This window comes from Paracoccus tibetensis (genome assembly GCF_900102505.1).
Taxonomy (GTDB): Bacteria; Pseudomonadota; Alphaproteobacteria; order Rhodobacterales; family Rhodobacteraceae; genus Paracoccus; species Paracoccus tibetensis.
In genome coordinates this window covers 1-57,069 of record NZ_FMVT01000013.1, presented here as the reverse complement: position 1 = coordinate 57,069, position 57,069 = coordinate 1, and the positions used below count along the sequence as shown (strand labels likewise).

At 65.8% G+C, this 57,069-nt stretch carries 52 protein-coding genes and 1 pseudogene (1 of these 53 only partly in view); 35 read left to right on the top strand and 18 right to left on the bottom strand.

What is annotated here, in order from left to right; genetic code table 11:
* From BLP73_RS16120 to BLP73_RS16075, 10 genes are all read left to right on the top strand, one after another.
* Positions 1–511, top strand: partial view of an FAD-dependent monooxygenase gene (locus tag BLP73_RS16120; RefSeq protein ID WP_281179934.1) — the 3' end only. It extends 635 nt beyond the left edge of the window; 511 of the gene's 1,146 nt are visible here — the last part of the coding sequence; the start codon falls outside the window, past its left edge; it ends in the stop codon at positions 509–511.
* Positions 512–622: 111 nt separating this feature from the next.
* A complete protein-coding gene (locus BLP73_RS16115; protein WP_090747080.1) occupies positions 623–808 on the top strand; it encodes a hypothetical protein in 186 nt (61 codons plus the stop codon).
* A complete protein-coding gene (locus BLP73_RS16110) occupies positions 805–2,283 on the top strand; it encodes a sodium:solute symporter family protein (RefSeq protein WP_090747077.1) in 1,479 nt (492 codons plus the stop codon). Before BLP73_RS16115 ends, BLP73_RS16110 begins: the two co-directional genes overlap by 4 nt.
* A 123-nt stretch (positions 2,284–2,406) precedes the next feature.
* Positions 2,407–2,883: a MarR family winged helix-turn-helix transcriptional regulator gene (locus tag BLP73_RS16105; RefSeq protein WP_090747074.1), complete on the top strand. Its 477-nt coding sequence runs from the start codon at positions 2,407–2,409 to the stop codon at positions 2,881–2,883.
* 131 nt (positions 2,884–3,014) lie between these two features.
* A complete protein-coding gene (locus tag BLP73_RS16100) occupies positions 3,015–4,085 on the top strand; it encodes an aromatic ring-hydroxylating dioxygenase subunit alpha (RefSeq protein WP_090747071.1) in 1,071 nt (356 codons plus the stop codon).
* A complete protein-coding gene (locus BLP73_RS16095; RefSeq protein ID WP_090747069.1) occupies positions 4,078–5,079 on the top strand; it encodes a flavin reductase family protein in 1,002 nt (333 codons plus the stop codon). The genes BLP73_RS16100 and BLP73_RS16095 overlap by 8 nt, the downstream gene beginning before the upstream one ends.
* Before the next feature lie 165 nt (positions 5,080–5,244).
* Positions 5,245–6,225, top strand: coding sequence for a Bug family tripartite tricarboxylate transporter substrate binding protein (locus tag BLP73_RS16090; RefSeq protein WP_175453392.1), 981 nt, complete (start codon positions 5,245–5,247; stop codon positions 6,223–6,225).
* Positions 6,222–6,707, top strand: coding sequence for a tripartite tricarboxylate transporter TctB family protein (locus tag BLP73_RS16085; RefSeq protein ID WP_090747065.1), 486 nt, complete (start codon positions 6,222–6,224; stop codon positions 6,705–6,707). The genes BLP73_RS16090 and BLP73_RS16085 overlap by 4 nt, the downstream gene beginning before the upstream one ends.
* A gap of 9 nt (positions 6,708–6,716) precedes the next feature.
* Positions 6,717–8,210: a tripartite tricarboxylate transporter permease gene (locus BLP73_RS16080; RefSeq protein ID WP_090747062.1), complete on the top strand. Its 1,494-nt coding sequence runs from the start codon at positions 6,717–6,719 to the stop codon at positions 8,208–8,210.
* Between the two features lie 415 nt (positions 8,211–8,625).
* On the top strand, positions 8,626–8,919 hold the full coding sequence (locus BLP73_RS16075) for a hypothetical protein (RefSeq protein ID WP_090747059.1): 294 nt from the start codon (positions 8,626–8,628) through the stop codon (positions 8,917–8,919).
* Between the two features lie 63 nt (positions 8,920–8,982).
* Here the strand turns inward: BLP73_RS16075 and BLP73_RS16070 are convergent, their stop codons facing one another.
* From BLP73_RS16070 to BLP73_RS16030, 8 genes are all read right to left on the bottom strand, one after another.
* Complete coding sequence (locus tag BLP73_RS16070; protein ID WP_090747056.1) at positions 8,983–9,993, bottom strand: IS30 family transposase; 1,011 nt, start codon at positions 9,991–9,993, stop codon at positions 8,983–8,985.
* 270 nt (positions 9,994–10,263) lie between these two features.
* Positions 10,264–11,631: a hypothetical protein gene (locus tag BLP73_RS16065; protein WP_090747053.1), complete on the bottom strand. Its 1,368-nt coding sequence runs from the start codon at positions 11,629–11,631 to the stop codon at positions 10,264–10,266.
* Positions 11,632–11,634: 3 nt separating this feature from the next.
* A complete protein-coding gene (locus tag BLP73_RS16060) occupies positions 11,635–12,642 on the bottom strand; it encodes an AAA family ATPase (protein WP_090747050.1) in 1,008 nt (335 codons plus the stop codon).
* 653 nt (positions 12,643–13,295) lie between these two features.
* On the bottom strand, positions 13,296–14,483 hold the full coding sequence (locus BLP73_RS16055) for an SNIPE associated domain-containing protein (protein WP_245686710.1): 1,188 nt from the start codon (positions 14,481–14,483) through the stop codon (positions 13,296–13,298).
* Positions 14,484–14,608: 125 nt separating this feature from the next.
* On the bottom strand, positions 14,609–15,841 hold the full coding sequence (locus tag BLP73_RS19125) for a hypothetical protein (RefSeq protein WP_175453390.1): 1,233 nt from the start codon (positions 15,839–15,841) through the stop codon (positions 14,609–14,611).
* A 626-nt stretch (positions 15,842–16,467) separates the two neighbouring features.
* A complete protein-coding gene (locus BLP73_RS16040) occupies positions 16,468–18,231 on the bottom strand; it encodes an acetyl/propionyl/methylcrotonyl-CoA carboxylase subunit alpha (protein ID WP_217630706.1) in 1,764 nt (587 codons plus the stop codon).
* Complete coding sequence (locus BLP73_RS16035; RefSeq protein WP_090747040.1) at positions 18,221–19,780, bottom strand: 5-oxoprolinase subunit B/C family protein; 1,560 nt, start codon at positions 19,778–19,780, stop codon at positions 18,221–18,223. The genes BLP73_RS16040 and BLP73_RS16035 overlap by 11 nt, the downstream gene beginning before the upstream one ends.
* Positions 19,777–20,520 carry a LamB/YcsF family protein gene (locus BLP73_RS16030; protein ID WP_245686709.1) on the bottom strand — a complete coding sequence of 248 codons (744 nt, stop codon included), beginning with the start codon at positions 20,518–20,520 and terminating at the stop codon, positions 19,777–19,779. The genes BLP73_RS16035 and BLP73_RS16030 overlap by 4 nt, the downstream gene beginning before the upstream one ends.
* 185 nt (positions 20,521–20,705) lie before the next feature.
* On the opposite strand from BLP73_RS16030, the gene BLP73_RS16025 reads away from it, so the two are divergent.
* A complete protein-coding gene (locus BLP73_RS16025; RefSeq protein ID WP_090747034.1) occupies positions 20,706–21,398 on the top strand; it encodes a GntR family transcriptional regulator in 693 nt (230 codons plus the stop codon).
* On the opposite strand, the gene BLP73_RS16020 is transcribed toward BLP73_RS16025, so the two are convergent.
* A complete protein-coding gene (locus tag BLP73_RS16020; RefSeq protein WP_090747031.1) occupies positions 21,387–22,316 on the bottom strand; it encodes a LysR family transcriptional regulator in 930 nt (309 codons plus the stop codon). The two genes, BLP73_RS16025 and BLP73_RS16020, sit on opposite strands and share 12 nt — an antisense overlap.
* Before the next feature lie 110 nt (positions 22,317–22,426).
* Between BLP73_RS16020 and BLP73_RS20010 the strand changes: the two are divergent.
* From BLP73_RS20010 to BLP73_RS15960, 13 genes and pseudogenes are all read left to right on the top strand, one after another.
* Positions 22,427–23,362 (top strand): annotated as a pseudogene (locus BLP73_RS20010) (ATP-binding cassette domain-containing protein); the annotation flags it as partial.
* 3 nt (positions 23,363–23,365) lie between these two features.
* Positions 23,366–24,385 (top strand): ABC transporter ATP-binding protein, encoded by a 1,020-nt coding sequence (locus BLP73_RS20005; protein WP_425415701.1) that lies wholly within the window; start codon positions 23,366–23,368, stop codon positions 24,383–24,385.
* Between the two features lie 22 nt (positions 24,386–24,407).
* Positions 24,408–25,931, top strand: coding sequence for an ABC transporter substrate-binding protein (locus tag BLP73_RS16010; protein ID WP_090747025.1), 1,524 nt, complete (start codon positions 24,408–24,410; stop codon positions 25,929–25,931).
* A 69-nt stretch (positions 25,932–26,000) separates the two neighbouring features.
* Positions 26,001–26,924, top strand: a complete 924-nt coding sequence (locus tag BLP73_RS16005) for an ABC transporter permease (protein WP_090747022.1) — start codon at positions 26,001–26,003, stop codon at positions 26,922–26,924.
* A gap of 4 nt (positions 26,925–26,928) precedes the next feature.
* Entirely contained in the window at positions 26,929–27,765 is an 837-nt protein-coding gene (locus tag BLP73_RS16000) for an ABC transporter permease (RefSeq protein WP_090747019.1), read from the top strand.
* A complete protein-coding gene (locus tag BLP73_RS15995) occupies positions 27,762–29,489 on the top strand; it encodes a M14 family metallopeptidase (RefSeq protein ID WP_090747016.1) in 1,728 nt (575 codons plus the stop codon). Before BLP73_RS16000 ends, BLP73_RS15995 begins: the two co-directional genes overlap by 4 nt.
* Before the next feature lie 53 nt (positions 29,490–29,542).
* Positions 29,543–30,436: a LysR family transcriptional regulator gene (locus BLP73_RS15990; protein ID WP_090747013.1), complete on the top strand. Its 894-nt coding sequence runs from the start codon at positions 29,543–29,545 to the stop codon at positions 30,434–30,436.
* A 93-nt stretch (positions 30,437–30,529) separates the two neighbouring features.
* A complete protein-coding gene (locus tag BLP73_RS15985; protein ID WP_090747009.1) occupies positions 30,530–31,363 on the top strand; it encodes a putative hydro-lyase in 834 nt (277 codons plus the stop codon).
* 28 nt (positions 31,364–31,391) lie between these two features.
* On the top strand, positions 31,392–32,423 hold the full coding sequence (locus tag BLP73_RS15980) for a TRAP transporter substrate-binding protein (protein ID WP_090747007.1): 1,032 nt from the start codon (positions 31,392–31,394) through the stop codon (positions 32,421–32,423).
* A gap of 4 nt (positions 32,424–32,427) precedes the next feature.
* Positions 32,428–32,973, top strand: coding sequence for a TRAP transporter small permease subunit (locus tag BLP73_RS15975; RefSeq protein WP_090747004.1), 546 nt, complete (start codon positions 32,428–32,430; stop codon positions 32,971–32,973).
* Positions 32,970–34,250 carry a TRAP transporter large permease gene (locus tag BLP73_RS15970; protein WP_090747002.1) on the top strand — a complete coding sequence of 427 codons (1,281 nt, stop codon included), beginning with the start codon at positions 32,970–32,972 and terminating at the stop codon, positions 34,248–34,250. The genes BLP73_RS15975 and BLP73_RS15970 overlap by 4 nt, the downstream gene beginning before the upstream one ends.
* Before the next feature lie 14 nt (positions 34,251–34,264).
* Positions 34,265–34,933, top strand: coding sequence for a DUF2848 domain-containing protein (locus BLP73_RS15965; protein WP_090746999.1), 669 nt, complete (start codon positions 34,265–34,267; stop codon positions 34,931–34,933).
* Positions 34,930–36,213 carry an amidase family protein gene (locus BLP73_RS15960; protein WP_090746996.1) on the top strand — a complete coding sequence of 428 codons (1,284 nt, stop codon included), beginning with the start codon at positions 34,930–34,932 and terminating at the stop codon, positions 36,211–36,213. The genes BLP73_RS15965 and BLP73_RS15960 overlap by 4 nt, the downstream gene beginning before the upstream one ends.
* 975 nt (positions 36,214–37,188) lie before the next feature.
* On the opposite strand, the gene BLP73_RS15955 is transcribed toward BLP73_RS15960, so the two are convergent.
* Genes BLP73_RS15955 through BLP73_RS15930 form a run of 6 tightly spaced genes read right to left on the bottom strand, consistent with a single transcriptional unit; the run spans position 37,189 to position 42,557 of the window.
* Positions 37,189–37,785 (bottom strand): dihydroxyacetone kinase subunit L, encoded by a 597-nt coding sequence (locus tag BLP73_RS15955; RefSeq protein WP_217630705.1) that lies wholly within the window; start codon positions 37,783–37,785, stop codon positions 37,189–37,191.
* Positions 37,782–38,777, bottom strand: coding sequence for a dihydroxyacetone kinase subunit DhaK (locus BLP73_RS15950; protein ID WP_090746989.1), 996 nt, complete (start codon positions 38,775–38,777; stop codon positions 37,782–37,784). The genes BLP73_RS15955 and BLP73_RS15950 overlap by 4 nt, the downstream gene beginning before the upstream one ends.
* A 9-nt stretch (positions 38,778–38,786) precedes the next feature.
* On the bottom strand, positions 38,787–39,590 hold the full coding sequence (locus BLP73_RS15945) for an HpcH/HpaI aldolase family protein (protein ID WP_090746986.1): 804 nt from the start codon (positions 39,588–39,590) through the stop codon (positions 38,787–38,789).
* Positions 39,587–41,113, bottom strand: coding sequence for a tripartite tricarboxylate transporter permease (locus BLP73_RS15940; RefSeq protein WP_090746983.1), 1,527 nt, complete (start codon positions 41,111–41,113; stop codon positions 39,587–39,589). The genes BLP73_RS15945 and BLP73_RS15940 overlap by 4 nt, the downstream gene beginning before the upstream one ends.
* A gap of 8 nt (positions 41,114–41,121) precedes the next feature.
* Complete coding sequence (locus BLP73_RS15935; RefSeq protein ID WP_090746979.1) at positions 41,122–41,580, bottom strand: tripartite tricarboxylate transporter TctB family protein; 459 nt, start codon at positions 41,578–41,580, stop codon at positions 41,122–41,124.
* A gap of 2 nt (positions 41,581–41,582) precedes the next feature.
* Complete coding sequence (locus tag BLP73_RS15930; RefSeq protein ID WP_090746976.1) at positions 41,583–42,557, bottom strand: tripartite tricarboxylate transporter substrate binding protein; 975 nt, start codon at positions 42,555–42,557, stop codon at positions 41,583–41,585.
* Positions 42,558–42,710: 153 nt separating this feature from the next.
* On the opposite strand from BLP73_RS15930, the gene BLP73_RS15925 reads away from it, so the two are divergent.
* From BLP73_RS15925 to BLP73_RS19120, 5 genes are all read left to right on the top strand, one after another.
* On the top strand, positions 42,711–43,751 hold the full coding sequence (locus BLP73_RS15925; protein WP_090746973.1) for a LacI family DNA-binding transcriptional regulator: 1,041 nt from the start codon (positions 42,711–42,713) through the stop codon (positions 43,749–43,751).
* 285 nt (positions 43,752–44,036) lie between these two features.
* Entirely contained in the window at positions 44,037–44,528 is a 492-nt protein-coding gene (locus tag BLP73_RS15920; RefSeq protein WP_139165991.1) for a hypothetical protein, read from the top strand.
* 280 nt (positions 44,529–44,808) lie between these two features.
* The gene (locus BLP73_RS15915) at positions 44,809–45,792 is read left to right on the top strand and encodes a hypothetical protein (RefSeq protein ID WP_139165990.1); all 984 of its coding nucleotides are present in this window, start codon (positions 44,809–44,811) and stop codon (positions 45,790–45,792) included.
* A gap of 74 nt (positions 45,793–45,866) precedes the next feature.
* Complete coding sequence (locus tag BLP73_RS15910; RefSeq protein WP_090746964.1) at positions 45,867–48,029, top strand: AAA family ATPase; 2,163 nt, start codon at positions 45,867–45,869, stop codon at positions 48,027–48,029.
* Positions 48,016–48,255, top strand: coding sequence for a hypothetical protein (locus BLP73_RS19120; RefSeq protein WP_139165989.1), 240 nt, complete (start codon positions 48,016–48,018; stop codon positions 48,253–48,255). The genes BLP73_RS15910 and BLP73_RS19120 overlap by 14 nt, the downstream gene beginning before the upstream one ends.
* Positions 48,256–48,397: 142 nt before the next feature.
* On the opposite strand, the gene BLP73_RS15900 is transcribed toward BLP73_RS19120, so the two are convergent.
* Positions 48,398–48,664, bottom strand: a complete 267-nt coding sequence (locus BLP73_RS15900; RefSeq protein ID WP_090746961.1) for a helix-turn-helix transcriptional regulator — start codon at positions 48,662–48,664, stop codon at positions 48,398–48,400.
* A 330-nt stretch (positions 48,665–48,994) separates the two neighbouring features.
* Here BLP73_RS15900 and BLP73_RS15895 point away from each other — a divergent pair, with 330 nt between their 5' ends.
* From BLP73_RS15895 to BLP73_RS19460, 4 genes are all read left to right on the top strand, one after another.
* On the top strand, positions 48,995–50,056 hold the full coding sequence (locus BLP73_RS15895; RefSeq protein ID WP_090746958.1) for a hypothetical protein: 1,062 nt from the start codon (positions 48,995–48,997) through the stop codon (positions 50,054–50,056).
* Between the two features lie 38 nt (positions 50,057–50,094).
* The gene (locus BLP73_RS15890; protein WP_090746956.1) at positions 50,095–50,610 is read left to right on the top strand and encodes a hypothetical protein; all 516 of its coding nucleotides are present in this window, start codon (positions 50,095–50,097) and stop codon (positions 50,608–50,610) included.
* Between the two features lie 81 nt (positions 50,611–50,691).
* A complete protein-coding gene (locus BLP73_RS15885) occupies positions 50,692–50,994 on the top strand; it encodes a hypothetical protein (protein WP_090746953.1) in 303 nt (100 codons plus the stop codon).
* A 1,206-nt stretch (positions 50,995–52,200) separates the two neighbouring features.
* A complete protein-coding gene (locus BLP73_RS19460) occupies positions 52,201–52,350 on the top strand; it encodes a hypothetical protein (RefSeq protein WP_175453388.1) in 150 nt (49 codons plus the stop codon).
* A 163-nt stretch (positions 52,351–52,513) separates the two neighbouring features.
* On the opposite strand, the gene BLP73_RS15875 is transcribed toward BLP73_RS19460, so the two are convergent.
* A complete protein-coding gene (locus BLP73_RS15875) occupies positions 52,514–52,915 on the bottom strand; it encodes a RidA family protein (RefSeq protein WP_090746949.1) in 402 nt (133 codons plus the stop codon).
* Positions 52,916–53,076: 161 nt separating this feature from the next.
* Between BLP73_RS15875 and BLP73_RS15870 the strand changes: the two genes are divergently transcribed.
* Positions 53,077–53,643 carry a TetR/AcrR family transcriptional regulator gene (locus BLP73_RS15870; protein ID WP_245686708.1) on the top strand — a complete coding sequence of 189 codons (567 nt, stop codon included), beginning with the start codon at positions 53,077–53,079 and terminating at the stop codon, positions 53,641–53,643.
* Positions 53,644–54,611: 968 nt separating this feature from the next.
* Positions 54,612–56,228 (top strand): DUF927 domain-containing protein, encoded by a 1,617-nt coding sequence (locus BLP73_RS15865; RefSeq protein ID WP_139165987.1) that lies wholly within the window; start codon positions 54,612–54,614, stop codon positions 56,226–56,228.
* Positions 56,229–56,744: 516 nt separating this feature from the next.
* Here the strand turns inward: BLP73_RS15865 and BLP73_RS15860 are convergent.
* Positions 56,745–57,069 (bottom strand): IS5 family transposase (locus BLP73_RS15860; RefSeq protein ID WP_139165985.1); only part of this gene is annotated, 325 nt, incomplete at its 5' end.

Sequence of the window (57,069 nt, the reverse complement as noted above, 5' to 3'; positions counted from 1 at the left end):
GCGCCACATCATGGCCTACGCTACAAAGGGCGACGGAAGCGAATATTACTATGTCACCGGCGTGCCCGTGGACAGCTGGGATCACAATGCCGGCTTCGTCGACAGCTCGCGCGAGGAGATGGAGGCGATCTTCGGCGCCGGCGCCCATCCCATGGTCCGCGGCCTGATCGACGCCACGACCGAGGTGACGAAATGGCCGTTCTGGAACCGCGACCCCATGAGCCTGTGGAGCCAAGGCCGGCTGTGCCTTCTGGGCGACGCCTGCCACCCGATGCGCCCCCATATGGCGCAGGGCGCCTGCATGGCGATCGAGGATGCGGCAGTTCTGACCCGCGCCCTGTCCCTGACCGGGACCGAGGATTACCGCACCGCCTTCCGGATCTATGAGGAGGCCCGGCGCGAGCGGGCGACCAAGGTCCAGACGATCTCGAATGCGAACACCTGGCTGAAGCAGCCGGAAGATCCGGCATGGGTGTATGCATATGATCCAATGACCGTTCCGCTGCACTAGGGCCGGGACGCGCGACCGATCTGCGCGTGCACGCGCAGGTCCAATCATGTGAACGAGGAGGTCGGGCCCGCCGGGCTGAAGACCGCCCATCACCAACGGGGAGTTGAACGAATGTCCCGCAGCCTGTCGCTGAAGCTGGTCAGCCTGGTTATCCTGGCCTGCTATCTTGTCCCTTACGCCCTCATCGGTCACATCGCCGCCTGGTATGGCAGCTTCCTCTTCTGGACCCTGGCCGGTGTGGCGATCATCATCCTGAACATCACCGCCACGGCCGGCTTCACGGAGAACGCGGAATGACCCTCTCGCTCGTCATCTGGGGCATAGCCATCTACGTGGTGCTGTCGCTTGTCGTTGCATGGCTCTCGCGCTCTGGCCCGACGACGTCCATGTCCGGCTACTTCCTCGGCGACCGGGGTATGGGCGGCGTCGTGTCGGCGCTGAGCTATTCCGCGACGACCTATTCGGCCTTTATGATGGTAGGCCTCGCCGGGCTGACCTATCGCGGCGGCGTCGGCGCGCTCGGCTTCGAGATCGTCTATTTTGCCGGGGTCACGCTGGTCGCGATCTTCGGGCCGCGCTTCTGGCGCGCAGGCAAGCGCCACGGCTTCGTCACCCCCTACGAGATGCTGGGCACGCGCTATGGCAGCAAATGGGTGGCGATCCTGGCCGGGTTGACCAGCCTCGTCTTCCTGATCCCCTATTCGGCGGTGCAGCTGTCCGGCGTGGGCTACCTGCTATCGGGTATGACGCAGGGCCAGATCAGCTTCGGCACGGGCATCCTGATCGCCACGGTGCTGGCGATCCTGTTCTCGTATATCGCGGGCATCCGCTCGGTGATGTGGACCGACAGCCTGCAGGCCGGCGTGATGATCGTCGCGTCCAGCGCCGTCTGCGTGCTGGTCGTGGCCGAGCTTGGCGGCTTCTTCACCATGTTCGAGCGCATCGCCGAGGCATCCCCCGCCATGCTTCAGGTGCCGGGACCCGGCCTGTTCAGCTTCGCGACCTTCCTCGGCATGACCCTGCCATGGTTCTTCTTCGCCATCTCCAACCCGCAGGTTAGCCAGCGCCTGTTCATGCCGGCATCGCTCGGCGCGCTGCGCCGGATGCTGATCATCTTCCTGTGCTTCGGGCTGGTCTACACGCTGGTCTCGGTCATCTGGGGCTTCTCGGCCTTCCTCGCCTTCCCGGATCTGGAGCGCCCTGATCTGGCGACTTCAATGCTGCTGTCGTCGGACTTCGTGCCGCCGGTGCTGGGCGTGATCGTGATGATCGGGATCATGGCGGCCGCCGTGTCGACCATCGATTCGATCCTGCTGACGCTGTCCTCGATCTTCTCGCGCGATGTCTACGCCAACCTGACCGGGGACCGCGATGACGCACGGCAGCTGAAGATCGGCAAGTTCGTGATCCCGGTCATCTCGCTGCTGGCGATGGGCTTTGCTGCGATGGAGTTCAGCATGATCGCGATCCTCTCGGTGGCGACCTCGGTCGGACTGGTGGTAATCGTTCCAGCGACCATTGGCACGTTCTTCTGGTCGCGGGCCACGGCGACGGGGGCGATCGCTTCGATCATCGGCGGGGTGGTCTTCGTGTTCGGGATGTATCTGACCGGCAACTCACTGATGGGACTGAATGCGGGCGTTCTCGGCTTCCCGGTCGCGGCGCTGATCTTCATCGGCGTCAGCCTGGTCAGCCGCCCTTCGCCGGACGAGGTGCTGGACGGCTTCATCGACCCCCGCCCGCAGCCCATGGGCGCCGCGAAGACGGCCTGACATTTCGCTTCCCGGACAAGGCGGGCCCGCATCGAAAGATGCGGGCCCTTCGCATCGCACGCTTTGCAAGGCCCGGCCGCGCCGTGCCATAGCAACGAAAGCTTCTGAACGGGGATTGCAGGCATGAGCGGAAAGAACCGGCGCGACGCGGGGGCGGACAGGCCCCCGTGGGACGAGGGGGCCTATGACGTCACACGGCATCCGGCCCAGCTGGCACGCCGCCTGCATCAGCGCGCGGCGCAGCTATTCAACGCCGCCTCGCCGGAGGCCAGCCTGACGGCGCCGCAATTCGCGATCCTCGCGACGCTGCTTCAGACGGGCCCTGCTTCGCAGGTCACCTTGGGCGAACAGGTGTCGATGGACCCCTCCACGACCAGCGCCATTATCCGCAAGCTGCTGCAAACCGGGCTGATCACCCGCAGCCAGTCCAGCGAGGATCGCCGGATGCATGTGATCGAGCTCAGCGCGGCAGGTCGGTCGCTTGTCACCGCGCATCTCGCGATCAGCCGGCAGGCCGGTCGCGATCTGCTGAAGCCCCTGTCCCCGGCCGAGCAGCGGCGCTTCATGGACCTGCTGGACCGGCTTCTGAACAGCGATTGAGCAGACCAGCTGATTTCCGGGCAACGGGACGCAGGGCTGGCACAATGGTCGCAGAAATCCCGGATGGCCATTTCAAATTAGTGCGTATACGCACTATCGTGAGGACAGCCAACCGCAATGGGAGCCGCCAGATGACCACTCTTGTCCGCAACGCCTGGTATGTCGCCGCCTGGTCTTCAGAGGTCGACGACACGCTCAGGCGCTTCGAGATCCTGGGCGAGCCGGTGCTGCTGTATCGCCGCATCGACGGCTCGGTCGCCGCGCTGCATGACCGCTGCCCGCACCGCCAGTTGCCCCTGTCCATGGGCAAGCGCATCGGCGACCGGGTCCAGTGCGGCTATCACGGGCTGACCTTCGACAGCGACGGCAGTTGCACGCGCATCCCCGGTCAGGACAAGATCCCGCCTTCGGCCTGCGTCGCCAGCTTTCCCATCGTCGAGCGCCACGACATTGTCTGGATCTGGATGGGCGACAAGGCCCGCGCCGATGAGGCCGACATCTTCTACATGCCCCAGATGTCCGATCCCGCATGGCATGCGCATCAGGGCGGGGCGCTGCACATCGCCTCGAACTATCTCAACGTCGCAGAAAACCTCGTCGATCCGGCGCATGTCAGCTTCGTGCATCCGACGACGCTTGGAAACTCGGCCTCCGAGAACGTGCCGGTCCATGTCGTGACCGAGGGCCGCGCGATCACCGCCTGGCGCTGGATCCGCGATGCCGAGCCGGTGGGCTTCTTCAAGGCTTTCGGCGGCTTCGAGGGCAATGTCGACCGCTGGCACTATTACCACCTGCATCTGCCGTCGCTCGCGGTGATCGACTTCGGCTCGGCCGCGGTCGAGGACCGCATCGCCGAGGATGAGCGCGACCGGGGCAACCGGGTCTTCGCGCTTCATTTCATGACGCCGGTGGACGAAAACCGGACCGTCGATCGCTGGATGCATCTGCGGAACACGGCGGTCGACGATGCCGAGGCCTCGGCCCGGATCGACGCGCTGCTGCAGAAAGCCTTCGCCGAGGATGTCGCGATCCTGGAAGCGGTCCATGCCGAAGAGCGGCGCCCCCAGCACCGCCGCCCCATCCGCATCGCCATCGACCGCGGGCCCATGGTCTATCGCAAGCGCATCGGCGAGCTACTCGAACGCGAGCGGACCGAGGACATCTCGGCCGAGCCGACCCCGGCCTTCGTCTACCATGACTGAGGCGGCGCCCGATTTCCGCCCCTTCCGCGTCACGGGTCGGGTGCCCGAGGCGGAGGGCGTCGTCTCGCTGTGGCTCTCGCCCGAGCGGCCGGGCGATTGGGTGCCGTTCCGCGCCGGCCAGCATCTGGGCCTGTCTCTGGACTGTCCGGGGCGGCCGGTGGCGACCTATACGATTTCATCCGGCCCCGCGGACACGGGACGTTACCGCCTCACCGTCAAGCGCGCGCCCGGCGGGCGGGGCGGCTCGGGGCATCTGCACGGGCTGGCGGTCGGGGCGCGGGTCATGGTCGCACCCCCGCACGGCCAGTTCCACCTGGATGACGGCGACGATCCCGTGCTGCTGCTGACCGCCGGCATCGGCATCACGCCCGCCATGGCCATGCTGCACGATCTGATCGCGTCGCCCGGCCGTCCCGTCGTGGCGATCCATGCCGCGCGCAGCGGCGACGACGCCCTGATCGCCGAATGGCGCAGCTTTGCCCGCGCGCCCGATGTCAGCCTTCACCTTGCCCGGACAGGGGCCGCCGCCGACCTGCTTCCGGGCGATCTTCTTGGCCGGCTGGACCGTCAGGCGCTTCGGGCAAGGCTGCCGCAGGATCGGTGGCTGGCCTATCTGTGCGGGCCGTCCGGCTTCATGGACGCGATGAGGGCGCATCTGCTGGCGCTCGGCCTGCCCGACGCCCGCATCCAGCAAGAGGTCTTTGCCGCCATGCTACGCCCGACCGCCGCTGCTGCCGGCCCCGGCGCGGTCAGCTTCGCCAGCCTTGCAGCGCCGGTGGCTTGGCCCGAGGCGGGAACGACCCTGCTGGAGCTGGCCGAGGATGCCGGCCTGTCGCCGATGTTCGGCTGCCGTGCCGGCCTTTGCGGGGACTGCCGCTGCCGGCTTCTGTCGGGCGAGGTCGAGTATCTGACCGACATGACCGAGGACCCGGGCGAGGGCCATGTGCTGCTGTGCTGCAGTCGCCCCAAGGGCGATGTCCGCCTTGATCTTTGACGAGCTGCCTGAAACCGCGGCCTTGGCCGGGGGGACTGCGCAAAGAAGAAGCGGCGCTTCAAAATATGTTTGCATACGAACGAGAATATGCCAGCATTCGTCCAAGGATCGGGCATAGAACCCGGCAAGGCTCATCACCAGAACAGCAACAGGGAAGATACTGCGATGTCCAGACACGCGACCACTCTCTTCGCGGCCACGGGAATGCTGGCGGCGCTCATCGCGCCAAGTGCCGCACTGGCCGAGTATCCCGAACGACCGATCCATATCGTGGTGGCCTGGCCCGCGGGCGGCGGGCATGACATCGCCGCGCGCCTTCTGGGCGCCAGCCTGTCCGAGCAGGTCGGCGTGCCCGTTGTGATCGACAATGTCACCGGTGCAGGCGGCTCGACCGGGGTTCGTCATCTGGAGCAGTCGGATGCGGACGGCTATACCATCGGTCTGATCGGGATGCACGCCATCTCTCAATCCTTCATGAACCCCAATGCCACCCGCCTGGATGCGCTGGAGCCGGTGGCCTATATCAGCGACGACCCGGGCGCGCTGCAGGTGACGGCCGCGACCGGGATCGAGACGCTGGACGGCTATATCGAGGCGGTGCGCGCCGATCCAGGCGCGCTGATCAATGGCAACGACCCGCAGGGCGGAAACAGCTTCGTCTTCGCCAACGCCTTGTCCCAAGCCATCGAACAGCCCATCGTGCAGATCCCGTATCAGGGGCATGCACCCAATGTGACCGCCCTCATCACGAACGAGATCGCGTCGGCCACCTTGCCGATCCCGCCCGTGCTCGAGCATTACCGCGGCGGCACCGTGCGCATTCTGGGCGTCATGTCGCCCGAGCGTCATCCCATGCTGCCGGACGTGCCGACCTTCCGCGAGCAGGGGGTGGATCTGGTCGCCAATGACTTCGTGATGATCGCCGCGCCCACGGGGCTGGACCCGCAGATCGCGCAGACGCTGTCGGCAGCCATCGTCTCTGCCGTGGAAAGCCCGACCTTTGCCGAGCCCGCCGAACGGAACGGCATGGTCCTGCGCCCTGGCGATGCGGAAATGGCCGCGTCCGAACTGCAGCGGCAGGTCGATTTGATCTACCCGCTGCTGGAAAGCGCCGGTCTGGTCTCGGCCGAGCTGGCGCGGCAATGACCGAAGAGGGCGTTCTGCCGCCGCGCCGTCGGCATCTGGCGGGAGGCCTTCTGCTGCTGGCAACCGCGCTTGTCGGCGGGGCGGCCCTGCAATCCAGCCGCGCCGCCTTCACCAATTTCGTGATGCCCGCCGATCCGGGGCCATTCGCGCTGCCGGCGCTGTGCCTGCTGGCCGTCGGCGCGACCGGGGTCGGCCTGCTGATCGCGGGCTTGCGCGCGCCCCGCGATCCGGCAACGGCCATAGGGGAAACGCGCAGCCTGATGCCGCTGCTGTTTCTTGCCAGCGTCGTGGCCATGCCCGTGCTGATGGCGCATCTGGGCACCGCGCCGGCCGTCGCGCTGTTCACCTTTGGCTGGATGATGGTCATTTCGGGCGGGCCGCCCGCTGGCCGGCTGCTGCGGTCCGCTCTGGCCGGGCTTGGCACGGGCCTTGCCGTCTACGTCATCTTCATCCGGCTGCTCACCCTGCCGCTTCCCAGCTGAGGCACTTTGATGACCGCCACCTTCCTCGACGTTCTTTCGGGCTTTGCCACCGATCCGGCGATGCTCGCGCTGCTGGCGCTTGGCGCGCTGCTAGGCCTCGTGCTGGGGGCGATCCCGGGCATCAGCTCGACCATGGCGCTGGCCGTGATGCTGCCGGTCACCTTCGCGATGGAGACCGGCGCCGCGATCCTGTTCCTGATCGCGATCTTCATGTCCAGCGTCTATGGCGGCTCGATTTCGGCGATCCTGCTGAAGCTGCCGGGCACGCCCGCCGCGATCTTCACCCAGGTCGAGGGTTACCCGATGGCGCGCGCCGGCCGGGCGGGGCAGGCGCTCAGCTACGCGCTGATCGCCTCGAGCATCGGGGGCCTGATCGGGCTGGCGCTGCTGGTGACGCTGACCCCGCTGCTGGCCAGGGTGGCCACGAACTTCCGCTCGCCCGAGTTTGCGGCGGTTGCCCTGTTTGGCCTCGTGATGCTGTCCTTTTCGTCCAATGGCTCGACCATCGTTGCCACCGTCATCGGCCTGATCGGCGTCCTGATCGGGATGATCGGCTTCGATCCGCTGACGGATGCGCAGCGCTTCACGATGGGCCAGCCGGCGCTGCAGGCCGGCATCTCGCTGGTGCCCGTCATCATCGGTCTTTTCGGTCTGGCCGAGGTGCTGCGGGCGCTGTCGCTGCCCGGCGACCGGGTGCTGATGCGGCCCAGCATCGGGCGCATCACCGTGCCGCTGCGCGATCTTGCCGGCCGCGTCAGCCCGATGCTGCGCGGCTCGGTCATCGGCACCTTCATCGGGGCGATCCCGGCTGCGGGCTCGGCCGTCGCGGTGTCGATCGCCTACGCGGTGGAAAAGCGCCTGTCGCCGAACCGCGCCGGCTTCGGCAGCGGCGAGCCGGACGGCCTCGTCGCGCCCGAGGCCGCCAACAGCGCCGGCGTCGGCGGCTCGCTGATCCCGCTGATGGCACTCGGTGTGCCGGGGGATACGATCACCGCGGTCCTGATGGGCGCGCTGCTGCTGCACGGGCTGCAACCTGGGCCCACGCTGTTCGCGGCCAATCCGACCTTTGTCGCGTGGATCTATGCCTCGGTCCTGCTGGCGCTTGTGGCGACGCTGGTGGTGGGGCTGGCCAGCCTGCGCTTCGCGGTCCTGATCACGCGCGTTCCGCCGCGGGTGATGCTGATCGTCGTGGCCGTCTTCTGCGTGATCGGCGCCTTCGCGATTCGCAATGACATGAACGATGTCTACGTGATGGCGGCGTTCGGACTGCTTGGCTGGGTGTTCCACAAGTTGAACCTGCCCGCCACGCCGCTGGCCTTCGGTCTGATCCTGGGGCCGATCCTCGAGGAGAACGTCCGCCGCAGCCTGATGATCAGCCAGGGCGACTGGTCGGTCTTCATCTCCCGACCGGTGGCCGGAGGCTTCCTGCTCATCTCGTTGCTTCTGGTGATCGGACCTCCAGCTATCCGGTACAGTCGTAAACTGACAGCAGTGTTAGAGTGAGCAAGGGCGACGATGATCAGAGCGTCCAGCTGCGGAAACCCGTCGCTGCGCCACAAGTCGCACAGAACGGCCTGAACGTCGATGAATCGACGTCGGGAAGCGAGCCACGCTCCGCTCGAAGCGCTCGATGGCGGCCAGAAGGGCGGCAGTCAGGACGTGCAGCTTCATCGGCAGGTTTCTAATGCAAGTGTTGCGCCACTATCCGACGCAATGCGCGCCAGGGCCATTCTCGAGGCAGGGGACGCGCGGAAACCCGCCCTGATGACGGCGCGCAACAGCAAGTTGCTGGCTAGATTTTGAAGGGCAGGGGCATTTCGTGTTACGGTCGGCCTACGAGGGGAAGTCCAGCATGCACGTTTCAACGGCACAGGTCAGCCGATGCTCGGCGGGCGTCGATAGATCGGACGCAGCGCCGATGACGGACAAGCTAGCCGTTCCCCGCCAGCCGACCCTGAAGAGTGAGACCCGACAGACGAACTGGCGCCGTTCCAACTTGCTCAAGTACAACGCCCACCTGGCCGTGCAACGGTCCCTCGTCTCGGGTGTCCTGCAAAAAGGCGCCTGTGAAGTGTGCGGCAGCGACAAGGTGGATGGTCACCACGACCGCTACGACGAGCCGCTGAACGTCAGGTGGCTGTGCCGCCGCCATCATGTCCGGCTGCATCAAGGGGGCGAGGACATGTTCCCGATGAGGCAGCGACCGAAGTAAGCTTACCGCCCCCGGACCGCCGCGAGTGAACTCACGCCGAAGCGCAAACTTCTGTTTTTTTCTTTATTTCAATCTATTGCTGATGGCCATGAGGTTGCTTTCGAAGACCTCCGCGGGCGTCCGGTAGCCCAGGCACTTGCGCGGCGTGGAGTTAAGGCTCTGGCAAATCGACGTCAGATATCGATTTGTCAGAGCCGTTGGTTCGGTCGAACGGGGCAGGTGCTTTCTCAGCCTGCCATTCGTGTTCTCAACAGTTCCTTTTTGCCACGGGGCCTGCGGATCACAGAACCAGCTGACGAGACCGATCCCATCCGTCAACCGTCGCCAGGCAGAGAATTCGGTTCCGCGGTCGAAGGTGATCGACTGGCGTGCCTCGGCGGGCAGGGGGGCGAGCCCTGCGATCAGCGCTTCCATGATTGGCTCGGAGCGGCGATCCTCATTGCGCATGGCAACGGTAAATCGGCTGACCCGCTCGACCAGGGAGGTGACATTCACCTTGCCGTTTTCCTTGCGGAACATCATCAGATCGCACTCCCAGTGGCCGAACTGCTGACGCTCTGCAACGGTCAAGGGCCGGTGGCACAAGCTTTGGCTGTCCTGGATGTGACTACGCTGATATCGCCGGTGCGTCCGCGGCCTGCGGCGCCTGCGATGCTCGGGCAGGTGACGATAGAAAGCTTCCTCAATCCCAAGCTTCGAATAGGCGAAGCGGTAGATCGTTTCATGGCTGACGCGTATCCCGTGCTGCTCAAGCCGCATCCGGCCGGCGATCTGTTCGGGAGACCAACCCGCCTTCAGCGCACCCTCGACTGCTGCTTTCAACTTCGGGTTGGCGACCAGCTTTCGGTGAATCGCACGGCGGCGCTCATACTTGTCCTGAGCATTCACCGCGTAGTAGCCGCTATACTGCGGGAGTTCGGCGTCCTGATACGTATTCCGCTTCAGCTCCCGATAGATTGTTGAGGGCGGACGCGAAAGGCGATCTGCAATTCCTGGCACCGGCATCTTGCCTTCAAGCCATTTGGCGATCTTTCGACGCTCATCGAAACTCAGGTGCTGGTAGTGGGTAGCCATTCGCCAATCTCGTTGCAAATACCTGTATTACTTTGGCATTTGCACTTCGTTTGTGAATCCACCGCGGGAGGTCCGAATGAGCTGTAATTTGATTTATGTAACACAGAGTGGCAGGTGGCCTGCCGCCATGATCTGTCCTTTATGCGGGACCTTCCGGTAATGGGCGCGCCTGCAAAGGTCCCAGACCACGCATGGGCTTGGAACAGTCGAAGGGCGGAAAGCGGTCGTTCGCTGCGGGTGCGAAATTCACAATTTGACAAGCGAGAGCGGTTACTCACCCGTCCTCGGCATGTTTATAGCAATTTGGGCCTGCGCCGCGATCCGGGTCCGTGCCGCGATCTCGACTTCGGCCTGCAAGTCTATCCCGGCTTCGGGCGCCGTCAGCGTAACGACAAGCGCGTAGCGCGCCTTGTCGAGATAGCGCCCTTGGCCCGGTCGGTCGCGCCACCAACCCATTACCGGATAGATCGCGAGCTGATCGCGGGAAGCGAGTTCGACTGCGGTGCCGGACCAGGTATCGCAGTGAATCGAGCCGGCGGCGATCGACTTCGGGCCGAACGCCCAATTCGGATCGTCTTCGGCTGCTTGAATCCGAGCTCCCATCTCCGCGTTGCGGCGGCGCTGGAACTCCGCGTTGGTCTCTCTGGGGCGCTTGAGGTCGAAGCGCAGCCCGAACGAGCGGTAGCGCGCCGGATCCAACATGGCGCCTTTCAGCGGGTATGGCTCCACGAAGTAGGAGAGCGTGACCTTCAATTCGACCAGACAGTTCTCCAAGGTCTCGAGGGTGCGGGTCGGCCATGGCAAGTCGTAGTAATGTGCGGATCCGAAGGTGACTGGTCCTACCCGCCTCATCGCATCACGACGACTGATCTCAGGTCGGTCGAAGGGCTGGATGTAGGCTTGTGAGACGAGCGCAAGGTCAGTCGATGCGGAGGCCAGGGCCCGGGACAGGTCGGGCATGCCGTAGCCAAACCTTCGACGGAGGGCACTTCGTTCAGTCTTTCCGATGGCGCTGCTCCAACGGTCTTCCGGTGCGACATGCATCTCGAGGGCGCGCGCTACGCCCGTCACGTCATCGACGAAGTCATCCCAGCACCAGAGACCCCACCATGTCGATCCGTTGGCATCGGTCGGAAGGGTCCCGGGGTCCTCACGCCATAGGTCTAAAAGCTCCGTCGGCGAGAAGCCGTCGATGGGTTCCATCTCCGAATAGAGAGGCGGGCGTTCGCGATCGTTGAGTTCGCCAGTTAGATAGCTCTCGACCCGTTCGCGCAGATAGGCCTGTGCATCCTCATCAGCCATGTGCAGGACCATGGTCCGGCGCCCGTTGGCTTCGCCTGCAGCGCTTTGGCGAACGCCCTTCTTTGGTTTCTCGAGGTCGAGCTCGCGGGCATTGGGATGGAGAATGACGGTGACGAACGCACCTCCACCTGGCTGGACGCCGTGCGGAAGGGTGTCTGGGGCCGGGCGGCGTGCCTCGGCGGCCGTGAGAGAGGCGACCAGGCCGGCGCTCAAGCGAGGACCGTGTTGGTCACGGTTACGCGTGAACGTCCGACCTCCGGGAGACTGATGCGCCTTGTAAGAGCTGGTAGTCAGAAAAGGCGAGATGTCGATGTGCGGACGGTCGTAGTCGGCCATAGATCAGCGAGCCGCCTGTTGGTCGCCCCTGAAGACGTCGCGCATCTGATGCCGCGCTGCCAGCTGCTCGAGCAGGTCGTGTGTACGGATCGTATCCCGCTCCGAGAGGAGGGCAGCTTTCGCAGCTTCATCGGCGGCCCGGGCGAGTTCCGCCTGGCTTAGCCCGCGCCCGGCCTCCACGACCCGGTCCCAAGATATTCTCGGATACTTCATCGGCCGAAGATGGTTGCGGATCACCTCTCGGATCTCGTCGGGCGACGGCATCTCGAAGAGCAGAACATCGTCGAACCGGCGCTGCAGCGCGGGATCGAGAAGTTCAGGATGGTTCGTCGCCGCGAGGATGATGCTGTCGGTAGACGCGGGCTCTTCCATGAACTGCAGAAAGCTATTTAGAACGCGTCGCATCTCGCCGACATCGTTGGTCGCGGCGCGCTTGCCGCCCACGGCATCGAACTCGTCGAAGAGATACACGCCGCGCCGCCGGATCGTTTCGTCGAACACGAGCCGAAGCTTGGCTGACGTTTCGCCCATGAAGCGAGTTATTAAGGCTTCGAGACGGACGACGAGGAGGGGCAGGCGCAGTTCGCCAGCAAGCGCCTCCGCCGTCATCGTCTTGCCCGATCCTGGAGGTCCGGCGAAGAGCAGGCGACGGGAGGGCACACGGTTGCCCTCGCGGAGCCAAGAGCGACGGCTTTGCTGAAGAACGACGCCATCAAGTCTCGCGCGAACGGAGTCGGAGAGCACGACTTGAGGCAGACGAATGGTCGGCTCGCGGAGGTCTAGAAGAGCCTCGAGATCGCCGCGAGGCTGGGCGAGTGCTACCCGCACAGAGGGTTTGTCGCCACCGCCCCGACGCACGTCTTCGACCGCAGCGCGCAGCAATTCGGCATTGGTGCGCCGTCCCTGCCGCGCTTCGGCAGCAGCAATTTGAAGGGCGATCGCGAGGAATTGGTCCTCGTCGCCTTCAGCGCGGCTGCGCAGCATGGAAAGGATCTGCTTTGTGTTGGACATGGTTGCTCAGTTTCCGCTCACGGTAGACACACTGGTGCGAACTTCCAAGCGGATATATAGCTGCCAGAGCGATGAGCCAGTCTGAGCCTTCCTTAAGGCAACGGATTGTCAGGCAGAAGGCCTTCGCGTTTGTATTCGGCGTTGCCAGCTGTGCGCGACCGGCGCCGCGCCGCGGCACGGCTCTTTCCAACCAACGTCAGCTAAGGGCCGGTCGCTAGCGCTGCACCTGCATTCGCTGCAAAGCATGCAGATGTCGCGTAAGGGCTCTTCTCGTCGATGCCGCCTGGCGCAGGACGGCAACGATGCGGGGTTACGCCGCCGGTTGCTCCTCCGCAACGACCGTCTGCGGTCACACCATCAGCAACGTCCTGGGTGGGAAACGGCCTTCCGGCGGTGCGGCCAGCCAGAGGCATTACGTCACAGGAGCGGTCATTCGGCATCCGTGCTCCGTTACATGCACCTAGTCCGACACGAAGTGAGTTGAAGAGGACTTTCCCTGCGTCCGGTGCTTGAGATTGACCGAGTGCGAAAGCAGTCATTGGAACGGTCACATGGGCGAATTTAAAAACATGTAGACTATCGGAGAGTTCGCGAGTGGCCAGAGGATATCAGCTCAGGCCGACGAGGACCGTCGGCTCGAGCCATTACTTAGCTCATTTCCCGGGTCTGTCCGGCCAATATTTCCTAGACTGATGGTACTCAAGTGATTCTCCTACCTCCGAGAACTCAAGAAGGCTTCCGACCTTCTCCATGAGGACATCGCGAACTTCGGCAGGTGTCGCAAAGAAGAACTCTTTGCGAGCATTCACCGCATTCAGAGCCTTTTCTCGAAAGTGGGTGTGAAGCTCATTCTCCAATGACACGGCGTCTTCGGAAAAGAAAAGGGCGTGAACATCGAAGCGAAAAGGAACGGATGCGCCACCAAGCTCCGTTATACGATCGTTCGGATCAAGCCGTCTCGTCAATCCAATCTTGACAACATTCGCGCCGAACGCCCCCCGGTTCGAGATGACGTAGACATATCCAGATCTTATATTTGCTAGGCGGAATTCGTTCTGCTTGATGGCATCTTCCAACGCCAAAAGGTTCGCCTCCAAGTCGGGGTTTCTCTCTCCTTTCTCCCGAAGTGCCTCAATGGCGTTCTCAAGGTGCTGCTTCTCCTTCGCCAGCCGCTCACGCTCCTCGGCGAACTCCTTCTCAATACGCTTCTCCTCGCGAATTTTCGCCCGGTTCTCCTTCTCCGCTTCCTTTTCTTCCTGCTTCTTCATTAGCCAGTCGGCCGTCAGCTCGACCTCTCGGATCCGGAGGTCATGGTACCGCGCGCTGATCTGCATCTCCATGATCTTGCCCAGATTTGCGATAGCCTTGCGTGACGCCTCGAGCCGCTTCTTGGCTACGCCGGGGTTTCCGGTGCGAAGTGAACGGATGCAGTTATCGCATTCGGCGTTGTAGGCACGGAGCATCAGCCTTCCCAGGTCGTTCGACAACTTTCGGCCTGCCGCCAAAGAGTTTTCGAACGTGAATGTCGACGAGACCTCAATGGCCCCTTGCTCCCGCACGATCTTGGCGACCTCAACCTCGATCCGCTCGAGTTCGGCTCTGTATCCTGCGCCATTCTCGAGGGGATGATGGTATCGGTAAATACCGATGTCCTGCAGGACTCTCTGGTCGTCGAGGGAGATGGTTTCCTCCACAGCCGTTGAACTATCGGCCAGCTGCGCCCGCAGCATTGCCACTTCGGCCTTCAACGCGGAGAGCTCGTTGGGCGGCACTTCTGCGCCCGTCGAGTTGTTATCCATCTCGACCGCTGGCGCTGCCTGAGGCGTGTCGTTGGCGTCCAATACCCAGAGTTCCCATCCCTTGGGCATGGCAGGCCAGTTCGGGTCGGGCTTCCAGTCCTTTGGGGGCGTCCACCCCTTTGGTGGCTTGGGCCACCCAGGAGGCGGATTAAACGTCCGTCCTTTCGTCACGACTTGCGTACTCCTGTCACGTCGACGGCGATGAGGGCGACGGGGTCTTTGGAAATCGCGGCGCCTAGATGCTTCAGCGTTGCCAGCGGGATAAGGCCGGAGAGATCAAACTCCATGAATCTGTCACGCTCGGCACTGACACCTACGAAGGGAAGGAAACTGAGCCGCCCCGTGGCAGGGTGCTGTGCCTTTGTGCCGACCTCGAGCGAGATTGTCCGGATCAGCCCGCGCCTGTCCGCCTCGAACACCTCGTGGAGCGACCTGATCGCGACCTGATGCAGGACACTGGCATACCGTTTCTTGATCTCCACCTGGGACAGTGGGACCTCGCGTATTTCGTCGGATGTCTTTAGGTATTTGTACTCCTTGATCGCCGGAAAGCTGTCTGGGGTCGGGATCGTCACGCTCATCCGCAGCTCGGCTGTCTTAGGTTCGAACGAAAATTCATGCGTTACCTCGAAGTGATCTGGATAGGTTGAATTCTCCACTACGAGCGAGATGTACTCCTTAACCGCCTCGGCGTCTCCATAGGACAGGTTCGCAATGAATTGGTCGATGGAGTGGTTGTGATCGTCCAGTTCCTGCCGGAAGCGATCTTTCTCTACGGCCAGCGTATTAACCCTCTCGACCTCTGCCTGTTCATAAGCAGCAAAATCGGTTTCGTACTTTTTAGTCAAAGACGAGACACTACTTGCCCACTCCGCCTTTTGCGTCTCGTAAGTTTGCCGCGCTATGGCACGCGCTTCCTCAAACTTTCGCTTCTTACCGAAGAAACCTTTGGGCTTGGCTGGTTCAACGTATGTCGGTTCGGGTGGAAGCTTTGGTCGCTTTGGAGCGACCAAGGGAGTCTCCAAATCAGGCACGTCAAATGGTGTCGTATCAGAAGGCTTTCGAAGAGTTTCAAGGTCTATATGGTCATCGACGTCGATGGTGGCGGCCAGTAGCCCTTCGAGATCATCCAAGACTGCATCGATTTCCGCATTTAGTCGTTCGACCTCGGATTGCTGGGCTGCGGCATGTGCGGCCTTTACCGCCTTCTCGTAAGCCTTCCGATGGCGCTCATCCGCGATTATTGCTTTCTGCACTTTGGCTTCATGAGCCTTCGCCTGCTGAGCTGCCTCTCTCCGCTCGGCGAGGTCACGACGTTCCGCAGCTTTTGCACGACGTACACGATCTTTTTCCGCGGCCTTCATAGCCTTCAGCGCGACGCTCAAAAAACTTTTGGCCAATGGTAATCATCCCCTACTCGAAAATGCGTGTTCAAGCTTATCCCACCACGTCCCGCTGTCTACGACTGGCTTACCATAAGCTGGCAGCGCGAAGCATCAGTGTGGTTTCGGAGCCGTCAGGTGCGGCACTTGTCACAAGTCAGCTGTGGGAGAGCCGCGCCGCAGCGATGCCCTGTCTGGTGGACGGCAGGAACGGGCTCACCACGTCGATCTATCACGCCTTCTCAACGTCAGCTTCCGAAGTCAGCCACCTTCCGATGGCCGAATACAGCAGCTAAGGCACTGTCAGAAAAACCAGCGGTTTCCTTACGACTCAGATTCATAGCAGCAGCAGCCTCGAAAAGTGTCAGAAAACCCGTTGCGGAAATCTATGTCAGGTTGCAGGGTGGCAGTCATGCTTTTCTGGCACGTCGTGAGGCGGGCGGGGCACTGAGATCTGTGCGGCAGATCACGCTGCATTGAGCGGCAGCGGCCGCTCCGCGCGCAGCACGGCAGCAGCCGGTCGATGTTCCTGACAATTTCAAGGCGGAGCGCTCACGCTGCACCCGCAGGCGAACGGGCGAACCGCATCAGTGTCGTACGATCGGACGGACAGGCGCCGTTGCTCCCGAACCGGCCATTGGCACTCAACGCGGCAGGTTGACCGGCTCGACCCGAGCAAAAGCACCGTCCTGCGCCAGCGTCTCGCCCTCGGCCGCGAGGTGTGTCAGGCGACCGGCACGGGGCGCCTCGACCGGTGTCTCCATCTTCATTGCCTCGATCACCGCGATCTGCTGGCCGGCCTCGACCTCCGCGCCGTCGGCGATCTTCCAAAGCGAGAGGATGCCGGCCACCGGAGCGGTGATGTCATTCGGCTGCCCGGTCGTCGCGGGCTGCGAGGGTTCACCTAGCGCCGCCGCCGGCAGCAGGCTCTGCGGCAGGGCGAGGTCGTGGCGCTTGCCGTCGATCTCGATGGCGAGGCGCAGCATGGGCGCATCCTCGGGCGGGACGACGCGGGCGGCCGGGGTGATGGCTGCGGCGAGGCGGCCCGCAAAGTCAGTCTCGATCCAGCGGGTGTAGACGGCCAACTTGGTCGTGAACTCCGGCGCCTCCAGCACGGCGCGGTGGAAGGGCAGGACCGAGGCAACGCCGTCGATCCGGAACTCGCGCAGGGCGCGGCGGGCGCGGGCGATGGCGGTGGCGCGGTCGGGGCCGCTCACGATCAGCTTGGCCATCAGCGAGTCGAAGGCGGCGGGGACCTGCGCCCCCGCCTCGACGCCGCTGTCGATGCGGATGCCGATGCCGCCGGGGGCGGACCAGCGGGTGATGGGGCCGGGGGTGGGCAGGAAGCCGCGGCCGACATCCTCGGCGTTGATCCGGAACTCGATGGCATGGCCCTGCGGCTCGGGCACGGGGCCGTCCGCAAGGAGGGCGCCGCCGGCGATGCGGATCATGGCGCGGACGATGTCGATGCCGGTGGTTTCCTCCGTCACCGGATGCTCGACCTGCAGGCGGGTGTTCACCTCGAGAAAGCTGATCGTGCCCGTCTCGGACATGAGGAACTCGACGGTTCCGGCGCTGGAATAGCCGGCATGGGCGCAGATCGCGCGGGCCGCGTCATGGATCTGGGTGCGCTGCGCGTCCGTCAGGAAGGGGGCCGGCGCCTCCTCGACCAGCTTCTGGCTGCGCCGCTGGAGCGAGCAGTCGCGGGTGCCGAGCACACGGACGGTGCCGTGGCGGTCGGCCAGCACCTGCGCCTCGATATGGCGGGGGCGGTCGAGGAACTGCTCGACATAGCAATCGCCGCGACCGAAGGCGGCGGTCGCCTCGCGCGATGCGGCCTCGAAGAGGGCCTCGACCTCATCGAGGCTGCGGGCGACGCGGATGCCGCGACCGCCGCCGCCGAAGGCCGCCTTGATGGCGATGGGCAGTCCGTGCTGGCGCGCAAAGTCCAGCGCCTCGGCGCCGCTGGCCACGGGGCCGGGGCTGCCTGCGACCAGCGGTGCACCGACCGCCCGCGCGATCTCGCGCGCGCGGATCTTGTCGCCAAGCGCGTCGATCACCTCCGGCTCGGGGCCAATCCAGATGAGCCCGGCGGCCTGCACGGCGCGGGCGAAGTCCGCATTCTCGGACAGAAAGCCGTAGCCCGGATGGACCGCGTCCGCGCCGGCACGGGCAGCGATGGCCAGGATCTTGTCTGCATTCAGATAGGTGTCGGCAGGCCGCTGGCCGTCCAGCGCATGGGCCTCATCCGCCGTCCGCACGAAGGGCGCGTCGCGGTCGGCATCGGCATAGACGGCGATGGCGGCGATCCCCTCGTCGGCACAGGCGCGGATGATGCGCAGGGCGATCTCGCCGCGATTGGCGATCAGGATGCGGCGGATCGGGGTCTCGGGCGCGTCAAGAAACATCGTCGGGCTCCGGCGTGAGGGGGGCGAAGGGGGCAAGGGCGGCAAAGCGGATGCGCGCGCCGGGGGGAAGCTGGCCGGCCAGGTCCAGCGCCGACGGATGAAGCGTGGCGATGACCGGATAGCCGCCCGTCAGCGGGTGATCGGCAAGGAACAGGACCGGCTGGCCGGTATGGGGCACCTGGATGGCCCCGGTCGCGGTGCCCTCGCTCGGCAGCTCGGTGCTGTCGGGGCGGGTGATCGGCTCGCCCGAAAGGCGGATGCCGACGCGCGACGATTGGGGCGTCACCAGCCAGTCCTGCGCAAGGAAGCGCGCGACGGTCTCGGGCGGGAACCAGTCGGTGCGGGGGCCCATGACGACCGGCAGGGTGACGGTCTCGCCGGCGGCGGGAAGGTCCGGCTGCGGCTCGGGGGGCCAAGTCGCCTCGGCGGGGGTGCCGGCGGCGCCCAACGCGTCCCCCGCGACCAGCGGCGCCGGCCCGAGGTCCGCCAGCGTGTCGCGCGCGCACGACCCCAGCACCGGGTCCAGCGCGAAGCCGCCGCGCAGGGCCAGATAGCTGCGCATCCCGCGGGCGGGGGCCTCGATCACCAGCTCGTCGCCCGCATCCAGTGCAAAGGCCGCGCCGGGCGGGACAAGATGGCCCGCAGCGACCGCCTGCCCCGCCCCGGCCAGCGCCAGCGTCAGCGCCGTCTCGGCCTGCAGACGGACGGGACCGAGCGTGATCTCCAGCGCGGCGGCGTGCGGCGCATTGCCCACGGCCCGGTTCGCCCGCCTCAGCGCGCCCAGATCAAGCGCGCCCGAGGCACTGACCCCCTGCCCCGCCTGCCGTGCCCGTCCCGCATCCTGCACGAGGATCGGAAAGGTCGTCTGCAGGATCCGCAGGCCCTTGGCCTGAGGCGCGGGCGGCACAGTGACGGGATGCACCTTCGCCTCGCCCTCGAGGAAGCGGACCCCCATGCCGGGGCGCAGCAGCGCCGCCGGATCGCGGGTCAGGTCGAACATCGGCAGCCGCGTTCGCCCGATCAGCTGCCAGCCGCCGGGGCTGGCCTGCGGATAGATGCCGCAGAACCGCCCCGCCAGCGCGACCGAGCCCGCCGGGATCGCCTGACGCGGCGCGGCCCGGCGCGGCAGATCGAAGCGCGGGTCGTCCCCGGTCATATAGGCAAAACCCGGCGCGAAGCCGCAGAAGGCCACCTGCCAGGTCGCGGCCTGATGGGCGGCGATCACCTCGGTTGTCGTCAGGCCCAGATGGCGCGCGACCTCGTCCAGGTCCTCGCCGTCATAGGTGACGGGGATTTCCACCGTGTCGGCCGCGCGCGGGGCAGGCGCGGTGCCCGGCGCGGGCTGGCGGGCACGGATCTTCGCGGCCAGCGCGCCATCCGCCGGGGTGCCGGGGGCGCTGCGGATCATCAGCGTGCGGGCGGCGGGCACGATCTCGGCGATGCCGGGCACGGGGTCGGCCAGCAGCGCGTCCATCAGCGCCAGCGTGGCGTCGAGGTCGGGCAGCTCGGCCAGCAGGATCTGCGGGCCGATGGGCAGGAAGCGGATCATGGCGCGAATGGGGCGATGGCGACGCCGCCGGCCTCCAGCGCGGCGCGAAGGCGGGCGGCGATGGCCACCGCGCCGGGGCTGTCGCCATGCACGCAGATGCTGTCCGCGCCAAGGCGCAGAAGGCTGCCGTCCTCGGCCTCCAGCACCCCCTCGCGCGCAAGGCGCAACATGCGCGCGGCGATGATGTCGGGATCGTGCAGCACGGCGCCGGGCTTGCTGCGCGAAATAAGCGCCCCCTCCGGCGTGTAGGCGCGGTCGGCGAAGGCCTCGGCCACGACGCGCAGCCCTGCCGCGCGGGCGCGGCCGAGGATCGAGGCGCCCGCGAGACCCATCAGCACCAGGCCCGGATCAGCACCCAGAACCCCCGCGATGACGGCATCGCCCTGCCGCACATCCTCGGCGGTAGTGTTGTAGAGCGCGCCATGCGGCTTGACATAGCTGACCCGCGTCCCCGCCGCCCGCGCCAGCGCCTGCAGCGCGCCGATCTGGTAGATCACGTCCGCCGTCAGATCATCGGGCGCGACATCCATCGCGCGGCGCCCGAAGCCGCTGCGGTCCGGGTAGCTCACATGCGCGCCCACCGCGACGCCCCGCGCCGCCGCCTCGTGCAGCGTCGCCAGCAGCCCGCGCGGATCCCCGGCATGAAAGCCGCAGGCGACATTGGCCGAGCTGACGATGTCCAGCATCGCGGCGTCATCGCCCACTCCCTCGCCCAGGTCGCTGTTCAGGTCGATCTGCATGGACATCCCCTTCCGGCTGCGGCGTTGCACGGAAAATGCCCCAATCCGTGCCTTCACGTCAACGATCATCTGACACACTCAAATTGATTGTTGAACAACTTAAGGTCCGCGGCCGGAGGATGAGCGCAAATTGTCCGTGCCCGGCGCTTGTCCTGCGCGCAGTCCCCAGCCATGATCACCCCAGCATGACCAAGGCCCCGATCCCCCCGATGAACCCAATGGACCCCCGCGGCCTCGCCGAAGAGACCGCCGCGCGGCTGCGCGCCGATGTGATCGCCGGCCATTTCCGGCCCGGCCAGCGCCTGTCCGAGATGCGGCTGGCGGCCGATCTGTCGGTCTCGCGCAACACCCTGCGCGAGGTGTTCCGCCTGCTGACGCGCGAAGGGCTGCTGGTCCATGCGCCGAACCGGGGCGTCTCGGTCGCAGTGCCCTCGATGGCCGGGGTGCTCGACATCTACCGTGTCCGCCGGCTGATCGAGGTGCCGGCCTTGGCCCAAGCCTGGCCGCGCCATGCCGCCGTCCCGCGCATGGCCGAGGCGGTGACCGAGGCCATCGCCGCCCAAGCCGCAGGCGACTGGCGCCGCGTCGGCAGCGCAAACATGGCCTTTCATGCGGCCATCGTGGCGCTGACAGACAGCCCGCGGCTGATCGCCTTCTTCGCCCAGGCCGTGGCCGAACTGCGCCTGGCCTTCGGCCTTCTGGACAGCCCCGAGCAGCTTTACGCCCCGTTCCTGCACGAAAACAGCATCATCCTGGACCTTCTGACAGCCGGCGAGACGGCCGAGGCGGCGACGCGCCTTGCCAGCTATCTCGACCGCTCCGAACGGGTGGTGATGACCGCCTTCGCCCGGCTGGAAAATGGCGCGCTACGGGGCTGAGCCCGTCTCGGCCTGCGCAGGATCCTGGAAGAACTCGTCCGTGCTGGCGGCCTGCTGCTGCAGGCAGCCGCGGAACCACTCGATCTCGCGCGCGATGGCAGGCTGCGTGCTGCTGACCACGTGGAAATGCGTCACGATCGCCGGCTCGAACGGCCGCGCCACCAGGTTCTGCCCCGCCCAGAGCCGATAGGAGAAGGGCTCCACAATGGCGACGGCCAAGCCCTCGTTCGCCAGCGCGTAGATCGACTGCGAGGTGTTTGCCTCGAAAGTCGCCGCATGGGGAATGCCTGCCATCAGCATGTCCAGCTGGCTCCAATCGGCAGGCCCGTCCGGCAGGATCGTGACGATGGTCTGGCCCGCCAAATCCTCGGGCCGGATCACGGCCCGGCCCGCCAGCGGGTGATCACGCCTCAGGACGCAGATCTGCCGGGTCGAGCCGAGGTAGAGGCGGCTGAGGTTGGGCATGACCGGGATCTGCGAGCCGAGCGCGACATCCACGGCGCGACTTTGGACCTGCAGCATCACCTGGCTCAGACGGTGGGCGCGCAGGACGATCTTCGTGTCGGGGAAGCGGCTGCGAAAGCGTTTCAGCGCCAGCGGCAGGACCGTCGCGGCCAGCGAATGCGTAACCGCTATCCGCAGCTTGGCCGAATCCTGCCTGATCTCTTCGGCCGCGTTCTCAAGGCGCGAAAGGCCAAGGAAATTCTCCTCGACATGGCCGAAGAAGCGCAGCCCCTCGGCGGTCGGGCTCAGAAGACCCCTGCGCCGGTCGAAAAGCTGAAAGCCCACCTCGGATTCCAGATCAGAGATCAGGCGGCTGATCGCCGGTTGCGAGACATGCATCATGTCGGCCGCCGCCGTCATGCTGCCATGTGAGACAACAAGGCGGAATGCCTCGAGCTGGCGAAAGCGGATCAAGCTTCGGTTCCCTTAATAATGTTTCAGCATGGCATCTAACTTAAAAGTAATTGACGTTATAGCGGGTTCTTGCCGATTGTCTGGCTTCACCGCAGAAACAGCGGGCAGAAATGTCATTCTGGAGGGCGCATACTTTTCAGATTGTTCGACAAAGCGGCGGGGCGCGAAGCAAACGCATCGTCCTGCCGCAGCGGGCGCTATCTGTCACCGCCCGGATAGAGAGGGACCGCATGAACCGACCCCAGCACCCGACCAGCCCTCCGCCGCTTCTGACGGTCGAGGATCTGAGCGTCGCGTTCGGCCAAAACACGGTGATCGAGAACCTGAACTTTGCCGTCCAGCCGGGCCGGACGCTGGCCATCGTCGGCGAGAGCGGCTCGGGCAAGTCGGTCGCCTCCATGTCGATCCTGCGCCTCGCCGATATCGCGGGCGCGCGCTATGCCTCGGGGCGGATCATGTTCCAGTCGGCGGCGGGGCCTGTGGACCTGCTGACGCAGAGCCAAGAGCACATGCGCAAGCTGCGCGGGCGCGAGATCGCGATGATCTTCCAAGAGCCGATGACCTCGCTGAACCCGGTCTTCCCCATCGGCGACCAGATCGCCGAGGTGCTGATGCTGCACGAGGCGATGCCCCGTCGCGCTGCGCTGGCCGAGGCCGAGCGGCTGATGTCGCTGGTCCGCCTGCCCGATGCCGGCGCGCTCCTGAAGCGCTATCCGCACCAGCTGTCGGGGGGCATGCGCCAGCGGGTGATGATCGCCATGGCGCTGGCCTGCCGGCCCAAGCTGCTGATCGCGGACGAACCAACGACCGCGCTGGACGTGACGATCCAGGCGCAGATCCTGACCATCCTCAAGGACCTGCAGCGCGAGCTGGGCATGGGGCTGATCTTCATCACCCATGACATGGGGGTCGTGGCCGAGATGGCCGACGACGTTGTCGTGATGTGGAAGGGCCGCAAGGTCGAGGAAGGTCCGGTCGAGACGCTCTTCGCCGCGCCGAAGCACCCCTACACCCGCGCGCTGCTGTCCGCCGTCCCTCGGCTTGGCGCGATGACCGGCGAGCCGCTGCCCAAGGTCTCGCCGCTGACGGTCTTCGACGGCGAGGCGCCGCGCATCCTGGGCGAGGCGCGGGTGCAGGACACCGCGCGCTATGAGGCGCCGCTGCTGTCAGTGCGCGATCTGTCGGTGCGCTTCGACATCCGCAAGGACTGGCTGGGCCGCGCAACGCATTACTGCCCCGCCGTCAGCGATGTCAGCCTGGACATCTATCCCGGCGAGACGCTGGCGCTGGTGGGCGAGTCCGGCTCGGGCAAGTCCACCATCGGCCGGACGATCCAGCAGCTGCAAAAGGCCGCCGCCGGCGAGGTGCTGGTCGAGGGGCGGCCGATGTCGGCAATGTCCCTGGCCGACCGCCAGCGCCTGCGGCAGGAAATCCAGTACATCTTCCAGGACCCCTTCGCCTCGCTCGATCCGCGCAAGACGGTCGGCCAGTCCATTGCCGAACCGATCGAGACGCATGGCCTTCTGGCCGGCCGGCGCGAGATTCGCAGCCGCGTCGGCGATCTTCTGGAACGGGTCGGGCTTTCTGCGGACGTTGCGGGGCGCTATCCGCACCAATTTTCCGGCGGCCAGCGCCAGCGGGTCTGCATCGCCCGCGCGCTGGCCTCAAAACCCCGCCTCATCATCGCGGACGAGGCGCTGTCGGCGCTGGACGTGTCGATCCAGGCGCAGATCATCAACCTGTTCATGGACCTGCAGCGCGACGAGGGGCTGGCCTATCTGTTCATCAGCCACGACATGGCCGTGGTCGAGAAGATGAGCCACCGCGTCGCGGTTCTCTATCTGGGCCAGATCGTCGAGCTGGGCAGCCGCGCGCAGGTCTTCGAGACGCCCGGCCACCCCTACACGCAGCGCCTCCTGTCGGCAGTGCCGGTCGCCGACCCGACCCGCCGCCCCGAACGCACGGGCCTTGCCGGCGAGATCCCGTCCACCACGCGCCGCGTCGGCGATGCCCCGGCCCTGAACAAGCGCATCGAAATCGCGCCCGGCCATCTGGTCGCCGCGTCCTGAAGATCCAACCCGGAGGTTTGCAATGAACAAGAAAACGCTTTCCACCACCGCCATGGCGCTGCTCCTGTCGGCCGGCCTTGCGCTGCCGGCTGCGGCCCAAGGCACGCTGACCGTCTCGTCCCCGCAGGATCCCGGCAGCTGGGACCCGATCGACACGTTCCTGGTCAACTGGGCCTCGGTCGCGACCAACATCTATGACGGGCTGACCTATCGCGGCCCTGACATGGAGCTGGTTCCGGCCCTTGCCACGGGCTGGGAAGAGCTGGACGAGGGCACGCGCATCCGCTTCACCCTGCGAGAGGGCGTGACCTTCCACAACGGCGAGCCCTTCAACGCCGAGGCCGTCAAGTTCACCTTCGACCGCCTTCTGGGCGACGAGGGCGCGGCGGGCCCGCAACAGTCGAACTACACCTCGATCGACAGCGTCGAGATCATCGACGACTACACCGTCGATTTCCATCTTGGCGCGCCCGACCCGGTGCTGCTGACCAAGCTGGCCGGCTACGGCGCGATGATCGTGCCGCCGCAATATGCCAGCGAGGTCTCGGAGGAAGAGTTCAACCTGAACCCGGTCGGCACCGGCCCGTTCAGCTTCGTCTCCTACGAGCCGCGCATCGGCATCAATCTGGAAGCCTTCGAGGATCACTGGGGCGGCGCGCCGCAGCTTGCGAACCTGAACTATCGCTTCATCACCGAGCCTTCGACCGCCGTGGCCGAGCTGCAATCGGGCGGCGTCGATCTGGTCATCCCGCCGACCATCCCCATCGGCATGATCTCGACCATCGAGCAGGATCCGCGCCTGTCGGTCGTCTCGACCCCCGGCCCCACGGTCTACTCTCTGCGCTTCAACACCCGTGACGGCATCACGGCCGATGAACGCGTGCGCCGCGCGCTGATCATGGCCGTGGACCGCGACACCATCGTCGAGGCGATCCTGGGCGGCGAGGCCAGCGTCATCGCCTCGCTTCAGGGCGAGCTGTCCTTCGGCTTCGATCCGGCGCTGGAGCCGCTGCCCTATGACCCCGAGGCCGCCCGCGCGCTGCTGGCCGAGGCCGGCGTCGCGCCCGGATCGCAGGTGCAGATCGACATCCGCGGCAATGACGCGACCTTCAACGAGGTGGTGCAGGCGATCTCGGCCTATCTGGCGCAGGTGGGGATCACCGCCAGCATCCAGCCCTACGAGACGAACGTGCTGCTGAACGACATCATCCCGCAGGGCCGGACCGGTGCGATGTTCCAGCAAAGCTGGGGCGGCTGGACCTTCGATTACGACAACACCGCCTATTCGATGTATCACAGCGGCGAAAAGTGGAACCCCTATGACAGCGACCCGGAGCTGGACGCGCTGCTGGAATCGCAGCGCCCCATGACCGACCGGGACGCGCGCGAAGAGGTGCTGCACGAGATCGCACGCTACACCGCCGAGCGGGCGCTGGAGATGCCGATCTACAACCTGAACGCCATCTATGCCGTCAGCGACCGGGTGCAGAACTTCGTGCCCGCCCCCGACAGCCGCCTGCGCCTGACCGACGTCACCGTCGAGTAAGCGCCGCGACCGCCGGACCCCCGCCCCCCACGCGGCGCGGGGTCCGGCACCAAGCCAGAAAGGGACAAGATGACGGGTTTCCTGTTCAAGCGGCTGCTTCAGGCCGCCTTCGTCGTGATGGTCGTCACGCTGATCGTCGCATGGGCCGTGCGTCTGACGGGTGATCCCGCGCTGATGCTGACCTCGGGCTCGGCCAACGTGACCGAGGCGGACCTTGCGCGCATCCGCGAGGGCCTCGGCCTCAACGAGCCCTTCCTGGTCCAGTATTTCAACACGCTGGCCGGCCTCTTCACCTGGGATTTCGGCCGCAGCTTCGTCGGCGGCACGCAGGTCTCGCTGCTGATCGCCAGCGCGCTGCCGGCAACGCTTGCGCTGGCCTTCGCCTCGATGGCGGTGGCGATCCTGATCTCGATCCCGCTCGGCATCCGGGCGGCGGTCTCGCGCGGGAAATGGGCCGACCAGCTGATCCGCATCACCTCGCTTATCGGGCTGTCCTTTCCGAATTTCTGGCTGGCGACGATGCTGGTCCTGATCTTCTCGATCACGCTGCGCTGGCTGCCCCCCTCGGGAATGAGCGGCTGGCAGAGCTTCATCATGCCCGCGCTGACGATGGGCGTGATCCTGACGGCGACGAATGTCCGCCTTGTCCGCACCACCATGCTGGAGGTGCTGCAAAGCCAGTACATCATGGTCGCCCGCGCCAAAGGGCTCAGCGAGCGCACGGTGCTTTACAAGCACGCCCTGCGGAACTGCGCGATCCCGCTCATCACCTATATGGGCCTGCAATTCGGCGGGCTGCTGGGCGGTGTCGTCGTGGTCGAGCGGGTGTTCAACTGGCCCGGCATGGGTTCGCTGGCCTTCGACGCGGTCGCGGCGCGCGACTACCCGGTGCTGCAATCGGTCATCATGGTGCTGTCGCTTCTGATCGTCAGCGTGAACCTGCTGGTGGACATCGCCTATGGCCTTGTCGATCCGCGCATCCGGACGGAGTGAGCCCATGGACCAGACGAAATCCCGCTTCCTCTCGCTTGATTTCTTGTTGGGCGCCGGCCTTCTGGGCCTGATCTGCACCGCCGTCCTGGCCTCGGGCTGGCTGTTCCCGAATGTCGGCGCCATCGACCTGACCGCCCGGCTGGTGCCACCCTTCGCGCGGGCCGACCATATCCTCGGGACCGATCCCCTGGGCCGCGACGTGCTGGCGCGCGTGGTGGCGGGGGGCTGGATCTCCTTGCAGGTGGGGGTCCTGTCGGTCGCGGGCTCGGTCATGCTTGGCGTGATCGTCGGGCTGGTCGCGGGCTATTACCGCGGCATCTGGGACGTGATCGTGATGCGCTTTGCCGATGTGCAGCTGGCGCTGCCCTTCATCCTTCTGGCCATCACCTTCATTGCGATCATCGGCGGCAGCCTGACCAACACCATCATCCTGCTCATCGTCTCGCAATGGGTGCAGTATGCGCGGCTGGTGCGCGCGCAGGTGCTGGCGCTTCGGGACCGCGAGTTCATCCTGGCCGCCCGCGCCATCGGGGTGAAGGACCGCCGCATCCTCTTCAGCCACCTGCTGCCGAACCTTCTGGGGCCGGTCGTGGTGCTGATGACGCTGAACGTGGCGAACAACATCCTGCTGGAGAGCAGCCTGACCTTCCTCGGCCTTGGCGTCGATCCGACGATCCCAAGCTGGGGCGGAATGCTGGCCGACGGGCGGACCTATCTGCAAAGCGCGTGGTGGGTCAGCGTCTTTCCGGGCCTTGCGATCCTGCTGACCGTGCTGGGCCTCAACCTTCTGGGCGACTGGCTGCGCGACACGCTGGACCCGACGGGACGGACCGGACGATGAACACGCTTCTCACCGCCGCCCCGCCCCGCACGCTGGACCGACTTCTGGCCGAGGCCGGGGCCGGCCCGTATGCCCTGTGGTGCTTTGACGACCGCGCCGCGCGGCAGGCGGCCGAAGCCGCCTTGGCCGCCCGCGGCGTCTCGACGCATATCCGCAGCGCCTACAAGCCGCTGCTGCACGCCTTCCTTGAAGAGATCCCGCTTGAGGGCCTGACCGAGGCGGCCATCACCTATCCTGTCCATCCCGATGCCGACCCCAAGCGGTTCCGGCTGGAGACCTATCCGCTGGCCGCCCTGCTGCCCGATGTGCGGATCACCCTGATCCCCGGCGGGCCGGCGCTGCATTACGATCTGGACCTGACCTACGGTGCGATCACCAAAACGCGCCGCGTCTTTGCCCCGAACCGCCACCATGTCGCGGTCAGCGGCCTGCCGGCCCTCTCGCCCACCGGCTGGATCGTCACCCCCACGCGCGATGAGCGGCTGGAAACCGATCTCGAGGCGCTGTTCGACGCCGCCATGACGGCGCTTGCCGGCCGCGACTGGTCCGGGGCGGACGGAACCCCCGGTCCCTATTTCGACCAGCTGGTCTTCGACGTGACGCTGCCCGCCCGCGACGAGCCGCTTGCGCATGGCGACGAGGTTCTGTCGCTGGCCGAGGCGCTGCACGAGGATCTGTATTTCTCGTCGTTGGAGTATTTCCAGCACATCTCGGGCCGTCCTGCGGGGGATCGTGGGCTGCAACCCGGCCAGATTGTCCCGCGCGTGCGCTGCGGCCCCGAACCGCGCCTCGAGGTCAGGCTGCAGCCCTTCCCGAAGTCCATGCCGGCCGCGCACACCGAGCCCCCTGCGCTGGACATGGCAGGTGCGCCGCTGACTCCCTGCCAGATCGCGGCCAGCCTCGCCTCTCTGGGTGGCGAGGCTTTCACGGCGACAACACGCACCGGCCGCGCCCTCGAGGCGCGCCAGTTCCAGGGGGCCGGCGCGCCCGTCATGATCAGCGCCGGCCAGCATGCGAACGAGACGACCGGCATCGTCGGCGCCCTGCGCGCCGGACGGCGCCTTGCGGCGGAGGGCGCGGCCTTCACCCTCTCGCCTCTCGAAAACCCTGACGGCTACGCGCTGCACCAGGCGCTGATCGCGGAAAACCCCCGGCACATGCACCACGCCGCCCGCTACACCGCGCTTGGCGACGATCTGGAATACCGCGAGGAGCAGGGCATCCTCTACGAAAAAGCGATCCGCCACGAGGCCGAGCGTCGTTCGGGTGCGAAGCTGCACATCAACCTGCACGGCTACCCGTCGCACGAATGGACGCGGCCGCTGTCGGGCTATGTGCCGCGCCATTTCGCGATGTGGACGCTGCCCAAGGGATTCTTCCTGATCCTGCGCCACCACCCGGACTGGGCCACCCAGGCAGAGGCGCTGGTCGATGCGGTCACCTCTCACTTGGCCGCCATGCCCGGCGTTCTTGAGGAGAACGCCCGCCAGATCGCGCTTTACGAGGCGCATGCCGGCGAAACGGGCTTCCAGATGATCAACGGCTTTCCCTGCTTGATCGGGGCGGATGCGCGCCACCGCGTCCCGGTGACGCTCATCACCGAATACCCCGACGAGACGATCTACGGCCCGGCCTTCGTGCAGGGCCAGACGGTGCAGATGGAGACCGTTCTGGCCGCCCGCGCCGCCTGGCAGCGCCTGCACCGCCCGGCCGCGATTGCCTGAGGCACAGGCGGGGGCCGCTTGACGCCGCCCCCGCCCGCGTTCCAGATCGCGCCATGTTCGGCTTTCGCGACATCGAGATCATCCGCGCCATTGTGCGCCACGGGGGCTTTCGCGCCGCCTCGGACGGCCTGGGGCTGGCGCAATCGGCCATCTCGCGCCGGGTGCGCCACCTCGAGGACCGCATGAAGATCGCCATCTTCGAGCGGGACGGGCGCGGCGTCCGCCTGACCGCCGAAGGCCGGCGCCTCTGCGACGAGGCCGAGCTGCTGGTCGCCCAACGCGACCGCATCCTCGAGGAGCTGACGCAGAACGTGATGGCCGGCGTCGTGCGCCTTGGCGTGGCCGAGACGATGACCCATACCGTGCTGCCGCGCATGCTGACCGCGCTGCGCGCCCGCCACCCCGAGCTGCGCTTCGAGATCTCGGTCGAGACGTCCGAGCAAATGGGTGCCCAGCTGGCGCAGGACGGGCTGGACGTCGCGATCATGCTGCGCGATCAGGCCCCGCGCGGGATCAACATGACGCCCCTGCCCCCCGTCAGCCTGGGCTGGTTCGGCTCTCCGGTCCATTTCGCGGTGCCGCAGCCGGCGGGCATCGACGTGCTGGCCGCGCTGCCCATCGTCTCGTTTCCCAAGCGCACGACGCCGCATCGGCAGGTGGTGCAGCTTCTGTCCTCGGGGCGGCGGATGCCGGTGGCGGTGCATGGCTCGGCCTCGCTGGCGACGGCGCTGCACCTTGTCAGCCAAGGCTTCGGCATCGGCACCATCCCCCACGACATCGTCCGCTCCTGGCCTCATGCGGGGCTTGAGGAGATCGCCGTCCGCCCAGAGGCACGCCTGCCCGACCTGGAATTCGCGATCTGCTACGTGCCCGACCGCAACGAGAAGATCGGCCGCGAGGTGACCCGCGCCGCGGTCGAGGCCGCGCAGCCATGCCCCCTCGAATGATCGCGCCAGAAGATCATTATCGACATCAAGTGAGTTGTTGATCAAATCAGTCCGGCCCGGTCACAATGTCCTCAAGCAAGACCCGGGGTGTGCATGAACCAGCTTTCCCAAGACCTTCGCGACCCGGCGACGCTGCGCCGCCTGATCCGCAGCGGCGGCCATGACGGACCCACCGCCGGGCTGTGCGGGGACGCGCTGCAAGCCAACCTCGTCATCCTTCCCGGCGCCGAGGCTGCGGATTTCCTGCGCTATTGCCAGCAGAACCCTCGCCCCTGCCCGCTGCTGGCGGTGGGCGCGCCTGGCGATCCGGCGCTGCCGACCCTGGGCCGCGACATCGACATCCGCACCGACGTGCCGCGCTACCGCGTCTGGCGCGACGGCGTTCTCGAGGCGGAGCCGACCGACATTTCGGACTGGTGGCGCGATGACATGGTCAGCTTCCTCATCGGCTGCTCGTTCAGTTTCGAGGATGCGCTGATCGCCGCCGGCATTCCTGTGCGCCACTCGGCCGCCGGGCGGAACGTGCCGATGTACCGCACCAGCCTCATGACCCGCCCCGCCGGACGCTTCGGCGGCCCGCTGGTCGTCAGCCTGCGCGCCATGCCCGCCGCCGACGCGATCGAGGCCGTCAGGATCTGCGCGGACTTCCCGCTGGCCCATGGCGCACCCGTCCATCTGGGCGATCCCGCGCTGATCGGGATCGCCGATCTGGACGCACCCGATTACGGCGATCCGCCGGTGATCGAGCCGGGCGATCTGCCCGTTTTCTGGGCCTGCGGGGTGACGCCCCAGGCCGCAATCGAGGCCGCGCGCCCCGCGCTGGCCCTGACCCACGCGCCGGGCCACATGCTGGTCACCGACATTCCGGCGGCGCGGGCCGAACGCATCCTGACCAGCCCCGGGACGGGCCCCGGTCGGGCGATCTGAACAACAAGAAACCAACAGGAGAGAACCCATGAAAAAGACCATCGCCATCCTGATGACCGGCAGCGCGCTGGCCGCCCCCGCTTTGGCCGAAGAGCTGTCGGTCGTGGGCAGCTGGTCGAACCTGCCGCTTTACCAGCAGTTCGAGACCGTCTTCTGGAACGAGCGCCTGCCCGAGCTGACGGACGGCCAGATGACCGCCCAGCTGACCAGCTTCGACCAGATGGGCATCGCGGGCGCGGACGTCTACCGCATGCTGGGCGACGGCGTCTTCGACGTGGGCGCCACGGTTGCCGACTATACGGTGGGGGACGCGCCCGAACTGGAAGGCCTGGACGTTCCCCTGATCGCCACTGACGCCGCCGAGGCGCAGGCCATGGTCGAGGCCGCCCGCCCCATGGTCGAGGACATCATGCGCGACCGCTTCGGGGCGCAGGTGCTGGGGATCGCCCCCTATCCGCCGCAGGTCGTCTTCTGCCGGGGCGATGTCGCCTCTCTGGCCGATCTGCAGGGCAAGAAGGTCCGCGGCTCGGGCCGGATGACGACCAAGCTGCTGGAAGCGCTCGGGGCCGAGGGGATCAACATCGCCTTCTCCGAGGTCCCTGGCTCGCTCGAGCGCGGCGTGATCGACTGCGCGGTGACCGGCGCGGGTTCGGGCTATTCCGCCGGCTGGTGGGAGGTATCGGACCACCTGCTGACCCTGCCGCTTGGCGGGTGGGACCCGGTCGTGATCGCGATGAACGCGGATCGCTACGACGCGCTGACGGCCGAGCAGCAGACGATGCTGACCAGCGCCGTGGCCGAGGGGCTGGAGGCCCCCGCCTGGCAGGCCGCCCAGGGCGGGCTTGAAAACGACATCGCCTGCCTGACGGGCGATGCGTCCTGCGAGGGCAGCCGCGCATCGATGACCGTGGCCCCGGCCAGCGAGGACGACATGGCGCGGGCGCGCGAGATCCTGGTGGCCGAGGTTCTGCCGGACTGGGCCTCGCGGGCGGGCGGCGATTGGGCGGCGCGCTGGAACGAGACCGTCGGCCAGACGGTCGGCCTGACCATCGACCGCTAAGCCCATGGCCGATCACATCCTTGGCGCGCTGCGGCGCGCCAACAGGGCCGTGGCCCTGATCCTGGGCGTCGCGCTGATCCTGACGGTCGCCTTCATCCTGACCGACGTGGCGCTGCGGGGCCTTGGCCTCGGCTCGCTCGGCGGCTCGGACGAGCTGTCGGGCTATGTCATGGCGGCCGTCGCCAGCTGGGGGCTTGCCTTCGCCCTCTTGGAACGGGCGCATGTCCGCATCGACGTCATGCGGCTGAAGCTGCGGGACACGGGCCGGGCTGCGATGGACATTCTGGCGATGATCGTCACCAACGGCGTCGTCCTGCTGATCGCCTTTCAGTGCTGGCCGGTCCTGCAAAAGACGATCGAGCGCGGCTCGCGCGCCAACACGCCCTTGGAGACGCCGCTGTGGATTCCGCAGGGCATCTGGTTCGCGGGCTGGCTGTGGTTCGCCCTGAGCGCCACGATCATCACGCTGGTCGCACTGTCCTATCTTCTCGCCGGGCGCCGGGACGCGCTGGACGCCACCATCGGCATCGGATCGGAGGTCGAGCCATGATCTGGACCGTCGCCATCTCTCTGCTGGGCCTGATGGCCCTCTCCATTCCCGTGGGGATCGTCCTGTTCCTGCTGGGCATCGGCGTCGCGCAGTTCTATTCGGCCTTTCCGCTTCTGCGCGGGATGGGTCAGATGATCTGGTCCTCGTCGGCCTCCAGCACGCTGATCGCCATCCCGCTCTTCGTGCTGCTGGGCGAGATCCTTGTGCGCGGCGGCGTGGCCGAGCGGACGTATGCCGCGCTGGACAAGTGGCTGTCCTGGCTGCCCGGCGGGCTGGTCCACGCAAACATTGCGACCTCGACCATGTTCTCGGCCACGTCCGGGTCCTCGGTCGCGACCGCCGCGACCGTCGCCACCGTCGCCATGCCGCAGGCCGAGCGGCTGAACTACGATCCGCGCCTCTTTTCCGGCGCCATCGCGGCGGGCGGCACGCTTGGCATCATGATCCCGCCCTCGATCAACCTGATCGTCTACGGCTTCCTGACCGAGACCTCGATCCCGCAGCTGTTCCTGGCGGGGCTGATCCCCGGCCTGCTGCTGGCGCTGGCGTTCGTCGTCGTGACGGCGCTGATCTGCATCGTCCGCCCGGCGCTCGGCGGCCCCTCGCGCAGCTTCGAGTGGTCCGAGCGGATGCGCAGCCTTGGCCAGCTGCTGCCAATCGTCGCGCTGTTCACGGTGGTGATCGGCTCGATCTATGCGGGCTGGGCGACGCCCACGGAATCGGCGGCGATCGGGGTCGCGATGGCGGCGGTGATCGCGGCGTTCGGCGACGGGCTGGGCCGCCGCGCCATCATCGAGGCGCTGGAGGGCACGATCCGCATCTCGGCCATGATCATGCTGGTCATCGTCGGCGCCTATTTCCTGAACTTCGCCATGACCTCGGCGGGGCTGGGGCGGCAGCTGTCGGACCTGATCGGCGGCTCGGGGCTGTCGCCCTTCGGCACGCTGATGCTGGTCATCGCCCTCTACATCGTGCTGGGCTTCTTCATCGAGACGCTGGCCCTGATGGTCGCGACCATTCCCATCATCGTGCCGATCATGGCGGGCCTTGGCTATGACAAGGTCTGGTTCGGCATCCTGTTGATCGTGCTGGTGGAAATGGCGCTGATCACGCCGCCCGTGGGGCTGAACCTCTTCGTCGTGCAGGGCGCGCGGAAGCGCGGATCCATCAACGACGTCATCATGGGCGTCATCCCCTATGTCTTCGTCATGGCCCTGATGGTGGCCGCGCTGATCGCGCTGCCGGGCCTTGCGCTGTGGCTGCCCTCGGCCTTCTGAAAGGATTTTCCGACATGAACTTCACCTGCAACGGCGCGGCCGTGGACATCGCCATCCGCCACATGGTCGTCGCCGGCTGGACCGGCCGCGACGCCGCCGCCATCCAGCACCATATCGAGGAACTGGCCGCCATCGGCGTCACGCCCCCCTCGGCAACGCCGCTCTACTACCGGGTGGCCGCGGGGCTTCTGACCCCGTCGGCCCGGATCGAGGCCGTCGGCCCCGACAGCTCGGGCGAGGTCGAGCCGCTGATCGTCCAGTCGGGCGGGCGGCGCTGGCTGGGCCTCGGCTCGGACCACACCGACCGCAAGCTCGAGGCCCATTCGGTCGCCTTGTCCAAGCAGGTCTGCGCCAAGCCCTGCGCGCCCGAGCTGTGGGAGTGGGGCAGCGTTGCGGACCGCCTGGAAGAGATCGAGCTGGAGAGCTGGATCGACAAGGGGTTGGGCTGGCAGCCCTATCAGTCCGGCACGCTCGCCGCGATCCGGCCCCTGACCGACCTGATCGCGGGCGCCGACTTCGACGCGCTGGCGCAGGATGGCGGCGCTGCGATGATGTGCGGCACCTTCGGCGCCAAGGGCGGCGTGCGCCCCGCCGCGCGCTTCCGCATGGAGATGCGCGATCCTTCGAGCGGCCGCAGCATCGCTCACGAATATGCCACCGATACCCTGCCCGAGGTCGCATGACACCCCTTCTGCTCCGCGTCACGGACGCGCTGGACCGGGCCGAGGCGCTGCCGGATCGCGGCGCGATCTTCACCCAGCTGGACCGTCCCCGCATTTTGGCCGAGGCGCAGCGCCAGCAGGCCCGCGCGGATGCAGGCGAGGATCTGTCCCTCTACGGGATGCTGATCTCGGTCAAGGACCTCTTCGACGAGGCGGGGCAGGTCACCGGGGCGGGCTCGCGCCTGCTGGCGGACCGTGCGCCGGCCGAGGCGGACAGCACCGCAGTCGCGCGTCTGCGGCAGGCGGGGGCGGTGATGTTCGGGCGGACCTCGATGTCCGAGTTCGCCTATTCCGGGGTCGGGCTGAACCCGCATCACGGTACGCCCTCCAGCGTGCTTGTGCCGGGCGGGATCCCCGGCGGTTCGACCTCGGGCGGGGCGGTGAGCGTCGGGCTGGGGCTGGTGGATGCGGCCATCGGCACCGATACCGGAGGATCGCTACGCATTCCCGCGGTGGCCAACGGCCTGTGGGGGATGAAGCCCAGCCAAGGTCTCGTGCCGGACAGGGGCGTGCATCCGCTGGCGCCCAGCTACGACACGCCCGGCCCCATGGCCCGCGATGCCGAAACTTTGCAGCGCGTGCTGTCGGTCATGGCAGGCCGTCCGATTATCGCGCCGCCCGCCGGTCCGCTGACACTGGCGGTCCCGCATGGCGCCTTCACGAATGATGTGTCTGCGGAGATAGAAGCCTGGTTCTCCGCCGTAACGAAGCGGCTTCGTTCAGCCGGGCACCAGTTGCAGCCGGTCGACATGACGCCAATCGGCGACAGGATCGGCTTGAACCGTATTATCGTCGCGGTCGAGGCTCATCGCCACTATGCTGCAGATCTTGACCGGCTGGAAAAGGTAGGCGACCCCCGCGTGCTGTCGCGTATCCGCTACGCGGAGACGCTGTCGCTTCAGCAGATCGAAAATGCCTACGGCGAACGCGCCGAGATGGTCAAACTGTTCCGGCAGCGGATGGAAGGACATGATGCTCTGGTAGCTCCGGCGCTTTCGGTGATGCCGCCCACCATTGCAGAGGTCGAGGCCGACTTTGACCGTTTCAATGCCGCGATGCTGCGAAACACGTCGCTCATCAACCTGGTCGACGGGTGCGCCATCGTTCTTCCGTCGGATGTTTCCGTTGCGCCCTGGTCGCTGACGATGCTCGCTGGCGTTCACGGCGCCGATGCCGAGCTATTTGCAGCCTGCAGGTGCATCGGTCGTGGAGACGCCGTCGATAAAAATGGGGCTGAGTAAGTTCACGCCAGAATTACCTCGCCTCAGTCTATGTCTCTCAGCGGCCGCATCTGGCTGTCGCGCAGTGTAGCCTGCCATGGCATTTCGAGGTGCGGTGTCGCAGCTGGCGGCCCAAGTCGTCAAGATAGGATCAGAATGATCTGCTTGCAGCGATCTTGGGCCTTTATCGATCCGACACATGCGTGAGCGCAAAAGTGTAGCTGATAGTGAGCTGCGCGATCTGAATTGTACAAGGCTGCGCTGCAACCTGCGACCGCTGCCTGCTTCGGTAGAAGCAACTCAACAACCCGCCGGACCGTGGCGCGCGACTGTGGCGCTCAAAGCGATGACATCAAAAGCAACTGCCCAACTTGCTCGTCGCTGCAGCTCCCATGCTGTCTAGCGCGCCCTCCTGCAAACTTTGTGCCATGATAAACCCGTTGGGCAGCAGTCACTCAAGTCTCAATGCATAGCAGCAACGCTCAGCGTCCTCGGAAAGTAGGCGACGCGAAGAGTTACGCGCGCGGAGATCTACTTCGCAATAGGCACAGCACTCCGGCAACGGAGTCGCCTCAGTCCAGCGATTTCACACGTGCGCCGACGTGCGCAGTTAGCGTTTCAGGTTTGATCTGATCGTCGCTGGCACGGCCACCCTCGTTAAAGACCACATGGACGCATGCTTTTATCCGTGGTCAACGCGCAGGCCGCCAACATGATACAGGTTTCAGGTGCCTAACCTACTGGCGTGCTCGATGTGGTTTGGAAGCATTCTGTCAACGTATTGTTGGACCCGCGTCCCTTGGGGACCTAGAAGGCCTGCAGCCACCCAGACAACGGTCGAGCACTTGGGCAATAAGGTTGCATGTAGAGCCCAACTTCCGACCGGAAAGTAGTGAAAAAGGCTTAACGTGCGGCATTTCGGAAGTCGCAATGGCAAGTTGCCCATTGAGGTCTCGAACTGGCCATGGGAAATCCCCAGTCAAGCGGCCTGCACATTTAGCGAAGACCCTCGGTCATGACGACAAGCGCAAGCTGGCCGGGATCGGGCAGGCCCTTTGACTTCTCGGCGAAGATCCGCGCCCGGCCCGCCTGGTTCTGCCTGTTCCGGAAGGTCTCGACCGTATCCCTCGCTGCCGCAATCGCCGTATCGAGTGCGGCGCTGCTACCTTCCTGCAACGCCTTCGCCTGTGCATCGATGCCATCAAGCACCGTTTTCTCCCCGAGCGACGACTTGCCCCGAGCAAGCATGGCGTCACGCGCAAGCGAGAGCAGGCCGGCGATCTCGGAGCTGTCGAGGCTTGTCCGCCCTTTCGTTTCCTTTGCAGCCGCCATGAGACCCGTCGCAACAAGCGTGCCAAAGGACGAGGACGAGACACTTTGGAACGTCTTCGCCATCTCGTAGAACGCCTTGCCGACATCTTCCGGCAGATCGAGCGTGGCACAAGCATCGAAGCCTTCGGAGACGGTGATCCCAAGGTCGCCATCTCCGAGCTGCGCGTCGGCGGCGCAAAGCTCTTCCCGCTTGCTCTTGGAATGGGCGGCTACTCTTCTGAGCGCCGACTTCAAGTCGCTGGACGTGATCTGCATCTTCATACCTTCCAGAACGCGCAGTTTGACGGCGCGCGCAGCAACACTTCCAGCTCATCATCGAGCTTCAGGATGCTCAGCGTCGCCCCGGTCATCTCCATGGAGGTCGCGTAGCGCCCCACGAGCGGCATCACGATTTTCACGCCCAACTCAGCGAGCCTGGCTGCCAACCGCCGATACAGGATGTAAAGCTCTTCGAGAGGCGTGGCGCCCAGAGAGTTCACCAGAACCGAGACACGGTCTCCGGCGGTCAGCGGCCGGTCCTTCTGGAGCGTGTCGAACATCTCGTCGAGGAGATCGTCGGCCGACTTGATCGGCCCCTTCCAGACGCCGGGCTCTCCGTGGATCCCCATTCCCATCTCCATCTCGTCATCCGCGATCGTCGAGGTGGGCTTGCCGAGCTGCGGGATGATGCAGGGAGTCATCGCCATTCCCATGGAGACGACATTGTCCGATGCCTTGGCTGCGAGGCGTGTTACCTCGTCCAGGTCCGCCATCCGCTCGGCCGCGGCGCCCGCGATCTTGAAGGCGTAGATCATGCCGGCAACGCCACGTCGCTTCTCTGCCTCATCCAGGGAGGCTGAGACGACATCATCCGCCACGGCATGGGACCTGGTGCGGATGCTGTCCTCGAAGTCGACCATTTCGGCCGCCATGTCAAAGTTCATGACATCGCCGCCGTAGTTCCCATAGAGACACAGCACCCCTGCCCCGGCATCTACGGCACGGATCGTCTCGGCCATCTGCTCAGCGGAAGGGCTGGCGAAGACGTTGCCGATGGCGCAGCCATCGAGCAGTCCGTTCCCGACATAGCCGGTGAAGACCGGGAGGTGACCGGAGCCACCCCCCGTGACGATCCCGACCTTTCCCGGCTTCTTCTCGCCTGCCCTGACGATCACCCTGTGAGCATGCGCGCGGTAGATTTCGGGATGCGCAGCAACCAAGCCATCAAGCATCTCGTCGACGTAATTCTGCGGATCGTTGAGTATCTTTTTCATGCGGGCACCTCAGTAGCTGCGCGCCTGAGGAACAACCTCAGCCGCGGCGTGCAAATCGCTCAGCATATCTTCCCGCGCCTGCCGGGCAGCTGCGTAGACGAGACCGACATCGCAGGGTCCGACGATGAACTGGTAGCCGGCGTCACGCAACTGGGTGTAATTGCGGCCCCCACCGAGGATGGTGCCCAGCTTCACGTTCGAGTTGCGAGCTGTCACTTCGATCTGCTCCTTCGCCTTGAGCAGGTCCGGATGCTCCAGCTGCTCCAGGATGCCGATCGAGCCGGACAGATCGTTCGGTCCGACAAAGACCATGTCGATGCCAGGCAGCGCCCCGATTTGCGCGACATGCGGGACGGCGTCGATGTGCTCACACTGGACCATGAGCAGGAGATCATCATGTGCCGTGCGCGCGTATTCGGCCCACCGACCATAGTGAGAGGCGCGCACGATGGGAGCCGCATAGCCGCGGCCGCCGAGCGGAGGATAAAGGCAGGAGTGGACGATGGCCTTGGCGTGCTCGACCGTGTTCACCATGGGCACGATGATAGAGCGCGCACCGCGATCGAGCGCGCGTTTCAGAGTCGTGTCGTTTCCATCGGGAACGCGCAGGATGGCCTCACCGCCCGCCGCCTGCACGGCTCTGATCAGGCCGAGGCCTTCTTCGAGCGGAGCCGCGCCGTGCTCGCAGTCGATCACGACGACATCCCACCCGGCGTTGACGACGATCTCGGCCACCTCAGGCGAGCCGGTATCGATCCAGCAGGCGGTGACAGTTTCGCCGGCCTGCAGCCGTTTCTTGATTGCATTCGTCATGCTTCGTAGCCCTTGTGGTTCACTTGTTGGGGAGGTGCGATGATTGTCCGCACGGCGCGGTAGAGGCACAGGCCCCAGATCAGGATTGTCGCGAGGCCGAGAACCATCGCGATGTCGCGCGAGAAGAACTGGGTGAAGTCTCCCTGCGCCTTGATCATCGAGGTCATGAAGTTCTGCTCGAGCGTCTTGCCCAGAACGACGCCGAGGATGGCCGGAGCAATTGGGATTCCACCCAGGATCATCAGGAAGCCGAGGATCCCGAGGGCAATGATGATCCAGATCGAGAACACCGTGTTCATGACGGCAAAGCCGCCGATCAGTGACAGTGCGAGCACCAGCGGCATCAGCAGGCTCTTCGGCATCCGCAGCAGCTGACTGGCGAGAAGGATTGCGAGCGCGCCTGTGAAGATCATGAAGATGTTGGCGATGAGGAACGCACCGAAGAGCGTGTAGACGATCTCGCCGCTGCGCTCGAAGATGTCTGGGCCCGGCGTGAGGCCCTTCATCATGAGAACGCCAATGGCGATGGCAGTGACGCTGTCACCCGGGATCCCGAAGACGAGGGCTGGTGTCCAGGCGCCGCTGACGGCGGCATTGTTCGATGCACCACCCGCGACGATGCCTTCGTCATGGCCATGCCCGAATTTCTCAGGCGTGCGCGAGAACCGTCGGGAGAGCGCGTAGGCGATCCATGCAGCGACATCGGAGCCTGCCCCCGGCAGAACCCCGATAAGAACCCCGAGCGGCCCGGACCGGACCACCGCGGCCCATCGTGTTCTGATGATGCCAAGGGCATTCTTGATGGCCGTCCAGAGCGGCTCCATCCGGAGTGGGATCGGCTCCCCTGCCGGATTTCTTCGGACGAGCGCGGCTCGGAAAAGCTCGGTCAGGGCGAAGAACCCAATCATTGCCGAGATGAAGTCGACGCCATCATAGAGGTCATAGAGACCAAATGTGTATCGCGGCATACCGACAGCGACGTCGATCCCCACAGTCGCGATGGCGAGGCCGATAAAGAGGCTGGCGAATGTCTTGGCCGGCGGTGCGCTTGCGACGAAGACCGCGCAACTCAGTCCCAGGGCTGCCAGCCAGAACATCTCGTCACTGGAGAAGTTGGTCGCGAACCGCGCGAGCATGGGGGTCGCCAAGCTGAGGGCGATGACCCCGATGATGCCCCCACAGACTCCGGAAAAGAGCGACACGAACAGGATGGTCCGCGGGCGTCCATTATGCGCAATCGTGGAGCTGTCGGCGACATAGGCGGCCGACGCTGGTGTTCCGGGGATCCTGAGCAATGCGCCACTGATGTCCCCGGCGAAGATACCCGTGGACGTTGTGGCAACGATCGCCGCGATCGCGGTTACCGGATCCATGAAGAAGGTGAAGGGTACCAGAAGCGCCACTGCCATCGTCGCGGAGAGACCTGGCAAGGCACCGACCATCGCCCCGTAGAGCGTGCAGATCAGGATGGTCAGCAGGAGGGAAGGATCCATCAGCCTGACCAGGATGTCGTAGAATTCCATGTTCTACCTCACCAGGAATACGGCAAGAGCACGCCCCAGGGCAAAGACACCCTCATGACCGAGTAGAAGACGAAGTGGAGGATCAGCGTTGCGGACACCGCCAGGATGCTCGACGCCCACCAGCTCGCTCCGAAAAAGAGCGCGACGGTGAACAGCAGAGCAATGGTCGACAGGTGGTAGCCCAGTGGATCGAGCGCGAGGGCATAGCCAGCGATCAGCGCGACGAGCAGCCCTATCCGGCCAAGCCCGCGCCAATCCATCGTCAGACGATCCGGCTGGCTCTGCCGCAGGGCCCCGAGAAGGATGAGCATGCCAGAGAACGCCATGCCGCAGGAGACGATCTTGGGAAAGAACCCCGCGCCGAACTGCAAGCCGGCGGCAGGGGAAAACCCCTGCGCGCCAACGAACATGGCGATCCCGGCGAGCATCAGGACCATGCCGGTCACTGCGTCGCGGGAGACATCCATAGTTACTCCTGCGCCCCGCCAATGGCTTCGATCGTGCGACCAAGGCTCTCGTCATAGCTCGCCATCAGTTCGCCGAGTTCTGCAGCACCGCCCCAAACAACCGGTGCCCCGAGGGTAGCCCGGAACTCCGCCCACTCATCAGAAGCGACGATTTCTCCGAGCGCTGCCTCGTAGCTGCAGGCGATGTCTTCGGGCATGTCCTTGGGACCGGAGACGGTGGTGTAGGCTGCCAGCGTCCAGCCGCTGTCGAGTTCCTCGGCCGTCAGCGGGACATCGGGGAACGTGTCGCTGCGCGTATCGCTCATGTAAGCGAGAGCGCGGATCTCACCTGCCTCGACCAGCGCCTTCCCCTCGTCAAGCGACGGCGTCACCATGTCGACGCCGCCGGCGAGCAGTTCCTGGAGTGCGCTTGCCGAACCCTGCGAGGGAACCCAACGGATCGCCTCCGGATCGAGTCCCTCTGCTTCCAGCATGCCCGCCAAGGCGAGGTGCCAGATCCCGCCTTGCGAGGTGCCCGATGCCGTCAGCTCGCCCGGGTTTTCCCGCGCGTAATCGAGAACCTCCGTCAGCGAGGTGAAGCGGCTATCTTTACCCACGAGCACGCTCGCTGCGGGCTGATTCATCAAGGCAAGCGGCGTGATGTCTTCATAGGTCAGGTCGGTGAGGCCAAAATGGTGCATCGTGTTGATTTCGACGGTCACGGCACCAATGGTCTGGCCGTCCGGCCGCGCCCGCGAAATTGCCATATGGCCGGTCACGCCATTCCCGCCGGTGCGGTTCACGACGTTGAACGGAACGCCGAATCGATCCTGCAGCATGGAGGCCAGTTGACGCGCGTTGGTGTCGGTTGTGCCTCCTGCGCCCCACGGCACGATGAAGTTCACCGGACGCTGCGGTTGCCAGTCACATTCGGCACTTGCAGCGCTGCCCAGGCAGATCGCAGCAATAGCGGCGGCGGAAAAAGCGGTCTTGCTCATCGTGTCCTCCCAGACATTGACATGGGCCTTGGCCCGACTCCCTGTTGAAGGCTGTCATAGGAATGCCATTTAGTCTATCGTTTTACTAAATCGATTGACCGGCGGGGATCTTCTTGTGAATGATGCTATCCTGCAGGCAAAGGAATATCGCGCATGGCGCCACGCGTGACATTGAAGGACATCGCGAATGCGACAGGGCTATCGATTTCGAGCGTGTCGCTCGCTCTTCGGGGCGATAGACGTTTCCCTGTAGAAACGCTGACCCGTGTCCAGCAGGCTGCCCGATCCCTCGGCTACATTTATAATCAAGCAGCAGCCGATTTGCGCACATCTCGCAACAACACGGTGGCTGTGTGCCTCGGAGAGCTGTCCAACCCCATCTTCAACGACATGTTGATCACAGCCGAGAAAGAGATCGACCGCCGAGGCAAGAGGCTTCTGCTTGGCATCTCGCGCGAGTCCCGCCAGCGCCAAGCGGATTTCCTCAAGCAAGCACTTCAGATCGGCTGCGAAGCACTCCTCATTTGTCCGGCTTACGAAACCACCAAGAAAGACCTTGAAGATATCCTCTGCCACGAAGGCAAGCTGATTGTCCCTACGTGCCTCTTTTTCCGCGCCGTCGAGGGCTTTTCTTCTCCCCAGGTCGTCGCCGATGAATATGAGTCGGGTCGCTTGGCGGCTCGCGCAGCGATCGAAGCGGGTCACCGCACGGTCTACTGGCTTGGAGGCGGGCACGGCACCAGTCCCGCTCGCCTCCGCCTGCAAGGCGCACTGGATGAGTTGGCTGGATGTGGCTTGCAACCGGCTGGCATCATTCCAGGAGCGACGTCGCGGGCGTTCGGCTTTGAGGCAGCAACAGGAATTCTTGAAGAGCGGCAGTCTGGCGAGGTTGCCTTCTTGTGCTTCAGCGACCTCATAGCCCTTGGTGTTCTTTCGGCTTGCAGAGCGAAAGGTCGCGAAGTCGGCGTCGAAGTTTCCGTGATTGGATGCGACGACATGGATGAAGTCAAATATGCCATCCCGCCCCTCACTACGGTGCATATCGACCTTGATCAGATTGTTGCTGCCGCGATGAAAGCTGCACTTGAAGGTGGCCAGCCTCAGATTACCGCCTACAAACCAGAGATCGTAATCCGGTCCACGCTCTGCGGCCTCAGCCCTCTCGCTTCGCCGCCTTCAGCCCAATCTCGATGAGCTGACGGATCGCCTCTGACTCAGATGCGATGCGATGATCAAAACGAAAATCCGCAATTTGCTGGACCTGACCCTCGGTCAGTCCGATCAGCTTCTTGATGGGGTATGCGACGGGCTTTGACATGACGTGGAACTATATCCTCACATTGCCGTTGACGACGGCATATAGAGCATATATTATATAGCGAGCTCAAGGAGGGATTTGGCCCCCTCCCCGAACTCTAACCGCAGTCGATCTCTGGAGGATCAACCATGGCTAATCGCAGCCTTACCATGCCTTTTGGCGTGACGGAACCGGCACCGCGCCACTTCATCCACACTCCGATCTCGCGGGCCTTCTCGGGGCTCGTCGCGGCCCTGGCCGATCATGTCGAGGCCGAGCGCGACATCAGCGCGGCCGACAGCCGGGATCCGGGCTTTGCCACTTGGCTCCTTGATGCCGAGGCGGCGCGCACGGGTGTCCTCGGCCGGATCGACGCGATCCGCAGCGCCGAGGTGATCCGCCCCGAGGACCGGCCGCTGCGGCACATGGCGGTGATCTGCTACCTGCTGATGCAGGCGGGCTCGAATGCCGAGTTCCTTGAGGCACGGCAGGTCCTCGACAGGGCGCCTGCCCTCTTCGCCTGCCCCGGTGATGGCGCAGTGGCCTGGCGCTGCCGACAGATGCTGCGGAGCACGCGCCTGCGCATCCGGGAGATGTCGGCCCTGCCCTGCCATATAGATCCTTGCGAAATCGAGCCGGACGTTCCGGAGATCGCCGCGCCGGTCCCGGCCTGACCCTTCCCCCTGCTGATCCGCGCTGATTGCCGTCCCGACCCTGTCCAGGGTTCGGCCTGATGGTGCCTGCGCCCTGCATATCCCTCGCGCGGACGGGTCGCGCGAGGGCGGGTTTTCCAAATCTCAGCTCCTGGAGGCATTCATGCCCCGCAAACCCCGTTCCGCCGCGGCTCGCCCGGCGATCGCTCCTTCCTGTCCACCCGTCGCTCACGGGGCCCACGCCGCCCCGGGCACCATCCCCATGGAGGGCGCGCACCTGCCGGTCCACCGCGGTTCCTTGATGCCCGGCTGGATCGCCGCGGCCGAGGCCAAGGGCTTTGACATCGCCGCCCGCGTCATTGATCGCCTGCACCTGGCCCTGCGTTGCCGAACCTGTGGTCATGTCTTTGCCTGCCGGATCTCCGTGCTGACGAGCACGCAGCCAATCTGCCATGCCTGCCTGGAGGCCCGGCGCGCCGAGACCGCTATCCGCGCGGCGCTGGTCTATCTGGGCCGTGATCCGCAGAGCACCGCCTACGGGTTCTACCGCGCCCGCTGCGGCCATGTGCTCCGGCGCCAATACGAGATCATCATCCGCATGGCCGAGGGACGGTCCGGGCTTCGCTGCGAGACCTGCTTTGCCGCCCGCGAGGCGGCCATGGCCGCCCGGCGCGGCTGGACGCGGATCGGGCCGGACCCGGAGGGCAACCCGAACTATCACCTCTACCGCCATGCCTGCGGGACCGAGCGGCGCCTCGCCCGGGCAAACCTCTCCTGGGGCCAGGTCGACTGCCCCGGCTGCGGGCAGAGCTGGAGTGCGCGGGAGAGCCGGATCTACCTCCTGGATCTGCGCCATGACGGCCGGCACTTCCTGAAGCTGGGCTATTCCGCCCATCCGACCAAGCGCCACCGCCACCAGCTGGGCCTGCCCAGGGGGGCCGCGGTGCGGGTGCTGCGCGAGCTGGTCATGCCCACCGGCGCCGCCGCCTGCGCGGCCGAGACGCGGTTGCATCGCGATCTCTGCCGGGCCTTTCCCCATGCGGTCGTTCCGCAGGCCGAGTTCGCGGACATGCTGAACGTCACCCGCGAGATCTACCGCCCGAGGCTCCGCACCGAGATCGAGGCGCGGCTCGACGCGTTGGCGGCACAGATCAAGGCCGCGCCCTCCGGGAACGCAGCCGTCAGCGAAGAAGGCGGCGCGACCCGCAGCGCTGCAGAAAGCGCACCCGTCAGCGTGGCACGCATCGCGGTCGCCCTCGCATCCGACGCGCCCTCCGGAACCTAACACGCGCCACCCGGCCAGATCCTCCGCAGGGCGGCCACCGCCCTGCCCTCCTTCCTCATGCCCGGAGCCGACCCATGCCTGACTGGCTGCCCCGCTTCTACACCGCCGCCGCGCTGATCGACGCGCGCCCCCTCACCGCCGAGGAGATGCCCGAGCATGTCTTCGAGGCCCTGGTCGAGGGCCGCATTGGCGAGATCGACCTCGAGGAGATCGACGATACCGTCCCCATCGAAGAGCCCGAGATCAGCTTTGCCGAGACCCGCCCCGGCCTCGCGCAGCGGCCGCTCAGGGCGCTGGCGCTGGCACGGCTCTGCCGGGCGCTGCCATTGGCCGAGGATCTGGCCCGGTGGCTGGCGCCGGGCACCATCACCGTGATCGCCTGCCGCCCCGCCGGTCTCGCCGGCGATCTGGCCATCGTGCTGGCCCAGCTGATCGAGGCCGAGCACCCGACTCGCAAGCTGAACCTCGTCTGCAGCTCCGGCCGGGCCCATGCGCCCGAGACCAAGCCGCTCGATGCCGTGGCCGGCTTCTGGAAGGACGCGCTGGCCGAGGGGCGCGGCGCGCATCTTCTGATCCTCGGGGATGCCGCGCAGCTGCCGCGGCGCATGGCGCGGCTGCTGCCGCCGGTGCTGCAGCTCGGCCCCCCGGACCGGGAGGTGGTGGCCGCCGCGCTCAGCCTCGGCGATCCCGGTCCGCTGACGGGCGACTGCGCCCTGCCGCCCGATGCGGCGCTGGCGCGGCTTGGCGCGGATGCCTGGCGCCTGGCGCTGCGGCTGCCGGACCTCGCCGGCCGCGCCGCCGAGCTGCGCCGGCTGACCGAGGTGGCGGCGGCGGGCACGAAGGAGGCCGGCCCGGTGCTCGAAGACCTCTGCCTCGACGGGCCCGTCGCCGCCGCGGCCCGGCGGCTGGTCGCGGACATCGCCGCCTGGCGCGCGGGGCGCATCGCCTGGTCGCAGATGACCCGCTCGCTTCTGATCCATGGCGAGCCGGGCACCGGCAAGACCTGGCTGGCCCGCGCGGTGGCCGGATCGGCCGGGCTGCCGCTCGTCACCGCCTCGCTGGCGGAATGGCAGGCGGCGGGCCATCTTGGCGACATGCTGCGCGAGATGCGCGCCGCCTTCGCCCGCGCCCGCAGTGCCGCGCCCTGCGTGTTGATCCTCGATGAGCTGGATGCCGCCGGCAGCCGCGCCTCGGGCGATCGGCATGCCGTCTCCTACCGCGCGCAGGTCATCGCGGGGCTGCTTCAGGAACTGGACGGGGTCCTGGGCCTCGAGGGGGTGCTGGTCCTCGCCACCACCAACGACGCCCGCGCCATCGACCCTGCGCTGCTGCGCCCCGGCCGGATCGACCGGGTGCTGGCGCTGCCGCGCCCCTCCCCGGCGGCGGTGCGCGCCATCCTGGCGCGGCTGGTCGCCGCGCTGCCGGTCACGCTGCCCGGCGCGTCGATCGGCGGCGCGGATCTGGACCGGCTCTCCCGCCGCGCGACGGGGCGCAGCCCGGCCGAGCTGGACGCCGCGCTGCGCGAGGCGCAGAGCCGCGCACGCGAAGCGGGCCGGCCCGTCGCCGCAGCCGACATCGCCGCCGCGCTCGGCTTCGGGCGCGAGGACCCGGCAGTGCTGCGCCGCGTCGCGGTTCATGAAGCGGGCCATGCGGTGATGCTGCACCATACCGGGCGGGGGCGGATCACAGGCGCGCGGATCGGCATGGGCGGCGGGCATGTCGCGGTCGAGGACCTGCCGCTTCTGGACACCCGCGCCGGGCTCGAGGACCAGCTGGCCTGCTGCCTGGCCGGGCGCGCCGCCGAGGAGCTGATCCTCGGCGCACCCACCACCGGCGCCGGCGGTGGCGCCGCCTCGGATCTCGGCCGCGCGACGCAGCTGGCGGCCGAGATCGAGCGCGGCTACGGCCTTGGCGCGGGGCTTCTCTGGCAGGCCGATCCCGGCGCAGCGCTGGCGACGGACCCGGCGCTGGCGGCGCGGGTCGAGGCGCATCTGCAGCGCGCGCTGCGCCGCGCCCGCGCCACGCTCATCGCCGAGCGCCCGCGGCTGGAGGCGCTGACCGCGCGCCTCCTCGCCGAGCGGGTGATCGAGGGTGATCCCTTCGCCGCGCCGCGCACCGCGCCGGCCGACCCGCGGTGGGGCGCGGGGGCGGGCGCAGACGCCGCGGCCGTCACCGCCCCTGCTGCTGGCAGCCCCACCCACCCTGCCAGCACGGAGGCGCGTCATGGCGGCGCGTGAGCCGGCGGATCCAGCCCATCAGGCGCTGACCGAGGCGCTGGACGAGGCGGCGGTGCTGCGCGACCTGCTGGCGCTGGTCTTCTGGGCCGCCGAGGCCGTCCCCGGCCCCATGGGCGCCGGCCTCGCCCGCGGCGCCATGATGGCCCAGGACCGGCTCGAGCTGCTCATCGCCCGGATCGAGGCGGCAAGGTCGCAGCTGCGGCCGGCGCCAAAAAGGCGCGGATAATGGGCAAAGGCGGCGGCAGGCGGCAGGCGGCAGGCGGCAGGCGGCAGGCGGCAGGCGGCAGGCGGCAGGCGGCAGGCGGCAGGCGGCGACAGGGTTGATGCAGGTGGCGACGGTGTCAACCGTGGTGGCGCTGGCGCCGCGCTCAGGTCCCGGGGGCGCTGGCGGCGCTGGCGGCGCGCTCCGCCTCGATCGCGGTGACGAAGGCCGCCAAGGGCATGCCGAGCGCCAGCGCGATGCCGTCGACCGTGGCCAGGGTGGGCTGGTATTTGCGGGTCTCGAGCAGCGAGACGTAGCGCGGGCTGACGCCGGCCTTATGGGCCAGCTCCTCCTGGGTCATCCCGGCGGCGAGGCGGTGCCGGCGCAGGACGGTGGCGAAGGCGGAAAGGAGGGCATCGGCACGATCGGTCATCCCGATCCTAGACCTGAAAGAACCCGAGTCGCGCCACGAAGTATACTATGGAAATAGAAGCATCCTGTGAATAAGATGCGCGAAGCCCTGACCTCTGTCACAAGCCCTGGCCCCATCCTCGCAGCCGAGAGACCCCGATGCCCGAGACTCCGCCTGTTGACGCCCCCATGCCGCGCCTGCCACCGGGCACGCCGCGGCTCCGTCCGCCCGCCGCCGGCTGAGCGCCGAAGCGCCGCGACAGCCTCATTTGCTTGCCCTGCAGTTCGTCCTGCCGCGCTCAGCAGCCCGGTGGCCTGATGCCGGCTGCCCGTTCCCTGCCACCACCCGAGGATGACCCTGATGACCTGCCTCTTCCTGAACCGCTCCGCCACCGTGCTCGCCCCCATCATGGCTGCCGCCCTGACCGCCGCCGCTTTCGCAGCTCCCGCGCAAGCCACGCCTGCGGCGCCGGCGACCACTGCAGAGGCCGATGCCGCGGCGCAGGCCCGCGGGGCCGAGCTGGCACAGGGCGTGGAGCGGATCACCGAGCCCTATCTCGTCACGCTGCACTGCACGGCCCGGATGAGCGAGGTGTTCGGCTTCGAGCGCGATGCGGCTGCAGAGGCGGCCGGAGCCGCCTGCGAGGCCAGGGCCGGAGCGCGGCTCGCCCAGATCGCCGGGGAGCGCGCCAGCCGCGCCCTGGCCGAAATCGAGGCCGCGCCCGCCACACTCGAGGCGGCGATCGCCGCGAATGGCTACGCGCCTGCCGACGACGCCTTCGCGGCGATCTCCGCCAGCGCCGCCTACCGCGCGGCCGCGCCCGAGATCGACGCGGCCATCGAGCAGGCCCGCCGCGCCGGCGCGGCCAAGCGCGACGAGGTGCTCATTGCCGAGCGGGACCGGCTGGACGCGGCCATGGACGCGCTCGATCCCGCGCGGCACGGGCCGTCCGATCTGCCGGACTGCGCCGCCTTCGACCGGGACCAGCCCTGGCTGCGCCCGCTTCTGTCCCATTGCCGGGACCTGTGGCGCAGCTTCGAGGCCCGTCACACCCATCTGCGCTGCGAACGGCTCTTCGAGATTGCTCCGGCCGAGCTGCGCACCGGCGCCTTCGATGTCGGCGGCGGCGAGACAATGAACGCGACCGCACTCCTCTGCGATTACGGCTTCGAGGCCGAAGCGAGGACGCGCGGCGGGCTCTTCTCGACCAGCCGCACCGAGCTGAGCCTGCAGCTCGGGCCGCTGGAGGCGCCGCTGACCCTGACGGGCACGCTCCACGGCCCGGACGCGACGGGGCTCTGGCAGCTGCAGGCCCTCTCCCTCAGCCCCGGCCGCCTGGCGCGGGACCTTGACCCCGACGCCCCCGAGACCCTGCGCCACTGCCTCGCCGATCCGGCGCGCTGCCAGGACTGACATCCACCCTTACCCACCCCAGCACCACGGAGACGACCATGACCAACATCTCGACCAGAGCCGCCCACCGTTCCGCGATCCCCTTCCCTGCCCTCCTGCTGCCGGCGCTTCTCCTGCCCGGCGCGCTGACTGCGGCGCCCTATCTCGGCCGTTGCCAGATGGGCGAATGCATCCATGTCGATCGGGTCTCGCGCCAGGTGGTGGGCGAAGGCAGCGCCGCGGTGCCGGGCGACCTGGTGATGGTCGCGCTGCGCACCGCCGTCTCGGCCGCGCCCGAGGCCGATCCCGCCACCCTGGACTGGGAGGCAACGGCCCCGGTGCAGTTCTTCTGCTCCGAGACCCGGCCCGCCTTCCGATTGGGCGACGGCAGCTATCAGGGTCTGGATCTCGTGACCCCGGTCGGCGCCACCACCTTGGTCACCGCAATGTATCTGCACACCTGCCACCCGGAGGCGGATCTCGCCGATGACCCCTTCGCCGCAGCCGCCGCGCTCGGCTACGGCGCCACCGGCACCGAGGTCTTCGCCGACCTCAACGCGCTGACGGCGCGCTGACGCGCCGCCCGTCCACCCTGCCCGAGGCGGCGCATTCGGGCCACCTCTCTCCGCCCCACCCCTTTCCTGAAGGCCCGCACCATGCCCCACTCCCGCCGTCACCGCATCCTCGCCAGCAGCGCCCTCGCCCTTGCTTTGGCCCTGATCGCCGGTCTCATTCTGATGACACAAGGCGGTGCCCTCGGCAGCGCCGATCGCCGCCTCGTCGACCGCCATCACGCCACCATGGAGCGCTGCATGGCGGACGGCATCTCGATCACCGAACGCTCGATCGCCTGCGTCGAGATGAGCCGCATCCGCGACGACATCCGCGCCCGCGGCCTCTGCTTCGATCTCACCGGCGCGCGGCAGAGCTACCAGGATGTCTACAGGTGCCAGGAGTGATGTCGCCCCGGTCGCTCAGTCCCGTCGGGACGCGATCGGGCTCAGCCCGGGGAGAGGAGGGCGGAAATGGCGTTTGCAAACGCGTGTTTATGCAACTGTTGTTTTTTATAATTTTAGATTTTAAACTTAAAAAAACTCAACTAGATAAAGGTTTTTTTAATTTTAAAATCCCTGTGTTAAAATTCGGTTAGAACTTGGTTAAAGAACTTTTTTTGGTAAAGATGTTCAAAAACCTAAAAACGGCTCTGCACTTTGAGAAAACGCCGAGAAACAGGAAGCCTTTCCAATTGCAATTTCAACTGCATTCCGGAAACGAAAAAGAACTGACCCGCCAGAGGATCCCGGCATCCCGCTGACGTTGCAGGCGGCAGGCCAGCCGGGAAAACGGCGCATGCTTGCGTCGCCGAACAGGGCATGATCCAGTCATCTGCGAAAACTGACGTTGCCGGCCAGCAGGGGGACAAACGAGGTTCGGCCGGTCATCGCCCGGGCCCGTGACGTGATCCCAAGGCACAGGTTGGCAGCATGTGGGCTGGGGCGTCTTTCAACGATCTAAGCCGATCACTGAGAAGCGTGACGAACCTCGCTTCTGATAGTGCATTTCCTTGCCGTTGAAAACGAGGCTGGGGATGAGGGTGTCCGGCGTTGACATGCGCGCCACGTCATCCGTCGAAGTCTCGGTCTGCCGGAACTTGCACCACCAGAGATGGTTCATCGCTGGAGGTTGGTAGCGGAGCGATCTTTCGATCGCAAGCGGCCGAGGGACCGTGCCGCAGCCTCACCTTCTTTCCTCTGGCGGCCTCGGTGGCGCTTGGCTTTTTCGTGGTCCTGACGATGACCCGGCATAGCGGATCGCGCCCCACCCCGCTGCAGACGGGCTGATGACGGCGGGCTTTCCGGCAGGAGTCGTGGCAGGCTCATGGGCGGCTTGGAACATTGCTCGGCCACCGCTGGCGCGGTTGGCGATCGGGGGCCTGCTGCCCTGTGCCAGCTTCGTGCTGAGCCAGGCGATGCTGCTGGGGCTGACCCTGTGCGTCTTTGGCCGCTGCCAGTCGGAATGCTGGCGGCAGGTGTGGCGATGAGGCCTACTGCCTCCAGTCGCCGGTCGCCTTGGCACGCGCCGCGATCCTCAGCCACGCGGCTCGGCAGCTACGCCGGGACGGTCATCTTCTGGCCCTCTCGCACGCGGCCCCGCCCCCCTAAGCTTTGGAGGCAGCACCCTCCGCCCCGTTTCCCACCTTCGACGAGGAACTGGCCGCCATCGGCGCGCCTATCACGCGCCTCGAAAAAGCACTCGACGGCGCCGAAGCGATGCTGGAGCGCAACCTTGTGCTGGTGCAGAGGCGCCCGGCATAGCGGGAGCCAGGCGTGGGCCGAACGGCCGCCGCTGAGGCATCGGAGCATGGCGAGCAACAAGACGCTTTGCGTTCCAAGACGCCTCCGGCCTCCGATAGGTGACGAGCGGGCCAACTCTTGGTGACTGCCGCAGCGGGCATCTGTCGCGCGCTGCGGCGTCTCATCAGGCGGTCGGGATGCGGGCGATGACCTTGATCTCGAGGTCGAAGCCTGCGAGCCAGGTGACGCCGACGGCGGTCCAGGTCGGGAACGGTCTTTCCGGGAAGAAGCGCTCCTTCACGGGCATCAGGATGGGAAGCTGCGCCTCGGGGTCCGTGTGGAAGGTCGTGACGTCGATGATGTCATCGAAGCTGCAGCCGGCTGCCTGCAGCACCGCCTCGAGGTTGGCGAAGGCACGCTCGACTTGGCCAAGGTAGCTGTCTTCCGGCGAACCATCCTCGCGGCTGCCGACCTGGCCGGACACGAACAGCAGATCGCCGGAGCGGACGGCGGGAGAGTAGCCGTGGGCATCGTAAAGCGCGTGGCGGGCCGAGTTGCCCGGGTAGATGGCGTCGCGTTGGGCCATGTGTGTTTCTCCTTTGGCGGGTTGTGGTGATAAATCGGCGGCGATGCTTCCCCTGCCGAGGCAATTTAGATACGCTGCGTATCCAGCAGCTATTTACATACAAGTCGTATGTCAATAGCTGCAACGAAGAGGATGCCATGGCCAGACGGACCCGCGCCGAGATGATGGACGACACGCGGCGCAAGCTGATCGCGTCGGCACGTGCCGCTTTCGCGGAAAAAGGGTTTGCCGACACGTCGATGGATGATCTGACGGCGGCGGTCGGGCTGACGCGCGGGGCGCTCTATCACAACTTCGGCGACAAGAAGGGCCTCTTCGCGGCCGTCGTCGAGCAGATCGACGCCGAGATGGCGAGCCGGGCGCGCGCGCTTGCCGAGGCCGAGGATACGGTCTGGTCTGCGCTTCTGGCCGAGGGCTGCGCCTATATCGAGATGGCGCTCGACCCCGAGGTGCAGCGCATCGTCCTGCGCGATGGCCCGGCGGTGCTGGGCGATCCGGCCCATTGGCCGAGCCAGAACCGTTGTCTCGATGCCACGCGTGCGGCCGTGGCTGAATTGCGCGCGGCGGGCATTCTGAAGCCGGTCGATGTGGAGGCCGCATCACGTCTGCTGAACGGTGCGGCGCTCAATGCGGCACTCTGGGTAGCGACCTGTGATGACCCCGCTACGATGCTGCCAAAGGCGCAGGACGCATTCCGAATGCTCGCCGGGGGACTTCTGGTGGACTGAGATACCGATAAAGACCACCATCGGCATTCCTGAATGAACATCTTCAGTTCATCGCCGATCTTATTGTAGCTGTCCGGCATGGCAGATCCTGCAGAGACGGGATCGGCTCGATGAGCAAAGCGGATGTATGACTGCGTTTACCTTGCTGGACGCTCGTTGAAGATCGCAGCATGCCATATGTTCAAGCCCGACATGCTTGGTCACCGCGCCTGCCAACACGCGACGGTTTCTTCATCCCAGACCTTACATAACTTCGGAGCAGAAGCTTTCAGTCTGCGGTGTCAAGGCCGAAGGCAGGAGCCGCGGATTTTCGTAGGCCGCCCCACCTGGAGCTGGACGCCTCGGCTCACCCGGTCCAAGTGAGGCGCGGCGGTCCAAGCTGCGGTCCAAGGCCTCATCCACAGGCTCCGCTGCCACAACGGTCGCAGCTGGCTGAGAGAAAGGAGCTACGATGCAGCTTTGTGTCCACGGTTTGCATGCTGGACCGCGCGGGTAAGAAAAAAACTTTTTACTCGTAATGATGTCCGCCGGCGGGTGGCCGAGGAAAAGATATCCCTTTCTGCATTGAGAAAACTTCCAGCCACTCCTCTTAGTTGAGGATCGTATTATAGTAGGCGAAGATTTGTATCGAATGTCATGACCTTATCAGCTGACTGGAAAGACCCTAAATTCCTTTCACAGCGAAAGTGAAGGAAAAGTGAAGCGGCTGTCAACGGATCGAGATGTGGTCCAACGGTCCAATGGTCCAGCCAAATCTTCTTTCACCATGTTTCATAAACGCCAAGACATGATGTGGCGGAGCTATGGGAGTGGACGATTTGGTGGCAGGCACGTGGCATTTCATGGGGAGGCGTGAGATCGATGCGGTTCTGGCGCGACATTTTCATGAGAAGTGGGGCGTCAGTGCGGATTAGGGCATTCCTGGGGCGGTCGACCTCGCTGACTTCGTCGCCGCGATCCGGGAGGAGTTGGATCCTGGTTTTATGTGTCTCCAGGGCAGTGGCGTCATTTCTACAGGTGATGGAACCCCGGTATCGGGGCTGATCAGGGTTCTGCGCACTGGTGCGCGTGATGATAAGTCCGGCCATGTTATCGAGGTCGCGTTCGTCGCACATGACGGCACGCTTCAGCGCCTGACCCTCGAGAACAGCGCGCTCAACGGAACTGCCGGCCTGAACAGGCTGACGGACCACGGCTTCAAACTCCTCGGCAAGGCGTCCGATTTCAGGCATCTCCTGCGCAGCTGGAGAGGCGCGCCGACGGTTCGGCGCACCGATCGCACCGGCTGGATGTCCGGACCTGGTGGCGACATTTACATGCGCGCGGACGGGAACTCGATCCCGCATAATGAGGATCTCGGATCGGCGCCGTTGTTGGTGAACCCCGACCATTCTGCCCGAATGAGACGCGGAAGCTTGGAAGGGTGGCAGGACCAGGTGGCTCGCCCTGCCCTGGGCAGCGATCCACTGGTTTTAGGGATCTGTGCGGCAGTTGCCGCTCCGCTGCTCAAACTGGCCCGCATCGAGACGGCGATGTTCAACCTCCACGCAAAAGGCCCAGTTGGGAAATCCCTTGCCGTGGCCGTCGCGACCAGCGCAGATCGCGCGCCCGCAGGCAGTGCGAGGTGGTCGTTGGAACCGGCACTCCTCGAACAGATGATCCGGCGCACGCATGACGGGATCCTGGCGCTCGATTCACTTCCGGAAAACCTGACCGGCAAGCTGCTCGGACATCTGACCGGCCTCGGGGAAGACGGCTTCTACACGCAACATGACCGGGACTGGAGGGGAGTAACTCTGTCAACGTCCGAGTCATCCTTCCCTGCGCTGCTGAAACGGCACAGGAAGGTCGTGCCTGCCGCAATGGTTTCGAGAATCATCGACATCCCGGTCGACATCGGCGCCCATGGCGTGCTCGGATCGGTTCACGGCCATTCCGATGTCCGAGCTTTCGTCTCGACCATCGGATCTGGGCTCAAGGCGCATCACGGCCATCTGCTGCCCGCCTTCATCCAGCGGGTCATCAACGACCGTGCCATGATCTCGCACACCCTGCCCGCGCGACTTGACGCCGCCGCGGAACGATTGCTGCGAAATGGCCAGATTTCGATCGTCGCCGGTGATGGAGCAAGGCTTGAGGCACTCCGCCGGCTGGCGCTGGTCGCGGTCGCTGGTGAGATGGCCATTGAATATGGCCTGCTGCCGTGGCCGGCAGAGACAGCGGAAGCCGCAGTGCTTGCGATGGCGGTCCGCTGGCATTCGGCTGATCTCCCGAAGTTCGGCCTCGACGCTGTTCTGCAGCGCCTTCGGACTTTTCTGAAGACGTCAGAAACCGCTTTCAGACACCTGTCGACCGCGGGTCCAAAGATCACCTCGGACAAGGAGCTTGGTTGGCAGGATGACACTTACTACTACCTGACGACGAAGCAGATGAGGCGCGTTGAAGGTCTGTCAACGGCCGTTCCCGAACTGGTGGCGCAGGGCATCATAGTTCCGGGAGGGCAAGGAAACTCTTGGCAGTTCCGCATGGGAAGGCAGTTCAACCCACGTCCAAACCTCTATCGTATTTGCAAGCAGAAGTTATGACAGCATGATGCGCTTATGACGCTGGCCGTGGCTTCTGGCAGCTCCGTGCGATTGGGTCGGTGGAACAACTTGGAGGGAGATCGTCCCAACGATAAGCGGGCACTCCCGTGTTCATACCGGGATAAGGCGCTGCCAGGTCACATTGACAAGTGGCGCACTCAGAGGCGGATCGAGGTTGTACCGATGAAGCCCAGAAAGCTCCCTGCACTCTTGTAGTGGCTGGTGGCGACGCCGCGGTGATCGCTTTCAGATTGTTCAATCAAGGTTCATCAAGGTTCAATCAAGGTTCAATCAAGGTTCAATCAAGTTGTGAAGACGATACAGTTACTGGTCAATGCCGATACGTTTCTTTGGTGTCTTGCGCCTCGGGATAACGGGCAACACACATCGAATGTGCACAGAATTGGCGAACGTTATCTCGACGTTATCCCGGGCCAGCAAGCAGAACGCTTGGCGTTGGCAGGTTGTCGGCTACAATCATCTTGAAGCCAGTTTAGGCTCCAGACTCATTGATCGTCAAAGCCAGAAGATGACGGTTGCGGCGAGGGCGACGGCGGAGAGGAAGGTTTTCGCACATCTGTCGTAGCGGGTCGCGACGCGGCGCCAGTCCTTCAGCCTGCCGAACATGATCTCGATGCGGTTGCGCCGCTTGTATCGCCGCCTGTCGCATCGGACAGCCTTGCCGCGGGACTTCCGGCCCGGGATGCAGGGACGTATCCCCTTGTCTTTCAATGCATCCCTGAACCAGTCGGCATCATAACCCCGATCGGCGATCAGCCATTCGGCGGCAGGCAGGCTGCTCAGGAGCGCCGCAGCACCAGTGTAGTCGCTCACCTGGCCA

Excerpts from the sequence above, each read along its gene's own strand:
- BLP73_RS15910 (WP_090746964.1), top strand. The coding sequence starts at position 45,867 with ATGCCTGACTGGCTGCCCCGCTTCTACACCGCCGCCGCGCTGATCGAC.
- BLP73_RS15955 (WP_217630705.1), bottom strand. The coding sequence starts at position 37,785 with ATGAAGATGCAGATCACGTCCAGCGACTTGAAGTCGGCGCTCAGAAGA.
- BLP73_RS16090 (WP_175453392.1), top strand. The coding sequence starts at position 5,245 with ATGTCCAGACACGCGACCACTCTCTTCGCGGCCACGGGAATGCTGGCG.
- BLP73_RS16030 (WP_245686709.1), bottom strand. The coding sequence starts at position 20,520 with ATGCAGATCGACCTGAACAGCGACCTGGGCGAGGGAGTGGGCGATGAC.
- BLP73_RS15940 (WP_090746983.1), bottom strand. The coding sequence starts at position 41,113 with ATGGAATTCTACGACATCCTGGTCAGGCTGATGGATCCTTCCCTCCTG.
- BLP73_RS16070 (WP_090747056.1), bottom strand. The coding sequence starts at position 9,993 with ATGGCTACCCACTACCAGCACCTGAGTTTCGATGAGCGTCGAAAGATC.
- BLP73_RS16040 (WP_217630706.1), bottom strand. The coding sequence starts at position 18,231 with ATGTTTCTTGACGCGCCCGAGACCCCGATCCGCCGCATCCTGATCGCC.
- BLP73_RS15990 (WP_090747013.1), top strand. The coding sequence starts at position 29,543 with ATGTTCGGCTTTCGCGACATCGAGATCATCCGCGCCATTGTGCGCCAC.
- BLP73_RS15895 (WP_090746958.1), top strand. The coding sequence starts at position 48,995 with ATGACCCTGATGACCTGCCTCTTCCTGAACCGCTCCGCCACCGTGCTC.
- BLP73_RS16025 (WP_090747034.1), top strand. The coding sequence starts at position 20,706 with ATGACCAAGGCCCCGATCCCCCCGATGAACCCAATGGACCCCCGCGGC.
- BLP73_RS15890 (WP_090746956.1), top strand. The coding sequence starts at position 50,095 with ATGACCAACATCTCGACCAGAGCCGCCCACCGTTCCGCGATCCCCTTC.
- BLP73_RS15885 (WP_090746953.1), top strand. The coding sequence starts at position 50,692 with ATGCCCCACTCCCGCCGTCACCGCATCCTCGCCAGCAGCGCCCTCGCC.
- BLP73_RS20005 (WP_425415701.1), top strand. The coding sequence starts at position 23,366 with ATGACCGGCGAGCCGCTGCCCAAGGTCTCGCCGCTGACGGTCTTCGAC.
- BLP73_RS15915 (WP_139165990.1), top strand. The coding sequence starts at position 44,809 with ATGCCCGGCTGGATCGCCGCGGCCGAGGCCAAGGGCTTTGACATCGCC.
- BLP73_RS16065 (WP_090747053.1), bottom strand. The coding sequence starts at position 11,631 with ATGGCCGACTACGACCGTCCGCACATCGACATCTCGCCTTTTCTGACT.
- BLP73_RS16000 (WP_090747019.1), top strand. The coding sequence starts at position 26,929 with ATGGACCAGACGAAATCCCGCTTCCTCTCGCTTGATTTCTTGTTGGGC.
- BLP73_RS15970 (WP_090747002.1), top strand. The coding sequence starts at position 32,970 with ATGATCTGGACCGTCGCCATCTCTCTGCTGGGCCTGATGGCCCTCTCC.
- BLP73_RS16005 (WP_090747022.1), top strand. The coding sequence starts at position 26,001 with ATGACGGGTTTCCTGTTCAAGCGGCTGCTTCAGGCCGCCTTCGTCGTG.
- BLP73_RS16105 (WP_090747074.1), top strand. The coding sequence starts at position 2,407 with ATGAGCGGAAAGAACCGGCGCGACGCGGGGGCGGACAGGCCCCCGTGG.
- BLP73_RS16100 (WP_090747071.1), top strand. The coding sequence starts at position 3,015 with ATGACCACTCTTGTCCGCAACGCCTGGTATGTCGCCGCCTGGTCTTCA.
- BLP73_RS19120 (WP_139165989.1), top strand. The coding sequence starts at position 48,016 with ATGGCGGCGCGTGAGCCGGCGGATCCAGCCCATCAGGCGCTGACCGAG.
- BLP73_RS15925 (WP_090746973.1), top strand. The coding sequence starts at position 42,711 with ATGGCGCCACGCGTGACATTGAAGGACATCGCGAATGCGACAGGGCTA.
- BLP73_RS16110 (WP_090747077.1), top strand. The coding sequence starts at position 805 with ATGACCCTCTCGCTCGTCATCTGGGGCATAGCCATCTACGTGGTGCTG.
- BLP73_RS15875 (WP_090746949.1), bottom strand. The coding sequence starts at position 52,915 with ATGGCCCAACGCGACGCCATCTACCCGGGCAACTCGGCCCGCCACGCG.
- BLP73_RS16035 (WP_090747040.1), bottom strand. The coding sequence starts at position 19,780 with ATGATCCGCTTCCTGCCCATCGGCCCGCAGATCCTGCTGGCCGAGCTG.
- BLP73_RS16085 (WP_090747065.1), top strand. The coding sequence starts at position 6,222 with ATGACCGAAGAGGGCGTTCTGCCGCCGCGCCGTCGGCATCTGGCGGGA.
- BLP73_RS15980 (WP_090747007.1), top strand. The coding sequence starts at position 31,392 with ATGAAAAAGACCATCGCCATCCTGATGACCGGCAGCGCGCTGGCCGCC.
- BLP73_RS15930 (WP_090746976.1), bottom strand. The coding sequence starts at position 42,557 with ATGAGCAAGACCGCTTTTTCCGCCGCCGCTATTGCTGCGATCTGCCTG.
- BLP73_RS15985 (WP_090747009.1), top strand. The coding sequence starts at position 30,530 with ATGAACCAGCTTTCCCAAGACCTTCGCGACCCGGCGACGCTGCGCCGC.
- BLP73_RS15870 (WP_245686708.1), top strand. The coding sequence starts at position 53,077 with ATGATGGACGACACGCGGCGCAAGCTGATCGCGTCGGCACGTGCCGCT.
- BLP73_RS15965 (WP_090746999.1), top strand. The coding sequence starts at position 34,265 with ATGAACTTCACCTGCAACGGCGCGGCCGTGGACATCGCCATCCGCCAC.
- BLP73_RS16080 (WP_090747062.1), top strand. The coding sequence starts at position 6,717 with ATGACCGCCACCTTCCTCGACGTTCTTTCGGGCTTTGCCACCGATCCG.
- BLP73_RS16115 (WP_090747080.1), top strand. The coding sequence starts at position 623 with ATGTCCCGCAGCCTGTCGCTGAAGCTGGTCAGCCTGGTTATCCTGGCC.
- BLP73_RS15935 (WP_090746979.1), bottom strand. The coding sequence starts at position 41,580 with ATGGATGTCTCCCGCGACGCAGTGACCGGCATGGTCCTGATGCTCGCC.
- BLP73_RS15950 (WP_090746989.1), bottom strand. The coding sequence starts at position 38,777 with ATGAAAAAGATACTCAACGATCCGCAGAATTACGTCGACGAGATGCTT.
- BLP73_RS15975 (WP_090747004.1), top strand. The coding sequence starts at position 32,428 with ATGGCCGATCACATCCTTGGCGCGCTGCGGCGCGCCAACAGGGCCGTG.
- BLP73_RS16060 (WP_090747050.1), bottom strand. The coding sequence starts at position 12,642 with ATGTCCAACACAAAGCAGATCCTTTCCATGCTGCGCAGCCGCGCTGAA.
- BLP73_RS15995 (WP_090747016.1), top strand. The coding sequence starts at position 27,762 with ATGAACACGCTTCTCACCGCCGCCCCGCCCCGCACGCTGGACCGACTT.
- BLP73_RS16095 (WP_090747069.1), top strand. The coding sequence starts at position 4,078 with ATGACTGAGGCGGCGCCCGATTTCCGCCCCTTCCGCGTCACGGGTCGG.
- BLP73_RS16010 (WP_090747025.1), top strand. The coding sequence starts at position 24,408 with ATGAACAAGAAAACGCTTTCCACCACCGCCATGGCGCTGCTCCTGTCG.
- BLP73_RS15945 (WP_090746986.1), bottom strand. The coding sequence starts at position 39,590 with ATGACGAATGCAATCAAGAAACGGCTGCAGGCCGGCGAAACTGTCACC.
- BLP73_RS15900 (WP_090746961.1), bottom strand. The coding sequence starts at position 48,664 with ATGACCGATCGTGCCGATGCCCTCCTTTCCGCCTTCGCCACCGTCCTG.
- BLP73_RS15960 (WP_090746996.1), top strand. The coding sequence starts at position 34,930 with ATGACACCCCTTCTGCTCCGCGTCACGGACGCGCTGGACCGGGCCGAG.
- BLP73_RS16075 (WP_090747059.1), top strand. The coding sequence starts at position 8,626 with ATGACGGACAAGCTAGCCGTTCCCCGCCAGCCGACCCTGAAGAGTGAG.